The 57,421-nt window shown below is 72.4% G+C and carries 49 protein-coding genes and 2 pseudogenes (2 of these 51 only partly in view); 28 read left to right on the top strand and 23 right to left on the bottom strand.

The annotated features are described in order from the left end of the window. On the top strand, positions 1-93 hold the final stretch of the coding sequence (locus ABD194_RS03820; RefSeq protein WP_343987774.1) for an SRPBCC family protein. 396 nt of this gene lie to the left of the window's left edge; 93 of the gene's 489 nt are visible here — the last part of the coding sequence; the start codon falls outside the window, past its left edge; its stop codon occupies positions 91-93. 199 nt (positions 94-292) lie between these two features. Here ABD194_RS03820 and ABD194_RS03825 read toward each other — a convergent pair whose 3' ends face one another. After that, positions 293-1,534, bottom strand: coding sequence for a class I SAM-dependent methyltransferase (locus tag ABD194_RS03825; RefSeq protein ID WP_343987777.1), 1,242 nt, complete (start codon positions 1,532-1,534; stop codon positions 293-295). A gap of 209 nt (positions 1,535-1,743) precedes the next feature. On the opposite strand from ABD194_RS03825, the gene groES reads away from it, so the two are divergent. Together groES and groL are read left to right on the top strand one after the other, a co-directional pair. Continuing rightward, positions 1,744-2,040: a co-chaperone GroES gene (groES, locus tag ABD194_RS03830; protein WP_142205984.1), complete on the top strand. Its 297-nt coding sequence runs from the start codon at positions 1,744-1,746 to the stop codon at positions 2,038-2,040. Positions 2,041-2,151: 111 nt separating this feature from the next. Further along, complete coding sequence (gene groL / locus ABD194_RS03835) at positions 2,152-3,765, top strand: chaperonin GroEL (RefSeq protein ID WP_343987781.1); 1,614 nt, start codon at positions 2,152-2,154, stop codon at positions 3,763-3,765. Positions 3,766-3,959: 194 nt separating this feature from the next. Here groL and ABD194_RS03840 read toward each other — a convergent pair whose 3' ends face one another. Then, complete coding sequence (locus ABD194_RS03840) at positions 3,960-4,247, bottom strand: WhiB family transcriptional regulator (protein WP_343987784.1); 288 nt, start codon at positions 4,245-4,247, stop codon at positions 3,960-3,962. A 371-nt stretch (positions 4,248-4,618) separates the two neighbouring features. Here ABD194_RS03840 and ABD194_RS03845 point away from each other — a divergent pair, with 371 nt between their 5' ends. The 5 genes from ABD194_RS03845 to ABD194_RS03865 all read left to right on the top strand — a co-directional run bounded on the left by ABD194_RS03845 (position 4,619) and on the right by ABD194_RS03865 (position 10,966). Then, positions 4,619-5,194: a sigma-70 family RNA polymerase sigma factor gene (locus ABD194_RS03845; RefSeq protein ID WP_343987787.1), complete on the top strand. Its 576-nt coding sequence runs from the start codon at positions 4,619-4,621 to the stop codon at positions 5,192-5,194. Then, a complete protein-coding gene (locus ABD194_RS03850) occupies positions 5,191-6,375 on the top strand; it encodes a hypothetical protein (protein ID WP_343987790.1) in 1,185 nt (394 codons plus the stop codon). The genes ABD194_RS03845 and ABD194_RS03850 overlap by 4 nt, the downstream gene beginning before the upstream one ends. 97 nt (positions 6,376-6,472) lie before the next feature. Continuing rightward, positions 6,473-7,990 carry an IMP dehydrogenase gene (guaB, locus tag ABD194_RS03855; RefSeq protein WP_343987793.1) on the top strand — a complete coding sequence of 506 codons (1,518 nt, stop codon included), beginning with the start codon at positions 6,473-6,475 and terminating at the stop codon, positions 7,988-7,990. A 105-nt stretch (positions 7,991-8,095) separates the two neighbouring features. Next, a complete protein-coding gene (locus tag ABD194_RS03860; RefSeq protein WP_343987796.1) occupies positions 8,096-9,217 on the top strand; it encodes a GuaB3 family IMP dehydrogenase-related protein in 1,122 nt (373 codons plus the stop codon). Between the two features lie 81 nt (positions 9,218-9,298). Further along, positions 9,299-10,966: a GMC oxidoreductase gene (locus ABD194_RS03865; RefSeq protein ID WP_343987798.1), complete on the top strand. Its 1,668-nt coding sequence runs from the start codon at positions 9,299-9,301 to the stop codon at positions 10,964-10,966. A 208-nt stretch (positions 10,967-11,174) separates the two neighbouring features. On the opposite strand, the gene ABD194_RS03870 is transcribed toward ABD194_RS03865, so the two are convergent. The 3 genes from ABD194_RS03870 to mnhG form a co-directional block, all read right to left on the bottom strand. Beyond that, on the bottom strand, positions 11,175-12,959 hold the full coding sequence (locus ABD194_RS03870) for an ABC transporter ATP-binding protein (RefSeq protein ID WP_343987801.1): 1,785 nt from the start codon (positions 12,957-12,959) through the stop codon (positions 11,175-11,177). Then, positions 12,959-14,671 carry an ABC transporter ATP-binding protein gene (locus tag ABD194_RS03875; protein ID WP_343987804.1) on the bottom strand — a complete coding sequence of 571 codons (1,713 nt, stop codon included), beginning with the start codon at positions 14,669-14,671 and terminating at the stop codon, positions 12,959-12,961. The genes ABD194_RS03870 and ABD194_RS03875 overlap by 1 nt, the downstream gene beginning before the upstream one ends. A 61-nt stretch (positions 14,672-14,732) precedes the next feature. Beyond that, positions 14,733-15,098, bottom strand: coding sequence for a monovalent cation/H(+) antiporter subunit G (gene mnhG, locus ABD194_RS03880; protein WP_343987807.1), 366 nt, complete (start codon positions 15,096-15,098; stop codon positions 14,733-14,735). Between the two features lie 23 nt (positions 15,099-15,121). Here mnhG and ABD194_RS21575 point away from each other — a divergent pair. Continuing rightward, positions 15,122-15,172: pseudogene (locus ABD194_RS21575) on the top strand (hypothetical protein); the annotation flags it as partial. A gap of 96 nt (positions 15,173-15,268) precedes the next feature. Here the strand turns inward: ABD194_RS21575 and ABD194_RS21580 are convergent. The 6 genes and pseudogenes from ABD194_RS21580 to ABD194_RS03910 all read right to left on the bottom strand — a co-directional run. Then, positions 15,269-15,499: pseudogene (locus tag ABD194_RS21580) on the bottom strand (MrpF/PhaF family protein); the annotation flags it as partial. Then, positions 15,496-16,167: a Na+/H+ antiporter subunit E gene (locus ABD194_RS03890; protein ID WP_343987813.1), complete on the bottom strand. Its 672-nt coding sequence runs from the start codon at positions 16,165-16,167 to the stop codon at positions 15,496-15,498. The gene ABD194_RS03890 and the pseudogene ABD194_RS21580, both read right to left, overlap by 4 nt. Continuing rightward, on the bottom strand, positions 16,164-17,768 hold the full coding sequence (locus tag ABD194_RS03895) for a Na+/H+ antiporter subunit D (protein WP_343988214.1): 1,605 nt from the start codon (positions 17,766-17,768) through the stop codon (positions 16,164-16,166). The genes ABD194_RS03890 and ABD194_RS03895 overlap by 4 nt, the downstream gene beginning before the upstream one ends. Positions 17,769-17,776: 8 nt before the next feature. After that, on the bottom strand, positions 17,777-18,259 hold the full coding sequence (locus ABD194_RS03900; protein ID WP_343987816.1) for an NADH-quinone oxidoreductase subunit K: 483 nt from the start codon (positions 18,257-18,259) through the stop codon (positions 17,777-17,779). Next, positions 18,256-21,177, bottom strand: a complete 2,922-nt coding sequence (locus ABD194_RS03905) for a Na+/H+ antiporter subunit A (RefSeq protein WP_343987819.1) — start codon at positions 21,175-21,177, stop codon at positions 18,256-18,258. Before ABD194_RS03905 ends, ABD194_RS03900 begins: the two co-directional genes overlap by 4 nt. Positions 21,178-21,291: 114 nt before the next feature. After that, entirely contained in the window at positions 21,292-21,972 is a 681-nt protein-coding gene (locus ABD194_RS03910) for a hypothetical protein (RefSeq protein WP_343987821.1), read from the bottom strand. Here ABD194_RS03910 and ABD194_RS03915 point away from each other — a divergent pair. Next, positions 21,971-22,822, top strand: coding sequence for an SURF1 family protein (locus ABD194_RS03915; protein WP_343987824.1), 852 nt, complete (start codon positions 21,971-21,973; stop codon positions 22,820-22,822). The two genes, ABD194_RS03910 and ABD194_RS03915, sit on opposite strands and share 2 nt — an antisense overlap. Further along, the gene (locus ABD194_RS03920) at positions 22,819-23,199 is read left to right on the top strand and encodes a DUF3817 domain-containing protein (protein WP_343987827.1); all 381 of its coding nucleotides are present in this window, start codon (positions 22,819-22,821) and stop codon (positions 23,197-23,199) included. The genes ABD194_RS03915 and ABD194_RS03920 overlap by 4 nt, the downstream gene beginning before the upstream one ends. Here the strand turns inward: ABD194_RS03920 and ABD194_RS03925 are convergent. Further along, positions 23,163-23,870 (bottom strand): response regulator, encoded by a 708-nt coding sequence (locus ABD194_RS03925; protein WP_343987829.1) that lies wholly within the window; start codon positions 23,868-23,870, stop codon positions 23,163-23,165. The genes ABD194_RS03920 and ABD194_RS03925 overlap by 37 nt on opposite strands. Continuing rightward, positions 23,845-25,119, bottom strand: coding sequence for a sensor histidine kinase (locus ABD194_RS03930; protein WP_343987832.1), 1,275 nt, complete (start codon positions 25,117-25,119; stop codon positions 23,845-23,847). Before ABD194_RS03930 ends, ABD194_RS03925 begins: the two co-directional genes overlap by 26 nt. Positions 25,120-25,293: 174 nt before the next feature. Here ABD194_RS03930 and ABD194_RS03935 point away from each other — a divergent pair, with 174 nt between their 5' ends. The 7 genes from ABD194_RS03935 to asnB are packed head-to-tail and all read left to right on the top strand — an operon-like array spanning position 25,294 to position 38,109. Further along, entirely contained in the window at positions 25,294-28,542 is a 3,249-nt protein-coding gene (locus ABD194_RS03935; RefSeq protein ID WP_343987835.1) for an efflux RND transporter permease subunit, read from the top strand. Continuing rightward, complete coding sequence (locus ABD194_RS03940; RefSeq protein ID WP_343987839.1) at positions 28,539-28,982, top strand: hypothetical protein; 444 nt, start codon at positions 28,539-28,541, stop codon at positions 28,980-28,982. The genes ABD194_RS03935 and ABD194_RS03940 overlap by 4 nt, the downstream gene beginning before the upstream one ends. Beyond that, positions 28,979-32,155: an efflux RND transporter permease subunit gene (locus ABD194_RS03945; RefSeq protein WP_343987842.1), complete on the top strand. Its 3,177-nt coding sequence runs from the start codon at positions 28,979-28,981 to the stop codon at positions 32,153-32,155. Before ABD194_RS03940 ends, ABD194_RS03945 begins: the two co-directional genes overlap by 4 nt. Continuing rightward, positions 32,145-33,023 (top strand): hypothetical protein, encoded by an 879-nt coding sequence (locus ABD194_RS03950; protein ID WP_343987845.1) that lies wholly within the window; start codon positions 32,145-32,147, stop codon positions 33,021-33,023. Before ABD194_RS03945 ends, ABD194_RS03950 begins: the two co-directional genes overlap by 11 nt. Before the next feature lie 43 nt (positions 33,024-33,066). Continuing rightward, positions 33,067-34,656 (top strand): glutamine-hydrolyzing GMP synthase, encoded by a 1,590-nt coding sequence (gene guaA, locus ABD194_RS03955; RefSeq protein WP_343987848.1) that lies wholly within the window; start codon positions 33,067-33,069, stop codon positions 34,654-34,656. Next, positions 34,653-35,426 carry a phosphatase PAP2 family protein gene (locus tag ABD194_RS03960; protein ID WP_343987851.1) on the top strand — a complete coding sequence of 258 codons (774 nt, stop codon included), beginning with the start codon at positions 34,653-34,655 and terminating at the stop codon, positions 35,424-35,426. The genes guaA and ABD194_RS03960 overlap by 4 nt, the downstream gene beginning before the upstream one ends. Positions 35,427-35,436: 10 nt before the next feature. Then, complete coding sequence (gene asnB / locus ABD194_RS03965; protein WP_343987854.1) at positions 35,437-38,109, top strand: asparagine synthase (glutamine-hydrolyzing); 2,673 nt, start codon at positions 35,437-35,439, stop codon at positions 38,107-38,109. A gap of 119 nt (positions 38,110-38,228) precedes the next feature. Here asnB and ABD194_RS03970 read toward each other — a convergent pair whose 3' ends face one another. Together ABD194_RS03970 and ABD194_RS03975 are read right to left on the bottom strand one after the other, a co-directional pair. Further along, positions 38,229-38,378 carry a hypothetical protein gene (locus ABD194_RS03970; protein ID WP_343987857.1) on the bottom strand — a complete coding sequence of 50 codons (150 nt, stop codon included), beginning with the start codon at positions 38,376-38,378 and terminating at the stop codon, positions 38,229-38,231. Positions 38,379-38,391: 13 nt separating this feature from the next. After that, on the bottom strand, positions 38,392-39,225 hold the full coding sequence (locus ABD194_RS03975) for a PIG-L deacetylase family protein (RefSeq protein ID WP_343987860.1): 834 nt from the start codon (positions 39,223-39,225) through the stop codon (positions 38,392-38,394). A gap of 35 nt (positions 39,226-39,260) precedes the next feature. Between ABD194_RS03975 and ABD194_RS03980 the strand changes: the two genes are divergently transcribed. Genes ABD194_RS03980 through ABD194_RS03995 form a run of 4 tightly spaced genes read left to right on the top strand, consistent with a single transcriptional unit; the run spans position 39,261 to position 41,749 of the window. Beyond that, positions 39,261-40,385 (top strand): glycosyltransferase, encoded by a 1,125-nt coding sequence (locus ABD194_RS03980; RefSeq protein WP_343987864.1) that lies wholly within the window; start codon positions 39,261-39,263, stop codon positions 40,383-40,385. After that, positions 40,382-41,098, top strand: a complete 717-nt coding sequence (locus ABD194_RS03985; RefSeq protein ID WP_343987867.1) for an NUDIX hydrolase — start codon at positions 40,382-40,384, stop codon at positions 41,096-41,098. The genes ABD194_RS03980 and ABD194_RS03985 overlap by 4 nt, the downstream gene beginning before the upstream one ends. Positions 41,099-41,153: 55 nt before the next feature. Further along, positions 41,154-41,507, top strand: a complete 354-nt coding sequence (locus tag ABD194_RS03990; protein WP_343987871.1) for a hypothetical protein — start codon at positions 41,154-41,156, stop codon at positions 41,505-41,507. A 26-nt stretch (positions 41,508-41,533) separates the two neighbouring features. Continuing rightward, a complete protein-coding gene (locus ABD194_RS03995) occupies positions 41,534-41,749 on the top strand; it encodes a hypothetical protein (RefSeq protein WP_343987874.1) in 216 nt (71 codons plus the stop codon). On the opposite strand, the gene ABD194_RS04000 is transcribed toward ABD194_RS03995, so the two are convergent. The 5 genes from ABD194_RS04000 to ABD194_RS04020 form a co-directional block, all read right to left on the bottom strand. Beyond that, a complete protein-coding gene (locus tag ABD194_RS04000; RefSeq protein WP_343987877.1) occupies positions 41,746-43,449 on the bottom strand; it encodes a sigma factor-like helix-turn-helix DNA-binding protein in 1,704 nt (567 codons plus the stop codon). The two genes, ABD194_RS03995 and ABD194_RS04000, sit on opposite strands and share 4 nt — an antisense overlap. Before the next feature lie 85 nt (positions 43,450-43,534). After that, complete coding sequence (locus ABD194_RS04005; protein ID WP_343987880.1) at positions 43,535-45,103, bottom strand: amidohydrolase; 1,569 nt, start codon at positions 45,101-45,103, stop codon at positions 43,535-43,537. After that, positions 45,100-46,083, bottom strand: coding sequence for a quinone oxidoreductase family protein (locus ABD194_RS04010; protein WP_343987883.1), 984 nt, complete (start codon positions 46,081-46,083; stop codon positions 45,100-45,102). Before ABD194_RS04010 ends, ABD194_RS04005 begins: the two co-directional genes overlap by 4 nt. A 10-nt stretch (positions 46,084-46,093) precedes the next feature. Then, positions 46,094-47,545, bottom strand: a complete 1,452-nt coding sequence (locus ABD194_RS04015; protein WP_343987885.1) for a wax ester/triacylglycerol synthase family O-acyltransferase — start codon at positions 47,543-47,545, stop codon at positions 46,094-46,096. After that, positions 47,546-48,034 carry a GNAT family N-acetyltransferase gene (locus ABD194_RS04020; protein WP_343987889.1) on the bottom strand — a complete coding sequence of 163 codons (489 nt, stop codon included), beginning with the start codon at positions 48,032-48,034 and terminating at the stop codon, positions 47,546-47,548. 79 nt (positions 48,035-48,113) lie between these two features. On the opposite strand from ABD194_RS04020, the gene pcrA reads away from it, so the two are divergent. After that, positions 48,114-50,600 carry a DNA helicase PcrA gene (gene pcrA / locus ABD194_RS04025; RefSeq protein WP_343987892.1) on the top strand — a complete coding sequence of 829 codons (2,487 nt, stop codon included), beginning with the start codon at positions 48,114-48,116 and terminating at the stop codon, positions 50,598-50,600. Between the two features lie 245 nt (positions 50,601-50,845). Here pcrA and ABD194_RS04030 read toward each other — a convergent pair whose 3' ends face one another. Beyond that, entirely contained in the window at positions 50,846-51,643 is a 798-nt protein-coding gene (locus ABD194_RS04030; RefSeq protein WP_343987895.1) for a M23 family metallopeptidase, read from the bottom strand. Between the two features lie 120 nt (positions 51,644-51,763). Continuing rightward, the gene (locus ABD194_RS04035) at positions 51,764-52,792 is read right to left on the bottom strand and encodes an esterase/lipase family protein (RefSeq protein WP_343987898.1); all 1,029 of its coding nucleotides are present in this window, start codon (positions 52,790-52,792) and stop codon (positions 51,764-51,766) included. Positions 52,793-52,871: 79 nt separating this feature from the next. Between ABD194_RS04035 and ABD194_RS04040 the strand changes: the two genes are divergently transcribed. The 4 genes from ABD194_RS04040 (at position 52,872) to sucD (ending at position 56,885) form a co-directional block, all read left to right on the top strand. After that, positions 52,872-53,345: a cobalamin B12-binding domain-containing protein gene (locus ABD194_RS04040; protein ID WP_343987901.1), complete on the top strand. Its 474-nt coding sequence runs from the start codon at positions 52,872-52,874 to the stop codon at positions 53,343-53,345. Positions 53,346-53,536: 191 nt separating this feature from the next. Beyond that, positions 53,537-54,475, top strand: coding sequence for a type IV toxin-antitoxin system AbiEi family antitoxin domain-containing protein (locus ABD194_RS04045; protein ID WP_343987904.1), 939 nt, complete (start codon positions 53,537-53,539; stop codon positions 54,473-54,475). A 296-nt stretch (positions 54,476-54,771) separates the two neighbouring features. After that, the gene (gene sucC, locus ABD194_RS04050; protein ID WP_343987907.1) at positions 54,772-55,959 is read left to right on the top strand and encodes an ADP-forming succinate--CoA ligase subunit beta; all 1,188 of its coding nucleotides are present in this window, start codon (positions 54,772-54,774) and stop codon (positions 55,957-55,959) included. A 32-nt stretch (positions 55,960-55,991) separates the two neighbouring features. Next, entirely contained in the window at positions 55,992-56,885 is an 894-nt protein-coding gene (gene sucD / locus ABD194_RS04055) for a succinate--CoA ligase subunit alpha (protein WP_343987911.1), read from the top strand. A gap of 30 nt (positions 56,886-56,915) precedes the next feature. On the opposite strand, the gene ABD194_RS04060 is transcribed toward sucD, so the two are convergent. Then, on the bottom strand, positions 56,916-57,275 hold the full coding sequence (locus tag ABD194_RS04060; protein WP_343987914.1) for a hypothetical protein: 360 nt from the start codon (positions 57,273-57,275) through the stop codon (positions 56,916-56,918). Here ABD194_RS04060 and ABD194_RS04065 point away from each other — a divergent pair. After that, on the top strand, positions 57,268-57,421 hold the start of the coding sequence (locus ABD194_RS04065; protein ID WP_343987917.1) for a cell division protein PerM. The gene runs 1,037 nt beyond the window's last position; only the first 154 of its 1,191 coding nucleotides appear in the window; its start codon is at positions 57,268-57,270; the stop codon falls past the right edge of the window. The two genes, ABD194_RS04060 and ABD194_RS04065, sit on opposite strands and share 8 nt — an antisense overlap.

Genomic DNA, 57,421 nt, shown 5'->3' on the forward strand with positions numbered 1-57,421 from the left:
CGCCGCCTCGAGGCCGACCTCGCAGGCGACCCCCTGCCGGACTGGGACACCACCTGGAGCGCCCTGAACGCCCGCTACGCCGCCGGAGAATGACGCCCTGACCCCGCGCGCCTCGTAGGGATCCGGCCTCCGCGCATCGTTCGCAACCGAGTCGAAAGACAACTCGCGTACGCGTTCGGTGGCCTCGGCAGTGACAGAACGCGTACGAGGAGCCCGTCGCGAGCGCGGACGGGCCGCTGCCGGGAGCGGCATCGGCGCCGGGATCAGCGGCGGTTCGGCGGCGCGGCGAGATTCAAGCCGGGCTGACGACGAGGGCGACCTGGCTGCCGCCGACGCGGCTCAGCACGAGGGTCGCCTCGGAGCCGCCCTTGCCGCGACCGGTCATCTTCAGCTGCCGGCGCAGCACGTCGGCGTCGAGCGTGACGCCACGCTTCTTGATGGTGACCCGGTCGTGTCCCTGGTCGCGCAGCCAGCGGGCGAGGCGCTTCGTCGACAGCGGCATCGCCTCGAGGACGCGGAAGCGCCGCGCCCACGGCAGCTCACGCGCCAGGCTGCTCGACACGTAGCCCACGCCGGAGGCGAGCTCGGCGCCGTCGACCGCCGACACGAGCGCGCCGGTCAGGCCGGCGCGGATCACGGCCCGGTCCGGCTCGTAGAGCCACTCGCCGATCTCGCCGACCGAGCGGAGGGACGGCTCGAGCATCCCCTCCGCTGCGTCGTCCTCGGAGACCACCGACGTGGAGGAGTCGGTGCAGACAGCCGCTGTCCGCCCCGGCGTGGCCACGAGCGGTCCCCACCAGACCGCGCACTCGAGCACCTCACCGTGCCACGAGGTCCACTGCGCCTCGGCGCCGCGCGGCACCGAGCCGTGCGGGAACGCGGGGGAGAGCTTCGCGCCGGTGGCCGGCACCTCGTCGGCGAAGGCGAGCACCCGCGACCACGGCGGCGAGATCGCGTCGAGGGAGAAGACCCGCTTGGTGCGGCCGCGGGCGTCGGCGACGCCGCTGACCCGCCGGGCCGGGTCGAGCCACACTCCGACATGACGTGCCGCCTCGCCTGGGGGGAGGCGTACGTCCTCGGCGAGGGCGTGGCGCACGTGCGCGGTCGGCCAATGGCGCAGGTTGACCGCCGCGATGCGCGCCGTCGCGTCGTCGGCGTCGACGGCGCGGACGGCGAGGTCGAGCCCGGCGAACGCCATGGCGTCGGCGCCCAGCCCGCACCCGAGGTCGTGGACCTCGCGAACCCCCGCGGCGGCGTACCGGTGGGCATGGCGCGCCGCGATCGCGAGGCGCGTCGACTGCTCGAGCCCGTCGGGCGTGAAGAGCATGCCGGCGGCGAAGTCGCCGAACTTCTCGGTCGCGCGCGCCCTCAGCCGCGACTGCGTCATCGCGGCGGCGACGAGGCCCGCGTCGAAGCCTGCCTCGCGCAGCCGGCGCTGCAGCTGCAGCGAGCTGGCCTCGTCGTAGGGAGGCAGCGACTGGAGCAGTGCCCACCCCTCACCCGCGGCGAGGCGGTCGACCATCGCGGCGTCCATGGGGCCATCCTGCCAGCGGCGTGACGAGTGTTGGCACTCGACTTGACCGAGTGCTAACGACAAACCTAGATTTCATCTTGTTGGCACTCTCGACCCGAAAGTGCCAACGCCCTCCTCGAGGGAGGCCGACCCCCGCGACGGCGGCCAGCCTCGAAGAGCCCACAGTCCGTCGTCAGTTTTCCGACTGTCCCGAAGGGAAGGTCACCACCGTGTCGGTTTCCATCAAGCCGCTCGAAGACCGCATCGTCGTCAAGTCCCTCGAGGCCGAGCAGACCACTGCCTCCGGCCTCGTCATCCCGGACACGGCCAAGGAGAAGCCCCAGGAGGGCGAGGTCGTCGCCGTGGGCCCCGGCCGCTTCAGCGAGAACGGCACCGAGCGCGTGCCGCTCGACGTCAAGGTCGGCGACAAGGTCATCTTCAGCAAGTACGGCGGCACCGAGGTCAAGCACGGCGGCGAGGAGTTCCTGATCCTCTCCGCTCGCGACGTCCTCGCGATCGTCGGCTGACCCAGCCGTATGCCGTGACCGCACCCCGGTGAGCCCCGCTGGGGTCTCCCCGGGGTGCGTCTCGTTTCCGCCAAGCACAGCAACCCAAGCAACCCGAGCCAAAGGAACACCATGGCCAAGCAGCTGGAGTTCGACGACTCCGCCCGCAAGTCGCTCGAGCGCGGCGTCGACGCGCTCGCCAACGCCGTCAAGGTGACGCTCGGCCCGAAGGGCCGCAACGTCGTCATCGACAAGAAGTGGGGCGCCCCCACGATCACGAACGACGGCGTCACCATCGCTCGCGAGATCGAGCTCGAGGACCCCTACGAGAACCTCGGCGCGCAGCTCGCCAAGGAGGTCGCCACCAAGACCAACGACGTCGCCGGTGACGGCACGACGACCGCGACCGTGCTCGCCCAGGCCATGGTCAAGGAGGGCCTGCGCAACGTCGCCGCCGGGGCCGCCCCCGCCGCCCTGAAGCGCGGCATGGACAAGGCCGTCACCGCGGTCAACGACCGCCTGCTCGACAACGCCCGCGAGGTCGACGGCAAGGACGAGATCGCGTCCGTCGCGACGCTCTCCGCGCAGGACGCCACCCTGGGCGGCCTCATCGGCGAGGCCTTCGACAAGGTCGGCAAGGACGGCGTCATCACCGTCGAGGAGTCCTCGACGACGGCGACCGAGCTCGAGTTCACCGAGGGCATGCAGTTCGACAAGGGCTACCTCTCGGCGTACTTCGTCACCGACACCGAGCGCATGGAGACCGTCCTCGAGGACGCCTACGTGCTCATCAACCAGGGCAAGATCTCCTCGGTCGCCGAGGTGCTCCCGGTCCTCGAGAAGGTCGTGCAGTCCGGCAAGCCGCTGCTCATCATCGCCGAGGACGTCGACGGCGAGGCCCTCTCGACGCTGGTCGTCAACAAGATCCGCGGCACCTTCAACGTGGCCGCCGTCAAGGCCCCCGGCTTCGGCGACCGCCGCAAGGCCATGCTGCAGGACATCGCCATCCTCACCGGTGGCCAGGTCATCGCCCCCGAGGTCGGGCTCAGCCTCGACCAGGCCGACCTGACGGTCCTCGGCCAGGCCCGCCGCGTGGTCCTCACCAAGGACAACACCACGATCATCGACGGTGCCGGCGAGGAGGGCGAGGTCGCAGGCCGCGTCCACCAGATCAAGGCCGAGATCGAGCGCACCGACTCCGACTGGGACCGCGAGAAGCTTCAGGAGCGCCTCGCCAAGCTCGCCGGTGGCGTCTGCGTCATCAAGGTCGGTGCCCACACCGAGGTCGAGCTCAAGGAGAAGAAGCACCGCATCGAGGACGCGATCTCCGCGACGCGCGCCGCGATCGAGGAGGGCATCGTCGCCGGTGGCGGCACCGCGCTCATCCACGCCGCCACGGCCATCGACGCGCTCGAGCTCTCGGGTGACGAGGCGACCGGTGCGTCCATCGTGCGCAAGGCCGTCGCCGAGCCGCTGCGCTGGATCGCCGAGAACGCCGGCCTCCAGGGCTACGTCGTGACCTCGAAGGTCGCCGAGCTCGAGCTGGGCCAGGGCCTCAACGCGGCGACCGGCGAGTACGGCGACCTCATCGGTGCCGGTGTCATCGACCCGGTGAAGGTGACGCGCTCGGCGCTGCGCAACGCCGAGTCCATCGCCTCGATGATCCTCACGACCGACACGCTCGTCGTGGACAAGCCCGAGGAGGAGGCCGAGGCCGGCGGCCACGGCCACGGCCACGGTCACTGAGCCACGCTGTAGTTCTCATCGGGCGGCACACGCCCGACGTACGACGAGGGCCGCTCCCCGACGGGGAGCGGCCCTCGCTCGTCCGGTCCCGCACCACCGTGGCGTGTTGCGGTGCAGAAGGACCCGTGCCGGACCTGGTGGTCGCCGACGGCCTCCCGTGGAGAAGAGCCGGCGGCCTGACGCGTGGGTCTCGGTCAGGAGGCCTGCTGGATCACGTCGTAGAGCACCTCGCGCTCGGCCTCGGTCAGCCCGCCCCACACCCCGTAGGGCTCGCGGACTTCGAGGGCGTGCGAGCGGCACTGGGTGACCACGGGACAGGCGGCGCAGACGGCCTTGGCCTGCGCGTCGCGGTTGCGGCGGCGGGGGCCCCGCTCGCCCTCGGGGTGGAAGAAGACCTCGGGGCTGACGCCTCGGCAGGCCCCGTCCAGCTGCCAGTCCCACAGGTCGGCTACCGGTCCGGGGAGGCGGGTGATCTCGGCCATGAACTCGTCTCTCGGTGGGGCGGGGAAGCCCGCGCGGCGTAGCGGCCAACTGGGTGGAAAAGGGGATTCGCTGGTCGCGGAACCGACGCTAACCGCGTACTCGATCACGGATAAAGAGCGGAATCTTAAGGACTTGTTCAAGAATTGCCATCTCGATGGCATGCTCTTCTCGGTGGGGGTTTCCGCCCGGTTGTACACATCCGGTCGGTCCCTGTCGGAGGGGTTCGGCACTAGCATGGGCCCGCTCGCAGCGAGCGCCGAGGGCGGTGAGAGCAGTGTCGCCCGCACTGACAACGAGTTCGGGGGACGAGGACCAGATGGGTCTCGGGGGGGCGACGGGGGCAGGCGTAACGCCCGGTGCCGTCGGTGCGATGGAGCGGGTGGACGCTCCGTCGCTGCGTGAGCTCGCGGCACTGGCCGGTTCCGACCCGCAGGCTCGTGACGTGCTGCTGGCTCGCATTCGCGACATGGCGGTCAGGTACTGCCGCGTCCGGCTCGGCCGCTTCGGGGCCGAGGACACTGCCCAGGACGTCGCTCAGGAGGTGTGCATGGCTGTCGTGGCCGCACTGCCGACCTACCAGGAGCGCGGCCTGCCCTTCGAGGCGTTCGTCTACACGATCACCTCCCGCAAGCTCGTCGACGCCCAGCGCGCGGCCATGCGTGGTCCGGCTCCTGTCGCCGACCTCCCCGACGGGCCGGACGAGGCCCCGTCCCCGGAGTCCGTGGCCGTGATGCGCGACGACGCCGCAACGGCGATGACGCTCATGCGGCGGCTGCCGGCCCAGCAGCGCGAGATCCTCACGCTCCGCGTCGCCGTGGGGATGAGCACCGACGAGACCGCTGCCGCACTCGGGATGTCCACCGGGGCCGTACGCGTGGCGCAGCACCGGGGGCTGACCAAGCTGCGCGCGATGATCGCCGAGAACGAGAAGGGGGACGTCGCATGACTGACCTCACCCCCATGAGCGACCTCGTCGCCGACGACCTGCTGCTCGACCGGCTGGGTGCGCGCGGCGAGGCGGGCCCCGAGCCCGTCGCCGGACTGCTCGCGGCCTTCGCCGCGCACGCCGACAGCCCGCTGCCCGCACGCCCGACACGTCGCGGGAAGGGGCGCAGGCATCGCTACCTCGGCGCCTTCGCCGCCCTGGCCATCGCGGCCTCCGGCGCCGGTGTCGCGGCGGCGGTCACGCTGCCCCACCACGGGCCCAGCAGCGAGGAGCGCGCCCGCATCGTCCAGCAGATGCAGGTCGCGGCACGCAGTGACGCCCCCAGCGCGCTGCTCTCACGTCTCGGCCTGCCCCGGGCCATCGGCACCACCGGCGCCAAGGGCCTCGTCCTGACCCGGCGGAGCGACGGAGCGATCGTGCTGCTGCCGGCCGCCCTCGTGGCCGCCACCCTTCCCGCTGCCGACGTCAAGGCTGCGGCGGGTGCCGACGAGGCCGGCGCGGCCCGGGAGGTCGCGGGCGACCAGGACGACGGCGCGCAAGGGGACGACACCGAGCACGTGGACGGAGAGCAGGGCCGCTCGGACCTCGAGCAGTCTGACGACCACGAGGGTAGAGCGGATCTGGAGTCCGGCACCGTCACTCCGGTCACTCCCAGCACTCCTGGCACTCCGGGCACCGAGCACGACGACGAGGGCTCTGCCGCGGCGGGCGCCGGCCGACCCGCCACGCCGTCCGCAGGCAGCACCGCGAAGAAGCCGACCACGGGCGAGCAGGGCGACCCGAGCAGCAGGGGCAAGAACACCGGCACCACCGGTGGCAAGGGCCGCACCAACACGACGGCCACCCTGACCGGGCCCTCAGCGCCTGCCCCGACCCCCACGGCTGCCCCCGCCCCGTCGGTGGCTGCGCCCAAGACGTCGGCGCTCGCGCAGACGCCGACCGTGCCCCAGCCGATCGCGACCAGCGCGCCCACGGCCGGCAAGCCGTCCACCGACGCGGGCAAGCCGTCCACCAGCCCGGCCAAGCCCTCGGTCACCGGGGGCAAGCCGCCCGCCACGCCGACCAGGACGGGCCTCGCGAACCCCACGGTCCCGGCCGACACGACCAGCTCGGCGTACACCACGAACCCCGCGGACACGACCAGCCCCGCGGACATCATCACGGGCGCCACTGCGCCCTGAGCGGCCCGGCTCCCCGGGGGAGCGCCGGCGTCCCCGGGCGCCCGTCCCGGACGACGGTCGGTTCGGGCCCGCTCGCGCCAGCCCGTAGAATCGCGCAATGAGCCTCGGATCGTCTGACGTGCCCGCTGCTTTCGCCCCGATGGGCCTGACGTACGACGACGTCCTGCTCCTGCCCGGCTACAGCGACCTCGCCCCGAGCGACATCGACACCACGACGCGCCTGACGCGCGAGCTGTCGATCCGCTCCCCGCTCATCTCCGCGGCCATGGACACCGTCACCGAGGCGCGGATGGCCATCGCGATGGCGCGCCAGGGCGGCCTCGGCGTGCTCCACCGCAATCTCTCCATCCAGGACCAGGCCTACCAGGTCGACCTCGTCAAGCGCACCCAGACCGGAATGATCTCCAACCCGATCACCATCGGTCCCGACCGCACCCTCGAGGAGCTCGACGCCATCTGCGGCGAGTACCGCGTCTCCGGCCTGCCCGTCATCGGCGAGGACAAGAAGCTCATCGGCATGGTGACCAACCGCGACCTTCGGTTCACCCCCGTGGCCGAGTGGGCCACGACGCTCGTGCGCGACGTCATGACGCCGATGCCGCTCATCACCGGCCCGGTCGGCATCAGCCGCGAGGAGGCCACCGCACTGCTGCGCCAGCACAAGCGCGAGCGCCTGCCGATCGTCGACGCCGAGGGTCACCTGGCCGGCCTCATCACGGTCAAGGACTTCGTCAAGGGCGAGCAGTTCCCCGACGCGAGCAACGACGCCGACGGCCGCCTCATGGTCGGCGCCGCGATCGGCTACTTCGGCGACTCGTGGGAGCGCGCGACCACCCTGATCGAGGCCGGCGTCGACGTCCTCGTCGCCGACACCGCCCACGGCCACGTGCGCCTGCTCATCGAGATGGTCCAGCGCCTCAAGAACGACCCCGCCACGCGACACGTGCAGGTCATCGGCGGCAACGTCGCGACGCGCGAGGGCGCGCAGGCGTTCGTCGATGCCGGCGCCGACGCGGTCAAGGTCGGCGTGGGTCCCGGCTCGATCTGCACGACCCGCATCGTCACCGGTGTCGGCGCGCCCCAGATCACGGCCGTCCACGCCGCAGCCGAGGCCTGCAAGCCGGCCGGGGTTCCCGTCATCGCCGACGGCGGCCTGCAGTACTCCGGCGACATCGCCAAGGCCATCGTCGCCGGCGCCGACTCCGTCATGGTCGGCTCGCTCCTCGCCGGCTGCGAGGAGAGCCCGGGCGACCTCATCTTCGTCGCGGGCAAGCAGTTCAAGACCTACCGCGGCATGGGCTCGCTCGGCGCGATGAGCAGCCGCGGCAAGAAGTCCTACTCCAAGGACCGCTACTTCCAGGCCGAGGTCGAGTCGGACGACATGATCGTGCCCGAGGGCATCGAGGGCCGCGTGGCCTACCGCGGTCCGCTGTCGGCCGTCGCCCACCAGATGCTCGGCGGCCTGCGGCAGTCGATGTTCTACGTCGGCGCCCGCTCGATCCCCGAGCTGCAGGACAAGGGCCAGTTCGTGCGCATCACCTCCGCCTCGCTCAAGGAGAGCCACCCGCACGACGTCCAGGGCATCGTCGAGGCCCCCAACTACACGGTCGGCTGACCCGGCCCGCCCCTTCGGCACGACACCACCCGAGCACGTATGCCGTCCCGCGAGGCCCGCGGGACGGCATACGTGCTCGGTGGGCGGGGTCGATAGGCTGACCCGGTGACCGAGATCGAGATTGGCCGAGGCAAGCGCGGACGGCGCGCCTACTCCTTCGACGACATCGCCGTCGTGCCCTCGCGGCGCACGCGCGACCCCGAGGAGGTCTCGGTCTCGTGGCAGATCGACGCGTACCACTTCGACATCCCGGTCATGGCTGCCCCGATGGACTCGGTCGTCTCGCCCGAGAGCGCCATCACGCTGGGCAAGCTCGGTGCGCTGCCGGTGCTCGACCTCGAGGGCCTGTGGACCCGCTACGAGGACCCGACCGCCCAGCTGCGTGAGATCGCCGAGATCGAGCCGGAGGCCGCGACGGCCCGGATGCAGCAGATCTACGCCGAGCCGATCAAGCCCGAGCTCATCACCGAGCGGCTGCGCCAGCTGCGCGAGGCCGGCGTCACGGTGGCGGGCGCGCTGTCGCCGCAGCGCACCCAGCAGCACTGGAAGACCGTGGTCGAGGCGGGCGTCGACCTCTTCGTCATCCGCGGCACGACCGTCTCGGCCGAGCACGTCTCCGGCCGGGCCGAGCCGCTCAACCTCAAGCGCTTCATCTACGAGCTCGACGTCCCGGTCATCGTCGGCGGCGCGGCGACGTACACCGCTGCCCTGCACCTCATGCGCACCGGCGCGGCAGGCGTGCTCGTCGGCTTCGGCGGCGGCGCCGCGCACACGACGCGGACGGCCCTCGGCATCCACGCCCCGATGGCCTCGGCCGTCGCCGACGTCGCCGCGGCCCGTCGTGACTACCTCGACGAGTCGGGAGGCCGCTACGTGCACGTCATCGCCGACGGCGGTGTCGGCACCTCTGGCGACATCGTCAAGGCCGTGGCCTGCGGCGCCGACGCCGTCATGCTCGGCGCGGCCCTGGCCCGGGCCGCCGACGCACCCGGTGGCGGCTACCACTGGGGTCCCGAGGCCCACCACCAGCAGCTCCCGCGCGGCGAGCGCATCGCCATCGGCGCCCAGGCCTCCATCGAGGAGATCCTGTTCGGGCCCGGGCGTCAGGCCGACGGCACGACCAACGTCATCGGTGCCCTGCGACGGGCGATGGCCACCACCGGCTACTCCGACGTCAAGGAGTTCCAGCGGGTCGAGGTCGTGGTCTCGCCCTACCTCGGAGACTGAGAGACGGCCCCCGGGAGGGCTGCGCTGTGGCGTGGGTTACTCCCGGTAGCCTGCGCCGCCGCCGCTCCCTAGGGTGAGGCCATGGAGTTCGACCACGACGTCGTCGTCATCGGGTCCGGCTTCGGCGGGTCCGTGGCTGCCCTGCGCCTCGCCGAGAAGGGCTACCGCGTCCACGTCTACGAGGCGGGGCGCCGCTTCGCGGACGAGGACTTCGCCCGCACCAGCTGGGACGTGCGGCGCTACCTGTGGGCGCCGAAGCTCGGCCTCTTCGGCGTCCAGCGCATCCACCGCCTCCCGGACTGCCTCGTCCTCGGCGGCGCCGGCGTGGGCGGCGGGTCGCTGAACTACGCCAACACGCTCTACGTGCCGCCGACGCCGTTCTTCCGCGACCGGCAGTGGAGCCACATCACCGACTGGGAGGCCGAGCTCGCCCCGCACTACGCCACCGCCCAGCGCATGCTCGGCGTGGGCGTCAACCCGTGCGAGGGCCCGGTCGAGCAGCTGATGCGTGACACGGCCACCGATCTTGGGGTCGCCGCCACCTTCAGGAAGACCCCCGTCGGCGTCTTCTTCGGCGAGCCGGGCAAGCGCGTGCCCGACCCCTACTTCGGCGGGGAGGGTCCGGCCCGCACCGGCTGCACCGAGTGCGGCAACTGCATGGTCGGCTGTCGGGTCGGCGCCAAGAACACGCTGGTCAAGAACTACCTCGCCCTCGCGGAGCGGCGCGGCGTCGTCGTCGAGCCGTTGCGCACCGTCACCCGAGTCCGGCCGCTCGACCCCGCTGCGCCGGAGCAGGGGTATGCCGTCACGACCGTCCGCAGCGGGGCGTGGGGTCGCCGGTGGGCTGGGGAGCGCACCGTCACCGCGGGCCAGGTGGTCGTCGCGGCCGGCGCGTGGGGCACCGCGCAGCTGCTGCAGGCGATGAAGGCCGAGCCTCAGGGGCGCGGGCTGCCGCACATCTCCGACCGGCTCGGCGAGCTGACGCGCACCAACTCCGAGGCGCTCGGTGGCGCCATGACCGCGCGGGTCCCCGACGGCGTGGACCTCACCAAGGGGGTGGCGATCACCTCCAGCTTCCACGTCTCGGACACCACGCACGTCGAGAACTGCCGCTACGGCAAGGGCTCGAACCTCATGGGAGCGCTCGCGGTGATGCAGGTCGACGGCGGCGGACGCATACCCCGGTGGGTGCGCTTCGCGGGGGAGGCGGCGCGGCACCCGTGGGTCTTCGCGCGGTCGCTCTCGACCCGGCGCTGGAGCGAGCGCACCGTCATCGCCCTCGTCATGCAGACGAGCGACAACTCGATCACCGTCGGGCGCAAGCGGGGCCTCCTCGGCTGGCGGCTGACCTCGAGGCAGGGCCACGGCGCGCCCAACCCGACCTACATCCCCGAGGGCAACACCGCCGTCCGCGCCATGGCGACGCAGCTCGAACGCACGACGGGGGAGCGCGCGTGGCCGGGGTCGTCGGTCGGGGAGATCTTCGACATCCCGATGACGGCGCACTTCCTCGGCGGCGCGGTCATCTCCGACTCGCCCGAGCACGGCGTCATCGACCCGTACCACCGGGTGTGGGGCTACCCGGGGCTGCACGTCCTCGACGGGGCGGCGGTGTCGGCCAACCTCGGCGTCAACCCGAGCCTGACGATCACCGCCCAGGCCGAGCGTGCCGTGTCGCTGTGGCCGATTCCAGGTGAGCCGGACCGACGCCCGGCCCAGGGAGAGGCGTACCGGCTCGTCGACGCCTGACGACGAAAGCGGGTGAGGCCGTCACCCCTCAGAGACGGCCCCACCCAACGGTGCGGGTCCTAACCGGTCGAGAAACGACCCGGCACCGCGCTGGAAACGAGGCAGGACGGGCAGGGTTACGCCCTGTGCGAATTCTGCGAGAAGAAACGTGCACGCCGCCGTCGGTCGAGGGTTGGGCGGCGACCGCGACCACGCTGTCCGGCGCGGGTCAGCGGGCAGGCTGCGGCTCGTCCCGCCACGAGCGCCAGAGCGCGGCGTAGGCCCCGCCCGCCCCGAGCAGCTCCTCGTGCGAGCCGATCTCGCTGATCCGACCGTCCTCGACGACGCAGACGCGGTCGGCATCGTGCGCTGTCATGAGCCGGTGGGCGATGGCCACGACCGTGCGGCCCTCGACGACCGCGGCCAGCGACCGCTCCAGGTGCCGCGCCGCGCGGGGGTCGAGCAGCGAGGTGGCCTCGTCGAGCACCAGCGTGTGCGGGTCCGCGAGGACGAGCCGGGCCAGGGCGAGCTGCTGGGCCTGGGGCTCGCTCAACCGGTGGCCGCCGGAGCCCACGAGGGTCGCGAGGCCCTCGGGCAGCCGCTCCGCCCAGTCCCGTGCGTCGACCGCCTCGAGCGCCTCGAGCAGCTGCTCGCGCGAGGCGTCCGGGCGTGCGAGACGCAGGTTGTCCTCGAGCGACCCGACGAAGACGTGGTGCTCCTGGGTCACGAGCGCCACCTGCCCGCGCAGCCGGGCCAGCTCGAGGTCCACCAGGCGCACCCCGCCGACCTCGACGCGGCCCTCGCGAGGACCGTCGATTCCGGCCATGAGCCGCCCGAGGGTCGACTTGCCGGCACCGGAGGGCCCGACGATCGCGAGGCGCTCGCCGGGGCGCAGGTCGAGGCTCACCCCGCGGAGCACGTCGCGGCCCGCGCGGTAGGAGTAGTGGACGTCGGCCGCCTTCAGGCGGTCGTCGGCGGGCTCCTCGCCCGTCGCGGCACGGTCGGGCGGCACGTCGGCGATGCCGATGACGCGGGCGAGTGACGTCGCGCCGATCTGGATCTCGTCGAGCCAGGAGATCAGCTCGTCGAGCGGACCGGCCATCTGCTGGACGTAGAGCGCCACCGCGGTGACCGTGCCCGCCGTGGCGAGGTCCTGCGAGATGAGGAAGCCGCCCCACAGGAGGGTGACCGCGACCGGCGCGAAGAAGGCGAACTCGACCGAGGGGAACCACCGCAGGCGCAGCCCCAGGGTGTAGAGCTCGGCGTCGTAGCAGTCGCGCAGGGCGTCGTCCATGCGCCGGCGGCGCCGGCTGCGCAGGCCGAGGGCCTCGATGGTGCGCCCGCCGTCGGCGGACTCGGTGACGACCCCGTTGAGGACGGCGTACGTGGCCCGCTCGCGGAGGTATCCGTTTGGCGCGTGCCGCAGGTAGCGCCGGGTCGACAGCACGAGGATCGGCACCCCGACGAGGACGCCGAGTGCGACCTGCCATCCCGTGACGAACGCGGCCACGACCGTGATGACGGTGGTCACGGAGCCGACGAAGATCGCGGGGATGCCGAAGCGGATGACTCTCGAGAGCGCCTCCACGTCGTTGGTCGTGCGTGAGACGAGGTCGCCCGTGCCGGCCCGCTCGACGGTCGAGAGCGGCAGCTCGACGACGCGCTCCATGAACTGCTCGCGCAGCTCGGCGAAGATCGTCTCGCCGAGGACGAACGAGGCGCGCCGGGCGAACCACGTGGTCACCGTCTGCACGACCACGGCGGCGGCGATCCACAGCGCGAGCCGGTTGACGACCGCGAGCGACCGGCCGTGGCTGATCTCGTCGACGAGCAGGCCGATGACACGAGGAGCGACGAGCGCGGCGACGGCTGCGACGGCGTGCAGGCCGATGACCACGAGGATGCTGCGGCGGTGCCGGCGGGCGAGCCCCCGGGTGTGTGCTTTGACCGAGGCCATGTCGGCCACGGGCAGCGAACGTGCGGACGCCGGGGACGGGGCCGGTGCCTGCGACATCAGTCCTCCTCTCCTCGGACGACGGTGCGTCGGTAGTCGGGTGTGCCGGCCATCAGCTCGGCGTGGGTGCCGGTCGCCGCGACGCGGCCGTCCCGGAGGAACACGACGGAGTCGGCCCGGTCGAGCAGCAGCGGGCTGGCCGACATCACGACCGTCGTGCGCCCGGCGCGGGCTGCGGTGAGGCGGCCGGCGATGCGGGACTCGGTGTGGGCGTCGACCGCGCTGGTGGGCTCGACGAGCACGAGTGTCTCGGCACCGGTGAGCAGCGCGCGGGTCAGGGCCAGGCGCTGGCGCTGGCCGCCGGAGAAGGCCCGGCCGCGCTCCTCGACCTCGTTGTCCAGGCCGCCGGGCAGCGCTTCGAGCACGTCGTCACCGCTGGCGACGGCGAGGGCGTCCAGGATCGCGGCGTCGTCGTGCTGGCCCCACGGGTCGAGCTCCTCGCGCAGCGTCCCGGTGAACAGCCGCGGGTCGCTCTCGGAGACGACGATGCGCCGTCGCACCTCGGCGAGTGAGGCGTCGGCCAGGCGGGTGCCGTCGAGGCGCACGTCGGTCTCGCCCGCGCCGAACCGGCCCAGGCGGTCGGCGAGGGCCGCCGACTCCTCCGGCCGGGCGCAGACGACCACGGTGAAGCGGCCCGGCTCGACGGTCACCCCGCTGTCCGGGTCGTGCAGCGCGGCGGCCTCTGCGGGGAGGGGCTGCGGGTGCTCCGTCTCGTCCTGGTCGGGGCGCACCCGGAGGACGCGGGTCAGCTTGCCGGCGCCGATGTGGGCCCGCGTGGCCCGGTCGACCATCTCGGTGGCGGTGCGCAGCGGGATGACGAGGAAGGCCGTGTAGCCGTAGAACGCGACGAGCTGGCCCGCCGTGATCTCACCCTCGATCGCGAAGCGGGCGCCCAGCCAGACGACGACGAGCACGAAGATCCCCGGCAGCAGCACCTGGGCGGCGTCGAGCGCGGCCTGGTAGCCCGCCACCCGGTTGCCGACCTGTCGCACGGACTGCGACTGGACGGCATACCTCGTCAGGAAGCTGTGCTCGCCCCCGATCCCGCGCAGCACGCGCAGGCCCGCGACGGTGTCGGCGCCGAGGCCGATGAGCGTTCCGGACTCCTCGCGCTGGGCGAGCTGGCGCGACTGGAGCGGGCGGACGATGAAGGTCAGGCAGGCGACGAGGACGGGGACGCCGATGAGGACCACGAGCCCGAGCGGGGTGGAGGCGCCCAGCAGGATCAGCGCCACGACGACGTAGGAGACGACGGCTCCGGCGAACCGGGCCGAGACGTCGTAGAGCCCGCCGATGCGCATCGCGTCCGAGCTGACCGTGGCGACGACGTCGCCGGTCGGGACGGTGCGGGTCAGGGCCTCGCCGGTGTCGGCCGCCTTGTGGCCGATCAGCTGCGCGGAGCGGAACGCGCCCTGCATCCAGTTCATCACGGCGTACTTGTGGCGCATCGCGCCCGAGGCGGCGCTCAGCACGACGAGACCGACGAGGATGAGGCACCACCGCAGCAGAGCGCCGGGGTCGCCGCCGATGATGCCCTCGTCGATCGCCTTGCCCATCGCGGCGGGGAAGAGCGCCTGGCTCACGAGCCACACGATGCCGAAGGCGATCGCCACCACGAGGGTGCGCCACTGGCCCTTGCCGACCCACGTCAGGTATGCCGTCGGGCTGGTCAGGTCGGGCGTGCCTGGGTCGGCATGGGGCAGCGAGATCACTTGCTGCAGTTTAGGTTCGGAGGCGTGGGCGCCTCACGTCATTTTCTGCCGTGGTGTCCGCTCACGGCGCCGGGCCGGGACGCGAGCGCTCCAGGGCCTCCGACAGCTCGTCCACCTCGAGGGTGTCGGCGTCGACGCTCCGGTTGCGGTAGGCCGCGCGGCCGACGAGGTGAGCTGACACGGGTGAGGTGAAGAACTGGGTGGCGGCGAGCAGCACGAGCGTCGTGACGGCGGCCCAGGTGCGCAGGGTCAGGGCCAGGCCGGAGAGGATGAGGATCAGGCCGAGGGTCTGCGGCTTGGTGGCGGCGTGCAGCCGCGAGAGCGTGTCGGGGAACCGAGCCAGGCCGACGGCTCCGGCGAGGCAGAGGAACGCGCCGAGGAGGAGGCAGACCGCTCCCGCGCCGTCGAGCAGGGACCACCAGCTCATGGCCGCTCACCTTCCCCGGTGCCCTGGTCGGTGCGCCGGCCGGTGCCCTTGTCAGTGCCCTTGTCGGTGCCCTTGTCGGTGCCCTTGTCGGTGCCCTTGTCGGTGCGCTGCTCGGTGCGCTCACGGAGGACGGCTGCCGGGTCGTCGGAGTCTCGGGAGAGGAACCGGGTCACGGCCACCCCGCCGACGAAGCCGACGAGGCCGAGGATCATCAGCAGCGGCAGGTAGGTCGTCGTCCGCTGGCGCGCCGACTCGAGCGCGACGCCCGCGATGACGATGACGAGCAGGATCTCGGCGGCGATGATGCGGTCGAGGTTGCCCGGACCCTTGAACAGCCGGACGACGACGAGGGCCGCTGCTGCACCGAGCATCGCGAGGGCGGCCGCGATGACGACGGTCATGGCGTCTCCTCCTCGTCCAAGGGTTCGGCTGGGTCGGCGGGGTGGGCGGGGTCGGTGCGGCCGGTGGCGGGGGCTGGGGGTGTCCCCGGCCACGGCGAGCCGGTCTCGAGGGCGGCGATCTCCTCACGGGAGCCGATGGCCCGCACGACGCGTCGCTCGACGGCGAGGGCGTTGGCACGCTGGCCCTCGATGCGGCCCTCGCGCTCGACGTCGAGCAGGTGCAGGTAGAGCACCGAGGTGGACCGCCGCGCCTCGACCACGACCGAGCCCGGCACGAGGGCGACGAGCTCGGCCGTGAGCGTCAGGTAGAGGTCCGACCGCGAGCGCAGCTGCACCTCGATGACGGCGTTGCGCGGGCGACGCCCACCGAAGGCGAGGCGCATCACCTGCCACGAGGACTCGACGAGGTCGAGGAGGAACCGCCCGATGAGCAGCGCCACCCGGTGCGGCCGCAGCCGCCCGTGGAACTCGATGGACGGAAGCGGGAACGCGTACGTGACCAGCAGGCCGACGAGGACGCCGTTGACGACGTTGCCCCAGCTGACGCGGTCCCACAGCAGCACCCAGGCGAGGGCGATGGTGGCGACGGCCCGCGGCTGGAGGACCCGCCGCCGGCGCGGCCGCGCGGGCACCGGGGACGCGGTCTGAGTGCTGGGTGAGTCCGTCATCGGCGAACCTCCTCGGGCAGGACGCTGGTGACGTAGGGCGCGCGGCTCGTGAGGTCCGCCGCCGCCCGCTGGGTGAAGGCGTAGAGGGGACCGGCGACGACGGTGATGAGCAGTCCCACGGCCGTCATGGCGGCCGTGGCGGCGAGCATGGTCCGTGGCAGGGTGCGGGCGGGCGCCTCGACGAGGACGGCGACGCCGCCGTCACCACCGCCACCGCCACCGCCACCGGCGGCGGGCGTGGGCGACCGGGGCGCGTCGGCGAGGGTGCGCCAGAAGGCCTGGCTCCACACCTTGGCGAGGGCGTAGAGCGTGAGCAGGCTCGTCACGATGCCGCCCACCACGAGCAGCCACGCGAGCGGTGTGCCGACCGCGATGCCGGCGTCGAGGAGGCCGACCTTGGCGAGGAAGCCGGACAGCGGCGGGATGCCCGAGAGGTTCATCGCGGAGACGAAGAAGAGCGTCGCGAGCACGGGGGAGGCGACGGCCAGCCCGCCGAGACGGTCGAGCGAGGTGGTGCCGGCGAGTCGCTCGACCAGGCCGGTGATGAGGAAGAGCGCCGTCTGGATCGTGATGTGGTGGGCGACGTAGAAGATGGCGCCCGCCGTGCCGGCCGGGGTTGCCAGGGCGATGCCGAAGACCATGTAGCCGATGTGGCTCACCAAGGTGAAGGACAGGATCCTCTTCAGTCCGGACTGCGACACGGCGCCGAGGATGCCGACCACCATCGTCAGCAGCGCTGCCCACATCAGCAGGCCCTGCAACGGCGAGTCGGGGAAGAGCAGCGTCTGCACCCGGATGATCGCGTAGACCCCGACCTTCGTCAGCAGCCCGGCGAAGACCGCCGTCACCGGTGCCGGCGCGGTCGGGTAGCTGTCCGGCAGCCACGCCGACATCGGGAAGATCGCCGCCTTGATGGCGAAGGCCGTGAGCAGGCAGAGCTGCAGCACGAGCGCGACGGCGGGGGAGAGGTGACCGATGCGGACCGAGAGCTGGGCGAGGTTGACGGTGCCCGTGGCGGCATACACGGCGGCGATGCCGACCAGGAAGAGCGCGGAGCTGAGGAGGCTGACGACGACGTAGGTGGTGCCCGCGTGGATGCGGGCGGCCGCGCCGCCGACGGTGAGCAGGACGTAGGAGCTGAACAGCAGGATCTCGAAGCCGACGAAGAGGTTGAACAGGTCGCCCGCGAGGAAGGCGTTGGACACGCCGGCGGCGAGCACGAGGTAGGTCGGGTGGAAGATCGTGAGCGGGGTCTCACTCTCGCCCTCCTCCTCGCTCTCGGCCCGGCCCTGCCCGATGGCGAAGACGAGCACGAGCAGGGTGACGATGCTCGACACGAGCAGCATGAGGGCGCTGAGGCGGTCGGCGACGAGCGAGATGCCGAGCGGCTCCTGCCACGCGCCCAGCCACAGCACCTGCGGGCCGCCGACATCGGTCTGCCACACGAGCACCCCCGCGACGGCCACGACGGCGGCGAGCACGGCGATGCTCACGCCGCGCTGCAGCCGCGGCGAGCGCCGGAAGGCGAGGGTGAGCGCCGCCCCCAGCAGCGGCAGCAGGACGGGGAGCGGGACGAGGTCGGGCACGCGCAGGCCTGTCATGAGGTCGGTCACGGGGCGGGGCTCCGGTCCTCGTCGGCCAGCTCGTCGGACGTCGTCGTGGATGCCTCGGACGGGTCGTAGGTCGACGAGGTCTGGTCGTCGAGGGCGAGGCGCTGGATGTGGGCGTCCTCGGCGTCGTCGGGCACGTCGTCGGTGCCGGAGATCTGCCACAGCCGGTACGACAGGGCCAGCAGGAAGCCGATCGTCGCGAGCGAGATGACGATGGCGGTGAGCACCATCGCCTGGGGGAGGGGGTCGCTGATGGCGGAAGGGTCCTCGCCGACGAAGGGAGCCCGGCCGGCCTGCCCGCTGATGACGAGGTAGAGCACGGCGACGCCGTTGCCGATGAGCACCATGCCGAGCAGCACTCGGACGAGGCTGCGGTCGAGGGCCAGGGCCGTGCCGGCCGTCACGAGCCCGACGGTCACGAGCACCAGGGTGAGGTTCGGCTCCAGCCTCGCCTCGATGAGGGCAGGGGCGAGCGTCGTCACGACGGCACCACCTGCTGCACGCCGCCGTCGCCCGTCCCGTCGCCCGTCCCGTCGCCCGTCCCGTCAATCGCTGCGCCCGTCGCGTCGTCGGCGGCCTCCTCGGCGACCTGGCGGTCGATGCCGGTGCCGAGGCTGCGGACGATGTCGAGCATCATCCCGACGACGATGAGGTAGACCCCGATGTCGAAGAAGAGCGAGGTCACCAGGTGCACCTCGCCCCACGGGGGCAGGGTGAAGTCGACGGCCGTCGTCTCGAGCACCGTGCCGCCGAAGGCGAGCGGGGCGAGGGCCGAACCGACCGTGACGAGCAGCCCCAGGCCGACGAGCAGGCCCGCATCGAAGGGAGCCGCCTCGTCGAGCTCGTAGCGGCCGCCGGCGAGGTAGCGCACGACGAGGGCGAGCCCCGCCACGAGCCCTCCGGCGAACCCGCCGCCGGGCTGGTTGTGGCCGGCGAAGAGCAGGAAGAGCGAGGCGGCGAGCATGACGTGGAAGACCAGGCGGGTGACGACCTCGAAGATCACCGACCGCTTCTCGGTGCGCATGGTGCGGCCGCCGTGCAGCCACGTGCCGCGGGCGGGCTCGCTCGACGGCAGCTCCTTGGCGCTGGCCCGCGACAGGCGGGTGTTGCGGGTGCGCACGAAGATGAGGCTGGCGACGCCGGTCGCGGCGGCGACCAGCACCGACACCTCGCCGAGGGTGTCCCAGGCCCGGATGTCGACCAGCGTCACGTTGACGATGTTCTTGCCGTGGCCGAACGCGTACGCCTCGGTGGGGAAGTCCGCGGACACGGGCTGGCTCGTGCGGCCCCCGGACGCGACGAGCGCGATGGCGCCGACCGAGACCCCGACGGCCGCGCCGAGCGCGAGGCGCCACGTGCGCGACGGCGAGTCCGGGTGCCGGGTGAACTTCGTCGGGAGCCGGCGCAGCGCCAGCACGAAGACGACGAGCGACACGGTCTCCACGAGCATCTGCGTGATCGCGAGGTCGGGGGCCCCGTGGAGGATGAACAGCAGCGAGACGCCGTAGCCGGTGGCACCGACGAGCATGACGGCGGTCAGGCGCCGGCGCGTCACGAGGACGAGCACCGCAGCGGCGACGACGACGACGCCGACCACAGGCTGTCCGGCGTTGTCCCACAGGCGGACCGACGGGAAGGTGCCTCGCGTCACGGCAGCGAGCCCGGGCAGCGCCACGAAGACGAGGAGTATGCCGGCGAGGTAGATCGGCAGCGACCCTCGCTGCGTCACCGCGGTCGTCTCGACCGCCCCCCGGTCGACCCAGCGCAGGGCACGGGCGAAGCCGCGCTCGCCGTCGACGAGCGGTGGCACCCCCGCCTGCACCCGGGCGACCACGGAGCGCTGGACGAAGAGCGCGAGCCCGATCGCGACGGACACGAGGGACAGCAGCAGAGGCGCTGTGACGCCGTGCCAGAGGGCGAGCGACTGCGGCTCGGCCCCGAGGGCGAACTGGGCCGCATACGGCAGCAGCCAGGGGGACTCGAGCGGCGCGAGCAGGCCCAGCGCCAGGCCGCTGACGCCCAGCAGCAGCGGGGAGAGCACGAAGCCGGGGTGGGCAGCCTTGACCCGCGTCACGGGCACGCCCGGCTTGGTGGCGAAGGCACCCCAGAGGAACCGGGCCGTGTAGGCGACCGTGAGGGCGGAGCCCGCAACGACGCCGGCCACCGCGAGCCAGCTCCACGGGGCTGCGAGCGGCACCGAGGTGTGCACGTCCTCCCACAGCGACTCGAGCGCACTCTCCTTGGACACGAACCCCGCGAGCGGGATGATCCCGGCCATCGAGAGGCCGGCGAGCGTCGCTGGCACGGCGACGGGCAGCAGCTGGCGGCCGACGCCCGAGAGCTCACGCAGGTCCCGGGTGCCCGTGCACTTGTCGACGACGCCGACGCTGAGGAAGAGCGTGGACTTGAACAGCGCGTGGGCGATGACGAGGGCCAGCGCCGCGAGGGCCGACGCCTTCGTGCCGAGCCCCGCGACCGCGACGAGGAAGCCGAGCTGGCTCACGGTGCCGTAGGCGAGCAGCAGCTTGATGTCGTGCTGGCGCAGCGCCCGCCACCCGCCGACGAGCATCGTGAAGAGGCCGAGGCCGACCGTGAGGGCGTGCCAGCCGGGCGCGCCGGCGAAGACGGGGGCGAGCAGGGCCACGAGGTAGACGCCGGCCTTCACCATGGCCGCGGCGTGCAGGTACGCGCTGACCGGGGTGGGGGCCGCCATGGCGCCCGGCAGCCAGAAGTGGAACGGCACGAGGGCCGACTTCGAGAGTGCGCCGATGAGGAGCAGCACGACGGCCGCCGCCGTCACGGCGTCGAGGGCCGGGGGGTGCGCCAGCAGCGCGGAGATGGAGTAGGTGTGGTGCACGCCGAGGGCGATGATGCCGATGAGCATCGCGAGGCCGCCGAACGTGGTGACGAGCAGCGCCTGCATGGCCGCGCGCCGGTTCGTCGAGCTGGCCGGGTTGTGGCCGATGAGCAGGTAGGAGAAGACGGTCGTCAGCTCCCAGAAGACGTAGAGCATCAGCAGGTTGTCGGTGAGGACGAGCCCGAGCATCGCACCGCCGAAGGCGGTGAAGACAGACGTGAAGCGCCACAGCGACGGGTCCCGGTCGGAGAAGTACCACGTGCAGTAGAGCAGCACGAGCGCGCCGACTCCCGTCACGAGGAGTCCGAGCACCCACGAGAGGGTGGTGAGGCGGAAGTCGAGGTCGATACCGAGGCCCGGCACCCACGAGATCCGTTGCGTGGGAAGATCTCCCGCGCGGACGTCGCCGGAGACGGAGACGAGCCACGCGAACGACGCTGCCGGAGCGAGCGCCAGGAGGGGGAACGCCTTCGAGCGCAGGACCGTGGCCAGCCACGGCGCGAGGGCCGCGGCAAGCAGGTGCAGGAGCAGCAGTTGCGCCACGGCGGCCCTTCGGTCGTCGGGTGTGCGGTCGGTCCACGTCGAACACGTGCGTGGCACTCATCCTACGTGCAGCGGAGCGTGGCTCCGGATCGGCGCCCAGCCGGCGGACCGCGCTCAGAAGGTCACGAAGGTCGCCTTGGCGAGGAAGAACCCGTGGCCGGTCGCGGTGTCGACGCAGGTCACGCCGTACTCCTCGCTCAGGCACGCGGTGGTGCCCGACGGCTTCGTGCGCGACCCGTAGGGCAGGGTCGGTTCGCCGCCCTTGCGGATGCTGTCGGTGTTGCACACCGGGTAGGCCGCGTCCTGCCGGAGCTCGATGCGGCCGATGTCCTTGGGTCCCTGGGCCGCGCAGATCGAGGGCAGGGGCGGGGGGATGCGGCCCTCGGCGACCTCGCAGGCGGCGGCGGTCGAGTCGGTGCTGCGCTGGCAGACGATGTTGCCCGTCGGGCTGACGAAGCGGTTGGTCACGCCCGCGGCGGGCTTCGCCCTGTCGATCCGTGCCTTGGCCTCGGCGAACGACGTCGGGGCGCCGCGCTGCGGCCCGGCCGCCATGGCGCTGGGCAGGTCTGCCGACGTCGCGGCGGCAGTGGGGATCGCGCTCGGCGTGGCCGCCCCCGCCCCGGTCGCGGCCGGCGCCGGGTCGACGGTGACCGTGACGGTGCGCCGCGTGGACGGCAGGTCGGTGGACCCGCAGGAGGCCAGGGCGGCGACCACGGCCACGCCGGCGGCGACGGCGGGGACGAGCGCAAGGGCACGGGACGGCATACGGCCGGCCTGCCGGGACAACGACGACATGGCCCACGAGTCTGCCACGGCGCCCGTGCCGCCGAGGACGGCCGGTTCGGGTCCCGCGGCCGGGGTGACCTACGCTGAGGAGGTGTTCCGGCGCCTGCTCACCCCTCGCTGGGTCGGCATGCTGGCCGCCCTCGTGGTCGTCGTCGCCGCGTGCGTCCTGCTCGGCCTCTGGCAGCTCGGCGTGGCCCAGGACTCGGGCCGCAAGGACGTGGTGGCCGCCGCCTCGGGCCTGCAGCGCGCCCCTCTCCAGCAGGTCACCGCACCGCACAGCGCGTTCCAGGGCGAGTACTCCAACCGCCCGGTCACCGTGACGGGCACGTATGCCGCCGGGCGCACCCTGCTGGTCGTCGACCGTCGGCTGGACGGCCGGGTCGGGTCGTGGGTCGTCACGCCGCTCGAGACGCAGGGCGGCACCGTGCCGGTGCTGCGCGGCTTCGTCGACGGCACGCCGGCCTCGGCCCCCGAGCCCCCCGGCGGTGTCGTCACCGTCAGTGGCACGCTCGGACCGGGGGAGTCGCCCAAGGCCGGCGACCCGCTGCCTGCGCCGCAGGTGCGCTCCATCGACCTCGCCTCCCTCGTCAACGAGTGGCCGGGCGACCTCTACAACGTCGTCGTGCTGGCCTCCGCCGAGTCCGCGGGCCCGACGACCGGCACCCCCCTGTCCGCGGCAGGGCTGACCCGCGTCCCACCTCCCGAGCTCGACGCCCCCCTCAACCTGCGCAACGCTGCCTACGCGGTGCAGTGGTGGGTCTTCGGGATCTTCGCGATCTGGATGTGGTGGAAGATGTTCCGAGCAGAGCAGGAGGCGGCCGAGCCCGTCGCTGCACCGAGAGAAGGCGTTCCGACGTGAGCACGTACCCCCAGACCCTGGCCAAGCCGCAGCAGATCCGCTCGGCCCTGTCCGCCTACCGTGTCCTCGCGACCGTCGCGGGCTTCGCGCTCTTCGTCCTCATCCTCGAGATGGTCATGAAGTACGCCTTCAAGCAGACCAACGTCCTGACGCAGTACTGGAGCCCTGTCCACGGCCTCATCTACTTCGCGTATGCCGTCTCCGTCGCCAACCTCGGCCTCAAGGCTGCGTGGGGCCCGGTGCGCATCGTCAAGAACCTCCTCGCCGGCTTCGTGCCGGTCGTGCCGTGGGTGGCTGAGCGACGCAACACGGTGCAGACCGAGGCTCTGCTCTCGCGCGCCTACACGGCCGGCACGCCGGGCCCCGGGTCGTCCTGACCCGCCTCCCGGTTGGGCGCCACGAGTCCTGCCTCATAGGCGTGGATGACCAGGTGGACGCGGTCGCGCGCGCGGAGCTTGGAGAGCAGGTGCGCGATGTGCGTCTTCACGCTGCTCTCTGCGAGGTGCAGCTCGGCCGCCACCTCGGCGTTGGTGTGCCCGCGCCCGACGAGGCGCAGGACGGCCAGCTCGCGCGGGGTGAGCCCCGCCAGCGGGTCATGGTCGAGCGGCGTGAGCGGTAGGTAGTGCGCGTAGCGCTCCAGCAGCCGCTTCGTGACCGCAGGGGCCAGCAGCGCCTCTCCCCGTGCGACGACCCGGACGGCCTGGACCAGCTCCTCCGGCGTCGCGTCCTTGAGCAGGAAGCCGCTGGCTCCCGCCCGGAGGGCGGCGACGATGTACTCGTCGAAGTCGAAGGTGGTCACCATCACGACCCGGGCGCGCGATCCGCCGTTCGCCCGGACGATGCGGCGCGTGGCCTCGAGCCCGTCCAGCACGGGCATGCGGATGTCGAGGAGCGCGACGTCGACCCCCAGCCTCGTCGCGAGCTCGACGGCCTGCTGTCCGTTGGCCGCCTCGGCCACGACCTCGATGTCGCGCTCGCCCCTCAGGCAGTCCGCGAGCGCACGCCGCATGAGCGGCTGGTCGTCAGCGATCAGCACCCGCACCGTCATGTGCCACCTCCCGAGCCGGGACAGGGAGGACGCAGTCGACGACGAAACCGCCGTCGGCGGCTGGTCCGGTTCGCAGGACGCCCCCGAGGAGGTCCACCCGCTGCCGCATGCCCAGCAGGCCGTTGCCCGAAGTGGGCTCGGTGGGCTGGGCCGGCCGCGTGGGCTCGGAGGCGGCGCTCCACCCGAGGTCGCGCACCATGAGGTGCAGCTGTTCCGGCCCGAAGTCGACCACGACCCTCACGGGGGAGCCGCTGGCGTGCTTCATGGCGTTGGTGAGGGACTCCTGCACGATGCGGTACGCGTTGAGCTCGACCGTGGACGAGAGCGGTCGCCGGTCACCGGTCACGACGAGCCGGACGTCCGTGCCCGTGGCGGCCAGCTTGGCGACGAGGTGCTCCAGCCGGTCCAGCCCCGGTTCGCGGGCGCTCACGTCGTCGCCGATCGACCGGAGCACCCCGACCAGCCGCCTCATGTCGGTCAGTGCCTCCCTGCCGAGGGACTCGATCGAGGCGAGCACCTCGGCCGACCCGTGACCGACGAGCTGCTGCTCCCGACGACGGGCGGCACCGGCCTGCGCCACGATCACCCCGACGTCGTTGGCCACCACGTCGTGCAGCTCCCGCGCGATCGTGGCCCGCTCCTGCGCAGCGGCCAGCGCAGCCACGGTCGACTGCTCCAGGGTCAGGTGGTGGGCCTGCTGCTCGAGCAGGCGGGTTCGCTCCTCCAGCAGGCGGGTGCGGATGCGACCGAGCCGGTACTGGCGGCCCAACGCCCAGGCGGCGAGGATCGCGAGGACCTCGGTCAGGACCTCGTCGTCGACACCGGTCCCGAACCGGGCGAAGGCGCTCACCGCCATGGCGAGCAGGGCAGGGACGAGGGCGACCGTGGAGGCGGCGAGCGACCAGCGCTGGCCGACGGTGAAGGCTGCGACGACGACGGCATACGGCAGCGGAGCCGGGGGGTAGCCGGCGACGTTCCCCGCGACCGCGGCGAGCGTGGCGACCAGGAGCACCCAGCCGGGGAACGAGCGCCGCCAGAGCAGCGCTGCGCACGCCACCAGGGTCAGGCCGGCGCCCAGCCGGTCCAGACCCAGGAAGTGCAGGGGCGCGTCCTCGGTGTCCAGGGCCTGCTTGGCGCGCTCGATGAAGCCGACGAGCGACGCGGTCGCCACGACGACGACGAGGGCGACGTCGGCGAGCGAGACGGCGCCGGGTGTCTGGTCCGTGCCGTGGTCACTTGGCCTGGGCACCGTCCTCCCGGAGACGGGGACGCGGCCCTCCTGCGGTAGGCCCGCCTGCTGCGGGCGGAGGAGGCGAAGTGGGGTCCGGCGGCGGAAGACCACGACCATCACCCCTTAATAGCCTCGAGCATCACCGTACGACGGACTCCCAACGAGGGGAGCGGGAATGAATGCCATTGCCCCGTGCCTGCACGTGCCGACGAGGCTCCCGAGCCGCTCCAGGTGCTGCGCTGCAGCAGGGACCCGGCCATGAGCCCCGGCGCGCTCGTCGGCGCGAACCCGCGGTTCGGTCGGCTCGTGCTCGCCGTCGCCGCCGGCATCCTCGTGCTGGGGGCCGCCGCCCTCGGCTCGGCCAAGCTCGACTTCCTCCCTGAGTTCATGCCTCCCTCCGTGCAGGTGCAGACCGAGGCGCTGGGGCTGTCGGCAGCTGAGGTGGAGCAGCTGGTCACGGTCCCGCTCGAGCAGGACCTGCTCAACGGCGTGCCGTGGCTGGACCACATCCACTCGCGCTCGCAGGCCGGCCTGTCCGCCATCGACATCCTCTTCGAGCCGGGCACCGACATCTACGCGGCTAGGCAGATGGTCCAGGAACGGCTGACCCAGGCACACGCCCTCCCCAATGTCGGCAGCCCCCCGATCATGGTCGAGCCCCTCGCATCCGCCAGCCGGGTCGCGATGATCGGCCTGCACTCCAAGACCGTTCCCCTCATCGACATGTCGGTTCTCGCCCGGTGGAAGATCCGGCCACGGCTCATGGGCATCCCCGGCGTCGCCAACGTGTCGATCTACGGGCAACGCGACCGGCAGCTGCAGGTGCAGGTCGACCCGGTGACCCTGCACCGGCAGGGAGTGACCCTGACACAGGTCATCGAGACGACCGGCAACGCGCTGTGGGTCTCGCCCCTGACCTTCGTGGAGGCTTCGACCCCCGGCACCGGCGGCTTCGTGGAGGGAGCGAACCAGCGTCTCGCCGTCCAGCACGTGCTCCCCATCACCACGGCCAAGAACCTGGCCCAGGTGTCCATCGAGGACACCGAGCCGCCGAAGCGCCTCAGCGACGTGGCGCAGGTCATCGAGGACCACCAGCCGCTCATCGGCGACGCAGTCACCGCCGAACCGTCCCTGTTCCTCGTCATCCAGAAGTTCCCCGAGGCCGACACCGAGACGGTGACGAAGGCGGTCGAGGACGCGCTGACGGGCCTGCGCCCCGGCCTGGGTGGGATCGAGGTCGACGCGTCGGTCTACCGTCCCGCCAGCTTCATCGAGAGCGCCGCCCACACGGTCGGGCTCGCGGGTGCCGCGGGACTCGTCGCCCTGACGATCGGCGCCCTGCTCCTCTTCTGGTCGCTCCGGGCGGCGCTCGTCATCGCCGGCTCCGTGCTGGTCTCGGTGACGGCCACCCTCTACATCCTGTACCTGCGCGGGACCACGTTGACGAGCATGACGCTCGCCGGCCTGCTCGTGGCAGTCGTGCTCATCGTCAACGAGGTGGCGAGCGACGTCGATACCGTCCGGGCCGGCTGGCGCGCCGAGCGGTCGGCCGGAGTGGGCCGACCGGCACGCGAGGTCCTGACCGACGCGTTGGGCGCAACCCGGCGGACGGCGTTCGTGGGGCTGCTGGCGTGCGCCATGGCAGCGGTGCCGGTGCTGGCCCTCAGCACCTTGGCGACGGCCTTCACGAGGCCGCTCGTGCTGACCTACGTCCTGGCCCTCGCGGTCGCCCTGGTGGTCGGCCTCACGGTGACGCCCGCCCTGCTGCTCCTGTTCCTGCGCGACAACGCTCCCGGGCGTCGCGAGACCCGCCCCGTGCGGGCCGCCGCGGGTGTCCTCTCGCGGATCGTCTCGCGGGTCGCCACGACGCGTGTCCTGGTGTGGTCGCTCGCCGCGGGGCTCGCCGTGGTGGGGGTCGGAGTCGCCGCGGCGGCCGTGGTGACCGGCAGTCCTGCCCTGGTGCCGACGGCACGCGATCTCGACCTGCTGATGCACGTCGACATGCCCACGGGCACCTCACTGACCGAGATGACCCGGGTGTCGGAGCGGATGTCGTCCGAGCTGCGGGCGCTCCCGGGAGTGACGGCCGTCGGTGGGCACGTCGGCCGAGCGGTGAGCTCCGACCAGCTCGGGGACGTCAACAGCGGCGAGCTGTGGCTCACGCTGGACGGCTCTGCCGACTACCAGTCGGTGCGGGACTCGATCAACAGGGTGGCGCACCGCTACCCCGGGGTGGGCACCGCGCTCATGACGTACACGACGGACCGGGTCGACCAGGCCACCGCCGCGGGGGCCCACGACATCGTGGTGCGCCTCTTCGGTCAGGACCTCACCGCCATGCAGGCGACGGCCACCAAGGTCGCCGGGGCCATGTCCACCGTGGCGGGACTGCAGGGCGCACACGTCGTGGCCACCCCGCGGCAGCCGACCGTGCACGTCGAGGTGAACCTCGCCGCTGCCGACCGCGCCGGCCTGCGACCGGGCGACGTGCGTCGTGAGGCGACCACCCTGGCGAGCGGGCTCGTCGTGGGCAACCTCTACGAGCAGGCCAAGGTCTTCGACGTGGTCGTGCTCGGCACCCCGACGACCCGGGCGAACCTCTCGGGCCTCGAGGACGTGCGGATCGACACGCCGAGCGGGTCCCAGGTGCGCCTGGGAGACGTCGCCAAGGTGACGGTCGGCCCGGAGCCGGCCACGATCGTGCACGACCAGGCGGTGCGCAGTGTCGACGTCGTGGCCGACCTGACCGGCGGCGGCGCCGCCAACGTGGTCTCCGACGTCACCACGGCCGTCGACCGCATCCCGATGCCGAGCGAGACACACCTCCAGGTGCTGAGCGACGCCGCCGACCGCGAGGCGGACGGCAGGCGGGTGGCCCTCGTGTCGCTGGCTGTCCTCGTCGGCCTCCTGCTCCTCGTCCAGGCCGCCACCGGTAGCTGGCGCGCCGCGGCGGCGGTCGTGCTGCTCGCACCTCTCGGCGGTGTCGGGGCGGTGCTGGTCGCACCGGCGGTGGGCGGACTCGAGTCCGCGGGCCCGATGCTGGGTGTCTTCGCCGCCATCGCCCTCACCCTGGTGGGCGGCCTGGCGTCCGCACGCGGAATCGGTGCACGGGTTCTGGTGACCGCCGGGGACGGCGTCGGTCTCGGCACCGGTCTCGGCACCGGTGCCGGCACCGGTCGCGGAGACGGCGCTGGGGAGGTTGCCCGACCGCGCGTGGGCCCGGTGGCCGCGGCGGCAGGCGAACGCGTCGTCCCCGTCCTCCGTTCAGCCCTCCTCGTGGCCCTGGCCATGGCGCCGGCCGCCGTCCTCGGCGACCGCGCCGGCTCGGAGGTCCTTCAGCCCTTCGCCGTCTCGCTCCTCGCGGGTCTGGTGACGAGCTCGTTCGTCGTGCTGTGTCTGGTCCCCGCCCTCTGCGGCGTCCCGAAGGGAGCCCAACGATGACCACTGCCAAGCAAGCGAAGCTGGCCGCCCTGTGCCTGCTCCTCGTCCCGGGCGTCGCCGCCTGCGAGTCGTCGTCCGCCCAGTCCGAGGCGCACCCGCCCGCGGTGGTCGAGGAGGTGCCGGGGTCTGACGTCAAGACCGTGCAGCTGACCGACGACGCGGCCGCGGCCGCAGGCATCGCGACGGCGCCGGTCTCCGCGGCCCGCGTGGCGAGCGAGCTGACCATGCCCTACGCCGCGGTGATCTACTACCTCGACGGCACCACCTGGACGTACCGGCTCGAGTCGAAGAACACCTTCCGTCGGGTGCCGATCAAGGTGAAGTCGATCTCGGGCCAGGTCGCCACCCTGACGGCCGGGCCACCGGTCGGCTCCCAGGTCGTGGTCGTCGGGGCTCCTGAGGTCCTCGGCGCCGAGCTCGAGATCAGCGGCGAGCAATGAGCCCCCGGCGCGGCGTCATCCGCTGGATCGTCCAGTCCAGCCTGAACCTGCGCTTCCTGGTGGTCGCGGTGTCGATCGTGCTGATGGTGCTCGGCTTCACGTCGCTCTCCCAGATGCGGGTCGACGTCTTCCCCGAGTTCGCCCCTCCGCGCGTGGTGATCCAGACCGCCTGCGTGGGGCTGTCGACCTCCGACGTCGAAGAGCTCGTCACCGTGCCCCTCGAGCAGGGGCTGAACGGTCTGCAGGGACTGGACGACATGCGCTCGAAGTCCGTCCCGCAGCTGTCGTCGATCGAGCTGCTCTTCTCGCCCGACACCGACCTGCTGCACGCCCGCCAGCTGGTTCAGGAACGTCTCGCCATCGTGTCACCGACCCTGCCCACCTGGGCGGCGCCACCGGTCATGCTCGCCCCCGTGTCGGCCACCGGTCGCGCCATGCAGATCGGCATGACCTCGAAGAAGAACTCACTCATCGAGATGTCGCTGACGGCGTACTGGAACATCAGGACCCGCCTGCTCCAGGTGCCGGGTGTCGCCAACGTCGCGATCTGGAACGAGCGCCTCCAGCTGATGAACGTGCAGGTCGAGCCGGCCCGGATGGCCGGCAAGGGGGTCAGCCTCGACCAGGTCATGGAGACCACCGCGGATGCCGTCGACTCGGGACTGCTGAGGTTCTCCAGCGGCAGCGTCATCGGAACCGGGGGCATGGTCGAGACGGCGAACCAGCGCTTGTCCGTGCGGAACGTGCTGCCCATCGTCACGCCGGCCGATCTCGCCAAGGTGCCGGTCAAGGGAGCCGACAAGCCCACCGGTGGTGGTCGTCCGCCCACGCTCGGCGACGTGGCGGTCGTCACGCAGACCCATCAGCCGCTCATCGGGGACGCGGTCGTCAACTCGGAGCCCGGGATCCTCCTCGTCGTCGAGAAGCTGCCGTGGGCGAACACGCTCGAGCTGACCTCCGGGGTGGAGGCGGCCATCGCGCAGCTGCAGCCCGGCCTGCCTGACGTCAAGTTCGACACCCACGTGTTCCAGCAGGCCGACTTCGTCAAGCTCGCCATCTCGAACCTCTCCCAGTCGCTGCTGCTGGGGTTCCTGCTCGTCGTCGCCGTCCTCATGCTGTTCCTCTTCGAGTGGCGCGTGGCGCTGATCAGCCTGCTCACCATCCCGCTGTCGCTCGTGGCCACCCTGCTGGTGCTCCATCTGGCGGGAGCGACGATCAACACCATGACCCTGGCCGGGCTCGTCATCGCCCTGGGGGCGGTGGTCGACGACGCGATCATCGACGCGGAGAACATCGTCCGTCGGCTGCGTGAGCGCCGCTTGTCGGGCAGCTCCGAGTCGACGGCCTCGGTGATCCTGCACGCGTCGCTCGAGGTGCGCAGTCCGATCGTCTACGCCACCCTGATCATCGTCGCGGCCGCGATCCCCGTCTTCCTGCTCCAAGGACTGACCGGCGCATTCTTCCGGCCCCTGGCCGTGTCGTACACCCTGGCGATCGTCGCCTCGATGGTGGTGGCCCTCACGCTGACGCCCGCGCTGTGCCTCATCCTGCTGCGCTCGGCACCGATCGAGCGGCGCACCTCTCCCGTGGTCCGCTGGCTCCAGCGCGGCTACGTCGCCGCGCTGGGACGCATCGTCGTGCGGCCACGAGGGGTGTACGCCGCTGCCGCCGTGGTCACCGTCCTCGGGGCTTTCGTGGGGGCCGGGCTCGGCCAGAGCCTGTTCCCCGCCTTCCAGGAGCGCGACTTCCTCATGCACTGGGTGGGGGTGCCGGGTACCTCCGTCGCGGAGACGGCTCGCACGACGACGGCTGTGAGCAAGCAGATCCGCGCGGTTCCGGGGGTGCGCAGCTTCGGGGCTCACATCGGGCAGGCGCTGCTCGGTGAGGAGGTCTTCGGGGTGAACTTCGGCGAGAACTGGATCAGTCTCGACCCCTCCGCCGACTACACCAAGGCCCGAGACCAGATCGACGCCATCGCAGCCACGTACCCGGGCCTGTTCGCCGAGGTCCAGACCTACCTCGACGAGCGCGTCGAGGAGGTGCTCACCGGCGGCAAGGAGCCGATCATCATCCGTGTGTACGGCGAGGACCTCAAGGTGCTGCGGTCCAAGTCCGCCGAGGTCCTCAAGGTGCTCGCCTCGATCCCGGGCGTCAAGGACGCGCACACGGACATCTCCCAGGACGTCCCCCAGGTCGAGGTACGCGTGAAGCTGGGCGCGGCCGAGAAGGTCGGGCTGAAGCCCGGCGACGTCCGCCGCGCCGCAGCGACCCTCGTCGCGGGCGAGGAGGTCGGCGACATCTTCCGGGCCGGCCGCGCGTACGACGTCGTCGTGTGGAGCACTCCGCAGACCCGGTCGGACGTGACCGCCCTGGAGCAGCTCCCCATCGACACGCCCTCGGGTGCCCGGGTCAAGCTCAAGGACGTGGCCGACGTGTCGGTCAAGCCCAACCCGAACGCCATCGAGCGCCAGGGCGACTCGCGCCGACTCGACGTGGGTGCCGGCGTCGAGGGCAGGGACCTCGGCTCGGTCGTCAACGAGCTCAACGCCAAGCTGGCGGGCGTCAGCTTCCCCCGCGGCTACCACGCCGAGGTCCTGGGGGAGTACCAGGAGCGGCAGACGGCCCAGAGCCGGCTGCTGAGCTCGGCCGTCGCCGCCGGGGTGCTCATCCTCCTTCTCCTGCAGACGTCCTTCCGCAGCTGGCGGCTGGCCATCCTCGTGTTCCTCACTCTGCCGATGGCCCTCGTCGGGGGCGTGCTCGCGGCCTGGATGGCCGGCGGGATCCTGTCGCTGGGGTCGCTCGTTGGCTTCTTCACGGTCTTCGGCATCGCCGCCCGGAACGGGATCCTGCTCATCAACCACTACCAGCACCTCGAGCAGGAGGAGGGCATGGAGTTCGGGCTCCCGCTGGTCATCCGGGGAGCCAAGGAGCGCCTCGCGCCCATCCTCATGACGACGCTCGCCACCGGCCTCGCCCTGGTGCCGCTCGTGGTCCTCGGGTCCCGCCCGGGGCACGAGATCGAGCACCCGCTCGCCGTCGTGATCCTCGGCGGCCTGGTGACCTCCACCCTGCTGAGCCTCTTCGTCGTCCCATCCATCTACCTGCGTTTCCACCGACCGCTCGACAAGCCGGCGCCCGTGGCCGGCACCGAAGGAGAAGCCCATGCGACCTGAGAAGCTGCACCTGCGGCGTGCCGTCACGGTCCCCGTGCTGATCGCGACCGCCGCGCTCCTGGGCATGATGGTGTTCCTCGCGCCCAAGGCGACCGGCGCGGGCACCAGCCCGAGCACGAGCACGCCTGAGTTCTCGCACCCCCTGGACACCGACTCGAAGTACTTCCCGCTGAGGCCCGGGACGCGCTTCTCCTACCAGGGCACGGTGACGGACGCCGAAGGCACGCACCTCCACGAGGTCGTCTTCATCGTCACCGACCTCATCAAGAACGTGAACGGCACGAGGGCCCGCGTCGTCCTCGACCGGGACTACAACGACGGCGAGCTCAGCGAGGCGGAGCTGGCCTTCTTCGCCCAGGACGACGCGGAGAACGTGTGGACCATGGGGGAGTACCCCGAGGAGTACGAGAACGGGAAGTTCCAGGGAGCCCCCAGCACGTGGATCAACGGGGTCCGCGGCGCGCACGCCGGCATCCTCGTGCCGGGACACCCGATGCTGGGCACGCCGCCCTTCGTGCAGGGGCGCGCGCCGGCCATCGACTTCTACGACGTGGGGCAGGTCGTGGGCAAGGACGTGCGCACCTGCGTCCCGACCGGGTGCTACTCCGACGTGGTGAAGATCAGGGAGTGGGCGCCCAACGCCCCCGCGGACGGCGACCAGCTCAAGTACTACGCGCCGCACGTCGGCCTGGTGCGCATCGCCGCCCAGGGCGGGGACTCCCAGGAGGTCATGGTGCTGAAGTCCCTCCACAGGCTCTCCCCGGCGGAGCTGCGTGCCGCCCGGGTGGACGCGCTCCGGCTCGACCACCGGGCCTACCAGGTGTCCAAGGACTACTGGGCCACCGGCCCGGCACACCGGCCTCGGTGATCTGCGGAGATCGCGCCGGGCGCCAGCCACTAGGCTGGCGCCCGTGAGCGACGCGCATCCGACCGACCTGCAGAGCCACCCTGTCCTCGTCGTCGACTTCGGCGCCCAGTACGCCCAGCTGATCGCTCGGCGCGTGCGCGAGGCCCAGATCTACAGCGAGGTCGTGCCGCACTCGGTGCCGGTGGCCGACCTGCTCGCCAAGGAGCCGGCGGCGATCATCCTGTCCGGCGGCCCGAGCTCGGTCTACGAGGACGGCGCACCGCGCCTCGACCCGGCACTGCTCGACGCCGGTGTCCCGGTCTTCGGCATGTGCTACGGCTTCCAGTCGATGGCCCAGGCGCTCGGCGGCACGGTCGCTCGCACCGGCGCTCGTGAGTACGGCAAGACCGACGCCTCGATCGGCGAGGCCGACTCGACGCTCTTCGCCGGGCAGCCGACCAGCCAGGTCGTCTGGATGTCGCACGGCGACTCGGTGACGGAGGCGCCCGATGGCTTCACCGTCACCGCGACGACCGGGGGTACGCCGGTGGCCGCCTTCGAGGACGACGAGCGGCGCCTCTACGGCGTGCAGTGGCACCCCGAGGTGCTGCACTCCGAGCAGGGCCAGCGCGTCCTCGAGAACTTCCTCTGGAAGGGCGCGCGCATCTCGCCCGACTGGACCCCGGGCCACGTCGTCGACGAGCTGGTCACGACGATCCGCGAGCAGGTCGGCGAGGACCGCGTGCTCTGCGCCCTCTCCGGCGGAGTCGACTCCTCCGTGGCGGCAGCCCTGGTGCAGAAGGCGGTCGGGGACCAGCTGACCTGCGTCTTCGTCGACCACGGCCTGCTGCGCGAGGGTGAGGCCGAGCAGGTCGAGAAGGACTTCGTCCAGGCCACCGGCGTCGACCTCGTCGTCGTCGACGCTCGTGAGCGGTTCCTCGACGCGCTCGCCGGGGTGACCGACCCCGAGGCGAAGCGCAAGATCATCGGCGAGCAGTTCATCCGCGTCTTCGAGCAGGCCGCCCGCGACGTCGTCCACGACCGCGGCGACGAGGAGCACCCGGTCAAGTGGCTCGTGCAGGGCACGCTCTACCCCGACGTCGTCGAGTCCGGCGGCGGCGAGGGCGCGGCCAACATCAAGAGCCACCACAACGTCGGTGGCCTGCCCGACGACCTCCAGTTCTCCCTGATCGAGCCGCTGCGCACCCTGTTCAAGGACGAGGTGCGCCAGGTGGGGCTCGAGCTCGGCGTGCCGGAGGTCATCGTGTGGCGCCAGCCCTTCCCGGGGCCCGGCCTGGGCATCCGCATCATCGGGGCCGTCGACGCGGAGCGCCTCGCGATCCTGCGCCGCGCCGACGCCATCGCCCGTGAGGAGCTGACGAAGGCCGGCCTCGACCGCGACATCTGGCAGTGCCCCGTCGTGCTGCTCGCAGACGTCCGGTCGGTCGGCGTCCAGGGCGACGGCCGCACCTACGGCCACCCCGTCGTGCTGCGGCCCGTCGCCTCCGAGGACGCGATGACCGCCGACTGGGCACGGGTGCCCTACGACGTGCTGGCGACGATCTCGACGCGCATCACCAACGAGGTGGAAGAGGTCAACCGGGTGGTCCTCGACGTGACGAGCAAGCCGCCGGGCACCATCGAGTGGGAGTGACGCCCCGCCCCCCGGGCCGGTCGCCACACCCCTGGACCGGGCCCGGCGTGGCGCTGCTGCTGGCCCTCGGCCTGGTGGCCGTCACGGTGAGCGTCGTGCTGGGCGGCCCCACCGTGAGGCTCGACGACGTCGTCGTGTCCGCGACACCGGGCAGCGGCAACGGCCCGGTCGTTCCCGACGTGCTGACCCTGCTCGTCGTCGACATCGCCACGCCGGCTCTGTGCGTGGCCGCCGTGGCCGCCGTGACGGCGGCGCTCTGCCTGCACCGCGGGCGGTGGGCTCCCCTTGCCCTCTCCGGGCCGGCGCTCGCCCTGCTCACCGTCACGGTCCTCCTCGGCAAGTCCGTCATCCCGCGGTCGGGACCCGTCGTGCGGGAGATGGCGAGCGACCTCGGCTACTACCCCTCGGGCCACACCGCCACCGCGCTCGTCTGTGCCGGGCTCCTGGCCGAGATCGTCTCCCGGAAGTGGCCGGGGCGACGCAGGCAGGCCTGGGCGGCCGCGGCAGCGTGGACCCTCCTGGTCGCTGCGTCGCTGCTGTGGCTGCACTTCCACTGGCTCAGCGACGTGGTCGGCTCGATGTTCCTCGGCTCGCTGCTGCTGTGGCTGCTGCTGCGGTGGCCCCTGAGGCTCGGCCCGCGGGTGGCACCGGGGGCCGACCAGGGTGACGCTTCCGCTGTCGGCCCCCGTGTCGGCCCGGGCGTCGACCCGGGCGTCGACCCGCGTGTCGGCCCGCAGAGGCGGCACGGGGACCCCTCTGCGGGCCGTTAGGGTTGAGGCCATGTGTGGAATCGCGGGCTACCACGGGTTCGAGGCGGACGAGGCGCTCCTACGGCGCATGAACGACTGCCAGCAGCACCGGGGCCCGGACGGAGACGGCATCTTCGTCGACGGCCCCGTGGGCCTCGCGCACCGGCGCCTGTCGATCATCGACGTCGCGCACGGTCAGCAGCCGATGCAGACCACGGACGGCCGCTTCACCATCGCCTACAACGGCGAGGTCTACAACTACCTCGACCTGCGCACCGAGCTCGAGGGGCTCGGCCGCACGTTCGAGACCGACAGCGACACCGAGGTCGTCCTCGAGGCCTTCGCCGAGTGGGGCGACGAGGCGTTCGACCGGTTCAACGGCATGTTCGGCATCGCCATCTGGGACGCCGAGAAGCAGTCGCTGACGCTGGCGCGCGACCACTTCGGCATCAAACCCGTCTACGTCTGCCGCGTGCCGGGCGCGGGCAGGGACGGCGCCGACGCGTGGCTCTTCGCGAGCGAGATCAAGCCGATCCTCGCCAGCGGGCACTACGACAAGCGCCCCAACGACCGCACCATCTACCGCTACCTGCGCTTCCGCATCCACGAGGACGGCCGCGAGACGTTCTTCGACGGCATCGAGCGCCTCGAGGCCGGCGAGGTCATGACGATCTCCGCCCAGGGCATGGAGCGACGCCCGTTCACCCGGCTGCGCGAGGAGCTCGCCGAGCTCGCGAAGGAGCAGCGCCCCTACGACGAGGCCGCCGCCGCCGAGTACAAGTCGCGCCTCGTCGAGGCCGTACGCCTGCGGCTGCAGTCCGAGGTGCCGGTCGGCACGTCCCTCTCGGGTGGCCTCGACAGCTCCGCCGTGGCGGTCATCATCAACCGGCTCATCAACGAGGGCGACGCGACCACCGAGTCGGTCGGCACGCAGCAGAACACCTTCTCGGCGGTCTTCCCCAACTCCGTCAACGACGAGGAGCGCTACGTCGACGACGTCCTCGACATCTGCCGCGGCCACGTCGCTGCGCACAAGATCAAGCCGACGCCCTCGGAGTTCAAGGAGGACCTCCTCGACTTCGTGCGCACGCAGGAGGAGCCGCTCATCAGCAGTGGCCCCTACGCGCAGTACCAGGTCATGCGAGAGGCCACCAAGCACGTGACGGTCCTGCTCGACGGCCAGGGCGCCGACGAGATGATGGCCGGCTACATCCCGTACTACTTCGTCTACCTGCGCCAGCTGCGCGCCCAGGGCGCCGGCAAGGCGGCGGCCGAGCTGAGCAAGTCGCTCGACGTGCTCTACCGGCTCGGCCGGTTCAAGCTCAAGGCCAAGCTGCGCGGGCGCAAGGACGTGCCCACGACGTCGCTGCTGGGGCGTGACTTCGTCGCCGCGCACTCCGGCGAGCGCTACGCCACCGAGGGCTCCAACCTCAAGAAGCGCCTCATCGAGGACCTCTTCGTCGGCTCGCTGCCCTCGCTGCTGCGCTACGAGGACAAGAACACGATGCGCTTCTCGCTCGAGGGCCGCGTGCCGTTCCTCGACAAGGAGGTCGTGAAGTTCATCTTCAGCCTCTCCGACGAGGCGATCATCAAGGACGGCTGGAACAAGCGGGTCCTGCGCGACGCCACCCGCGACCTGCTGCCCGAGTCGATCAACCGGCGCCGCAACAAGATCGGCTTCACCACGCCCCAGGGCGAGTGGTTCATGCGCCTGAAGAACCACCTGTACGGCATCTTCCTGTCCGAGTCGTTCGCGAACCGCCCCTACTTCGACCAGACCGCGGTGCTCCACGCGTTCGAGGGCTGGATCAAGGGCACCAACGACGTCGACTCGATGACCTTCTGGCGCCTGCTCAACCTCGAGCTGTGGCTGCAGGAGTACTTCGACGACAAGCCGGAGGAGGTCCCGGCCCCGCGCGTCAAGACCGACTACGAGCCCAACGCCCGCAAGCAGCTCGACCTCGTGACGAGCGACGGCACGGCCGTGCGGCGCTACCCGCTGCGCACCGACCTCTTCGCCCGCGAGGACGACCTCGACGCCAAGACGCTCGCGTACGTCGACCGCTTCTTCGCCGGCCTCCCCGACGTCGGGGGCGACCACGCCGCGGCGACCACCGGGAAGTGGTACTTCTTCATCTCCGAGAAGATCGTGGCCATCACGCAGGGCCGCTCCTACTTCATCTGGGACATCAAGGTGTCCCGCCCGGCGCGGGTGCTCTCGCGCTACGTCACCCGCACTCCCGCCGGCATCGGCCTCGGCTCGCCGTTCACGATGCAGCTGGCGATCGAGGAGGTCGGGCTGCCCCGGGTGCTCTACGCGTCCGCCGGCGGCGCCTTCGGCAAGGTGCTCGGCCGCAAGGGCCTCTTCTACGAGCTCGTCGGCAACGACATCCGCGCGATCGACGGGCCGACCGAGTACTCCGTCTACCCGGCCAACGTGTCGGCGAAGCTCGCCCCCAAGGACCCCGACCAGGTGGCCGCGCGCCTCTCCGCCGCGATCCGCGCACGGGTGCCCCAGGCGTACCGCAGCACGTTCGGCGGCACGATCGTCATGGACGCCAACGACATCGGGCGCAACGTCCTCGGCACGGACGCGCCGGGTCCCAAGGAGCGCTACGAGGCGATGTTCGCCGACAACCCCCTGGGCCAGGGCTCCGAGCAGACGCCCATGGCCGTCGTCTTCGAGAAGCCGAGCACTCCCTGAACCGTCGAGAGGCCACGTTCGGCCCCCTCTGAACCGCAGCCGTCGAGTGGCCACGTGCCCGAGGGCGTATGCCGGGTGCCCGGCTCGTGCGGCCGCGCAGCGGCCGCCGACCGCTGGGGTCAACGACCCCGCGGCGGGGGAGGGGGCGAGGCCGTGGTCGCCGGCAGGAGGGCGGAGGCGTCCTGCTCCTCCTGGCTGTTGTACAGCCGGCAGACGGCGTACAGGCCGTAGAGCAGCCGGCGCAGCTCGGTGACGTCCTCCGGGGCCACGGAAGGGGCCGCGTCAGGGCAGGTCGGCGAAGACGTCGTGCCGGATCGCTGACCCGGCCGGCAGTGACCGGTCGACGAACCACTCGCGCCCGAACACGAGGTCGTAGAGCGGCCGCGGGATGCGCAGGAACGCTGCCAGGGTGCGGTCGCCGTCGCCGTCGGCGCTGGCCTGCGAGGCGTGGGCCCGCATCGAGGCGCGCTTGGCGGCGATGTGGCGACGCACGCTGATCCGGTGCGTGATCTCGCTGCGCGCCGAGAAGGCACGGTCGAAGCTCGACCGGTCGAACTCCGGAGGGAAGCGGTAGACCTTGGCGGCCACGTCGATGGCGCGGCAGATGGCGTCGCGTGGCACCGTCGCCTCGAGCACCCTCGGCGTGCCGGCGAGCTCGGCGGCACGGCGGCCGACGAGGTGCACCTGCTTGTGGTCGGGGTGGCCGTAGCCGCCGTTCGGCTCGTAGTGCAGGAGCACGTCCACCTGCTCCTCCAGCAGGAGCGCCGCCAGCCGGCCCGCGGCCTCCTCGACGTCGGCGCGGACGAAGCGGGTCTTGCCCGGAGGGTCGGGGGGGACCTCCGGCCCGAGCCCGCTGTCGGCGTAGCCGAGGTGCTCGACACGCGCCACGCCGAGCGCCCTCGCGCTGGCCCGCAGCTCGTCCATGCGCGTGGCCGCCAGCGTCGCAGGGGAGGTGCCGTCAGCGGTGAACTCGGCTGCGGCGAGACCGAGCTCCCCGTCGGTTGCGAGCACCACGATGACACGGTGTCCTTCGGCGGCGGCGCGCGCCATCGTCCCCGAGGTCAGGAAGGCCTCGTCGTCGGGGTGCGCGTGGAAGGCGAGGAGCGTGTGGGGCACAGTGACCCATCTTGGCCCATGGCACAGTGTCTCCCGTGAAGGTGGCGCTGCTCTCCGACTGTTACCTGCCGCGGCTGGGCGGCATCGAGGTGCAGACGCACGACCTCGCGCAGCACCTCCGTCGTGCCCGCCACGAGGTCGAGGTCTTCACCGCGACGCGAGGGGTCGGGGGCGAGATGCACGGCGCCGTGACGCAGGTCGACGGGGTGCCGGTCCACCGGATGGCTGCGCGCATGCCGTGGGAGCTGCCCGTCAACCCGTTCGCCCCCGTCGAGCTGCGCCGGCGTCTCGTCGCCGGCGGCTTCGACGTCGCCCACGTGCAGACCGGCGTCGTGTCCCCGTTCGCCTGGGACGCCACGCGGGTCGCCCTCGGCATCGGCCTGCCGACGGCGATGACCTGGCACTGCATGCTGGCCGGCGTTGCTCCCGCCTTCCGCGCCGCGGGCTTCGTGCGCCGCTGGGCGGCCCGGGGAGTGGCGATGTCGGCGGTCTCGGACGTCGCCGCCGCTCCGCTGCGCCGTCTCGTCGGCCCCGGCCGGTCGGTCGGGGTGCTCCCCAACGGCATCGACGTCCAGCGCTGGGCGGTGGCCCCCGTGACCCGCGAGCCCGGGCCGCTGCGCCTCGTCACCGCGATGCGGCTTGCAGCCCGCAAGCGGCCGACCGCCCTGGTGGAGCTCGTGGCGGATGCGGCACGTGCCGCGGGCGCCGGCTCGGTGTCCCTGACGATCCTCGGCGAGGGACCGGACCGCCGGAAGGTGGAGGGCCTCGTGCACCGCCTCGGCCTCGACTGGGTGTCGCTGCCCGGCCGGGTGTCGCGCGACGAGCTGCGCGAGCGGTATGCCGTCGCCGACGTCTACCTGTCGCCCGCGCGTCTCGAGTCGTTCGGGATCGCAGCCCTCGAGGCGAGGACCGTGGGTCTGCCGGTCATCGGCCGATCTGGTTCCGGCCTGGGCGAGTTCGTGACCGATGGCGTCAACGGGCTTGTGGTGTCGAGCGACTCGCAGATGGCGGCCGCGATCGCCAAGCTTGCCAGCAGCCCCGAGGAGGTGGCGCGCATGCGCACCTGGAACGTCACGCACCCACCGACGCAGGACTGGCCGCACGTGGCGGCGCTCGCCGTGGCGGAGTACGAGCGCGCGGCCGACCTGGTGCGTCGATGAGGACCAACGTGCTCGGCGGTCTGCGCGTCGTCGGCCTCACCGCCGGGGGTGACCGCGTCGCCGAGACCCGCCTCGGGCACGGCCAGCACCCCGACGTGGTCCTGGGTGCCGCCGGCTGGCTGATCGAGTCCCCGGCGTTCGCGACCGTCCGCGACGACGGGGCGCTCGAGCTCGGCTACCGCGTGCGCGAGCTGGACGGCATACGTCCTCGGGCCCAGGCGGTCCCGCGGGACCCCGGTGTCGGCGAGGACGAGGTGGGGGAGCCCTACCAGCGGGTGGCGGCCTACGCGGTGGTGACCAGCGAGCGGGGGCTGCTGCTGACGCAGTTCAACTCGCAGACGCACGTCTCCGGCGACTGGGGCCTGCCCGGTGGTGGCCTCGAGGGTGGTGAGTCTCCGGTGGAGGGCGTCCACCGCGAGGTGTGGGAGGAGACGGGGCAGCGCATCGAGCTGGGCGAGCTCCTCGCCGTGCAGTCCCAGCACTGGGTGGGACGCGCCCCCGCTGGTGCGCTGGAGGACTTCCATGCGGTCCGGATCGTCTATGCCGCAACGTGCCCCGAGCCGGCCGACGTCGTCATCCACGATGTCGGCGGCACGACCTCCGATGCCCGGTGGGTGCCCCCGGACAGTCTCGGTGACTATCCACTGACGGCCTCGTGGCGCAACCTCGAAGTGCTCGCCCGGCTGCGGCGGCGCCGGGCGGACGAGCACTGACCGGCCCCGCAGGGCGTGGCCGAGCAGTCGTACGACGCTCCGTAGGATGTCGGCCATGGACCTCGTCTACAACATCCTCGTCGCCCTCCACCTGCTCGGCATGGCCGCGGTCGTGGGCGGCTGGATCGCCGTCCGTGCCGGCCGCACGGTCATCGCCCCGATCCTCTGGGGTGCGCGGGCGCAGCTCGTCACGGGCCTCGCCCTCGTCGGTGTCGCCGAGGCGCTCAAGGACGAGGAGCACCACGTCAACAACGCCAAGATCGCCGTCAAGCTCGTCATCGCGCTCGTCGTGCTCGCCGCGGCCGAGGTCGGCGCCGCCCGTGGTCGCAAGGGCCGTGACACCGGCAGCCTGCTCGACGTCGCCGGCGGCGCCGCGGTCGTCAACGTGCTCGTCGCCGCGATCTGGTGAGGCAGCGGGCCACTGGAGACGTTGAGATGCACTGGGGCGCAGGCGTTGTCGCCGGACTGCTCATCGGCGTGGTGTGGCTGGTCGCAGGGGCGGCCCTGGTCGTGCTCGGTCGCCACCGCCGCCGGGTCTCGCGCGCCGACGGGGCCGGCAACATGGCCGTCATCGGCTTCTTCCTGCTCGCCGTGGCGGGGCTGACCTGGTTTGCGACCCTGCTCCTCGCCCTGGTCCCCGGCACCTCCTAGCCCACGGTGAAGCGTGCCCCGAGCGCGATGACCGGGGGCACCGAGGCGGACGTGAGGAAGTGCGTCACGCGGTGCACGATGCCCGTCTCCACGTCCCACCCCATGATCCACGTGCCGCTCGGCGCGACCGAGAGGTAGAGCAGCTCGCCGCGCACCGTCCACCCCAGCACGGTGCAGCAGCTCGCGTCGCGGGGCTGGTCCTCGCCGAACACGAGCATGCGCTCGTAGCCGAGTCGGGTCGTCGCCACGATGACCGTGCGCGGCGAGACGGCCTGCAGCCCACGGGCCTCTCCGGGCTCGAGGGCGAAGGCAGACGCGTACTGCACCGCGTCCGACACCGTCTCGCCGACCGGGTGCAAGCGGGGCCAACCGACGGGGATCGCTCGGGCGGAGGCGTCGGGGGAGTGCTCGTCCAGGACCGCTTGGCCCTTCTCGATCCGGAACTCCCGCGCGCCGGGCCGGCGCGGCGGATCCGGTGCCGGCCAGCGCGGCGAGAGTCCCGGTGACCACGTGCCCTCGGCGGAGCCGGCGCGGAGGTAGCCGCCAAGCCACCCCGCCCACTCCAGGTCCGGCGACGGGATCGCGACCTCGTGGGCAGAGCGCGTCCCGACGTCGACGACGACGACGCCACCCGGCTGCGGGAAGGCCACGGACGTCTTGTCGGCGGAGAACGCCCACACGTCGAGCGGCGGCTGGGGCGGGTCCGTCCGCAGTCCCGTCAGCGAGACCGTGTCGAGGGTGAAGAGCTGGCCGTCACCCCAGACGACGACGGGCACCCACCGCCCCGGCCCGCGCCCCTCGAGGTAGACCGCGTCGCCGAGGGCGTCCAACCCGCTCGGCTGGTGGTTGCTCGCCAGCTGGTGGGGCCGGCTCGGGTCGATGAGCCGCGCGATGCCGGTGTCGAGCCACGGCTGGCTCGCCTCCGTGCCTGCCGTCGGGGCGACGACGTACTTCAGGCCGTCGGTCGTGGTGTGCCACACCGCCTCGGCGGCCTGTGGCACCGGCGTCAGGCCGGCCGTCGCCGGTGCCCCGATCCCGGTGAGCCCGGGGACCCCGGTGAAGGCCGACACCCCGGGGACCTCGGTGGTAGCCGGTCCGCGCCCCGCGGCCCAGATCCCGACCGCCCCGAGCGCCGCCGCGACGGCGGCCGAGACCACGCGGTGGCGCACTGTCGACCGAGCCAGCAGCACCTGCTGCCAGGCGCGGTCGGCGAGCTCCACCTCGCGCACGCCCGCGCTCGCCTCCTCGAGCAGGGCCCGGGCCTCGGTGTCGCTCTGGGCCGGGGTGCCGCGCACCAGGCGCCTGCGCGCCGCTCGCTCCGCCTCGCTGACGCGCGGGATGGTGAGCTCGAGGGCCTCGGCCGTCTCGTCGACCGACCGCCCCTCGACGCAGCGCAGCACGAGCACCGCACGCTCCCGCGCCGAGAGCCCCACGAGGAGCGGTATGTCGGGGGAGGGCGCTCTGCCGGCGCGTGCGACGTCCTCCGCGACGAGCATCGAGTCCCGGTGGACGCGCGCTCGGACGAAGGCGTCCGGCGACGCCTGGGGAAGGTGGCGCCAGCGGCGCGCCAGGTCGGTGAGGGCGCGGAGCACGACCGCCTCGGCGCGGGCGTGGTCGCCGGTCACGAGCCAGGCGCCGCGGAGCAGCTGCAGCTGCCGTGCTCGCACGTAGCCGGCGAAGTCCGCGTCCATCCCGCGCATGCGCCCTCCTCCCTCAAGGATGAGCGCACCGGCCGCGCGAGGACAGCCCCTTGCCGACTGCGGCCGGGATGCCGTGTGCCGGGTGCTACGACCGCTCGAACGCCAGGTCCCCGCCCACCCAGGTCTGGAGGACCACGGTGTCGCGGATCTCGGCGGAGGCGGACTGCTCGAGGGCCCACAGGTCGCGGTCGACGGCGACGAGGTCGGCGAGCTGGCCCGGCGCGAGTCGCCCGACGTCGGTGCGGCCCACCGACTCGTGAGCCACGACCGTGAAGGCGTGCACCGCCTCGGTCAGGGTGACCTTCTCCTCGGGGCGCCAGCCGCCCAGGGGCTGGCCGTCGGCGCGCTGCCGGGTGACGGCCGCGTGCAGCCCGTAGAAGGGGTTGGGGTCCTCGACGGGTGCGTCGGAGCCGAACGCGACCCGCACGTGGGCATCGAGGAAGGTGCGCCACGCATACGAGGCGAGCCGCCGCGGCCCGATGATCTCGTCGGCCAGCTCGAGGTCGGCCGTGCAGTGCGCCGGCTGCATCGAGGCGACGACGTCGAGCGCGCGGAAGCGCGGGACGTCGACCGGGCGTACGTGCTGGGCGTGCTCGATGCGCAGCAGCGTGTCGAGCTCCTCGGCGCGGACGGCCTCGAAGCTGTCGAGGACGAGGCGGTTCGCCTCGTCGCCGATGGCGTGGGTGATGACGTCGAGCCCCGACCGTGCCGCCAGCAGGGTGCGCTCGAGGAGGACCTCGTAGGGCATGGCCGCGATGCCGCAGCCCTCGTGGCCGAGGAACGGCTCGGTCATGTGGGCGGTGTGCGAGCCGAGGGCTCCGTCGCTGAAGAACTTGACCGGGCCGACCCGGAAGCGGGCGTCGCCCTGGCCGGAGCGGCGGCCCTCGGAGATCGCGAGCTCGAGGTCGCCGTCGCGCGTGCACTTGGTGACGCGCAGCCGCAGGGCGCCGTCGGCGTGCAGCTCGGCGTAGGCCGCGCGCGCGTCCTCGCCGTCGATGTCGGTGATGCTGGTCAGTCCCACGGACAGCAGCCGGTCCTGGCACCGCTCGAGCCACGGCCGCAGCGGTGACTCGTCGCGGGGGATGACCTGGAGCAGCTCCTGGGCCGACTCGCGCAGGATGCCGGTGGGCTCGCCCGAGCCGTCGCGCTCGATCTCCCCACCGACCGGGTCGGGGGTGTCACGGGTGATGCCGGCCAGCCGCAGCGCCCGGGAGTTGGCCCAGATGGTGTGCCCGTCGACGCTCGAGAGCGCGGCCACCCGGTCGCCCGACACCAGGTCGAGGGCGTGCCGGTCGGGCTGCCGGGGCACCCGCCAGCGGTTGTGGTTCCAGCGGCCGCTGTGCAGCCACTCGCCCGGAGGGAGGGTGTCGGCGTGCTCGCGGACCAGCTCGAGGGTCTCCTCGAGGGACCGGGCCTCGCGCAGGTCGACCGACGAGAGGTCGCGGGAGAGCCACTCGGTGTGGATGTGGGCGTCGTGCAGGCCGGGCATCACGAGCGCGCCCGGCAGCTCGACCGTCGTGGCACCGGCACCCGCCTCGACGGCGTCGGCCCCCACGGCGACGACGACGCCGTCCTCGACGAGCAGCGCGTCGGTCCACGGCCGTGCGGTGTCCCCGGTCCAGATGCGGTCGTGCCGGAAGAGGGTGCTGCTCATGCGGTCGGCACCAGGATCAGCTTGCCGGTGGTGCGCCGGCCCTCGAGGGCCTCGTAGGCGCCGGCCGCCTCGGTGAGCGGGTAGCGCCCGCCGACGTCGATCTTCAGCGAGCCGTCGGCCACGGCGCCGAGCACCTCGCCGGCCCGCCACTCGAACTCCTCGCGCTCGGCGACGTAGTGCGCGAGCGTCGGGCGGGTGAGGAAGAGCGACCCGCTGCTGTTGAGGCGCTGGATGTCGAAGGGCGGCACCTGGCCGCTCGCCCCGCCGAAGAGGACCATCATCCCGCGGGGGCGCAGCGACGCGAGCGACGCGTCGAAGGTCGCCTTGCCGACCCCGTCGTACGCGACGTCGACCCCACGCCCGGCAGCGTCCCGGACCGCCGCGGCGAGGTCGTCGACGGTCTCGTAGTTGATGAGGTGCTGCGCGCCGAGCGCCCTTGCGACCTCGAGCTTCTCGTCCGATCCGGCCGTGGCGATGACAGTGCCGCCCCGGGCCGTGACCATCTGGACCAGCAGCTGCCCGACCCCGCCCGCCGCGGCGTGCACGAGGGCGACGTCACCTGCGCCCACGGCATACGTGCTCGTGACGAGGTAGTGGGCGGTGAGCCCCTGCAGCATGGCGGCTGCGGCGACCTCGAGGTCGACGCCGTCGGGCACCGGCACGACGAGGCGCGCCGGCTTGTTGACGAGGGTGGACTCGCTGCCGCTCGACTGGCACCAGGCGACGCGGTCACCGACGGCGACGTCCGAGACGCCCGGACCGACGGCGGTGACCGTGCCGGCGCCCTCCTCGCCGAGGACGAACGGCGTGGCCACGGGGTAGACGCCCTGGCGCTTGTAGACGTCGATGAAGTTGACGCCCGCCGCGGCGACCTCGACCTGGACCTCGCCCTCGACGGGGTCGGGGAGGTCGTGGTCGCGGACCTGCAGGACGCTGCGGTCGCCGGGCTCGGAGACGAAGACGCTGGTCGCTCGGTTCATGCTCGCCACCCTACGACCGGGGCTCCCTGCGTCGGCGCGGGGCGGTGCCGCCGGCGGCCCCGATGCGCACGAGCAGGGCCACCTCCTCCTCGAGCGCCGCCAGCAGGCCCTCGGGGTCGGAGATCACGCCCTCGTCGGCCATCACCCCGATGCGCACGGCGTCGTCGTAGGTGACGATGCAGAAGCCGAGGGTGTGCCGCCCGGAGCCGGGCACCCAGCCGAGCACACCGGTCACCGGCACGTCCGCGAGGCGGCGCAGCTCCCTCGGACCGGCCACGTTGGTCGTCACGCCGATCGCCTTGTCCGCGAAGAAGTCGACGACGAGCCGTTCCACGCGCGCCGGGAGGTGCCCGATGACGGAGATGAGGGCGAACGTCAGAACGGCCTCCGGAGACGCCTTGAGCCAGTCCATCCGGGCCTTGGACAGGGCCAGGCGGCCGAGCGGGGTGGCCTCGCGGCTGGGGAAGCGCAGGAAGAGCAGCGCGAAGCGGTTGCCCAGCTCGCGGGGGAGCGGCTCGTCGAGCGGTCGGACGTTGACCGGCACCATCGTGACGAGGTCGACCGGGTCGATGCCGCGGTCGTCCTGGTAGGTGTGCAGGGCGCCGGCGACGGCGCTCAGCAGGACGTCGTTGAGCGTGGCCCCGACGAGCCGGCCGGCCTGCTTGAGTCCGGGCAGTGGGAGCGGGCTCGTCCACACGACGCGCTTGCGTCGGCCCGGCTCACCTCCGACGGCGCTCGCCGGGTTCGTCGTGAGGAGCAGGTCCGAGACGACCTGGCCCGTGCGCAGCGTGACGCTCGCGGCGTCGGTGACCGCTTCGCGAGCGCCCTTGTCCCGTAGCTGCTTCCAGCCCACACGCAGGGTGGTCCGGGCGAGGCGCAGGGCCGACGCGACGGCACCGGGACCTCCGGGTCCACCCGCCTGCGCCGCCAGCGCAGCCGGGGCCAGCCCGGTGTCCGTTCGAGGGCCGACCAGGTCACCGGGACGCCCGTCAGCGTCCTCGGTGAGCCCCAGCAGCACGCGGGTCAGTGCGATCCCGTCGGCGAGGGCGTGGTGGATGCGGAAGACGAGGGCGGCGCCCTCCCCGTGTCCATCGACGAGGTGGACCTCCCACATCGGCCGGCTGCGGTCGAACGGCTCCGCCAGGTGGTCCTCGATGTAGGCCTGGAGCTCGGTGTCGGAGGCACCGCTCGGCAGCGTGGTGCGATGGACGTGGCGCTCGAGGTCGAAGTCGGGGACGTCCTCCCACCGGTGCCGCGCGAAGGGCCCGCGGCTGCGCACGGCTCGCTGGCTGAAGACGGGGTACGGCTCGACGAGCCTGGCGCGCATCACCTCGAGCACCCGGTCCCAGTCGGGGACGCTCTCGAGCAGGACGACCGACACGATGACCATGAGGTTGGTCGGCCGGTCCATGGTGAGCCAGAGGACGTCGGCCGGCCCCATCCGGCGGGAGGCGCGCGGCACCTACACACCCGCCAGCCGGGGCAGCCCGTCACCGTCGACGCGGAACGTCGTCCACTCGTCGAGGGGTCGCGCGCCGTGGGCGCGGTAGAACTCGATGGACGGCGTGTTCCAGTCGAGCACCGTCCACTCCAGCCGGGTCCAGCCGCGCTCGAGGCAGATGCCGGCGAGCCGGCGCAGCAGCGCCTTGCCGATCCCGAGCCCACGCTGCTCCGGCTCGACGAAGAGGTCCTCGAGCCAGATCCCGGCCTGCCCGGTCCACGTCGAGAAGCTGCGGAACCAGATCGCCATCGCCACGACCCCGCCCTCCCGCTCGCCGACGAGGGCGTATGCCGTGGGGTCGCCGTGCGCGGGGAAGAGCGCCTCGCGGAACTGCTCGGGCGTCGCGGTGGCCGAGTCCGGCTCCTTCTCGTAGGCGGCGAGGCCCTGCACGAGCCGGATGAGGTCGGGGACGTCGGAGGCCGACGCCTCGCGGATCTGGAAGTCGCTCACGGCGCCATCCTGCCCCGGTCCCGCCGGCCGTGCGCCACGGTCCGGGGCTGTGGGTGGTTCGACGTAGGCTGGGCCGATCATGAGCACGCTCTTCGACGACCTCCCCATCCCCGGTTTCGAGCACGGTCGTGGCGCGGCCTCGGACGGCGCCGGCCCCTCCGGGCGCGGCGGCGTCACCGAGCAGGGCGTGCCGACGTGGGCCCAGGCGGCGGCGCAGGGCGGCGTCCAGACGGCCCCCCAGGGTCGCTCCGAGCTCGACCCCTCCGTCCTGCTCGAGGGGCTCAACCCCGAGCAGCGCGAGGCCGTCGTCCACGAGGGCACCCCGCTGCTCATCGTCGCCGGGGCCGGCTCGGGCAAGACCCGCGTGCTCACCCACCGCATCGCCTGGCTTCTCGGCGAGCGAGGCGCCCAGCCCGGGCAGATCCTCGCCATCACCTTCACCAACAAGGCCGCGGCCGAGATGCGTGAGCGGGTGGAGTCGCTCGTCGGCCCCCGGGCGCGGGCGATGTGGGTCATGACGTTCCACTCCGCGTGCGTGCGCATCCTGCGGCGCGAGGCCGCCAAGGTCGGCATGAAGTCGACCTTCTCCATCTACGACGCCGCCGACAGCCAGCGCCTGATGAGTCTCGTGCTGCGCGACCTCGACCTCGACCCCAAGCGCTACCCGCCCCGCAGCTTCTCGGCGCAGGTCAGCAACCTCAAGAACGAGCTCATCGACGAGGAGACCTACGCCGGGCAGGTGACCGAGGGCAACCACTACGAGCGCACGGTCGCCGACGCCTACACGCAGTACCAACGCCGCCTGCGCCAGGCCAACGCCCTCGACTTCGACGACATCATCATGATGACCGTCAACGTGCTGCAGGCCTTCCCCGACGTCGCCGAGTACTACCGCCGCCGGTTCCGCCACGTGCTCGTCGACGAGTACCAGGACACCAACCAGGCGCAGTACCAGCTCATCAAGGAGCTGGTCGGCGAGGTGAAGGGGCCCGAGGGCGCCTATGCCGTGCCGCCGGCCGAGCTGTGCGTCGTCGGCGACTCCGACCAGTCGATCTACGCCTTCCGCGGCGCGACCATCCGCAACATCCTCGAGTTCGAGCAGGACTACCCCGACGCGCGCACGATCCTGCTCGAGCAGAACTACCGCTCGACGCAGCGCATCCTGCGCGCCGCCAACTCCGTCATCGCCCGCAACGAGGGGCGTCGCGCCAAGAACCTCTGGACCGACTCCGGCGACGGCCCGATGATCACCGGCTACGTCGCCGACAACGAGCACGACGAGGCGGCGTTCGTCGGCAAGGAGATCGACGACCTCGCGCAGCACGGCGTCAAGCCCGGCGACGTCGCCGTCTTCTACCGCACCAACGCGCAGAGCCGGGCCATCGAGGAGGTGCTCGTGCGGGTCGGCCTGCCCTACAAGGTGGTCGGCGGCACGCGCTTCTACGAGCGGCGCGAGGTCAAGGACGCGCTCGCCTACCTGCGGGTCATCTCCAACCCCACTGACACCGTCAACCTGCGCCGCATCCTCAACACCCCCAAGCGCGGCATCGGCGACCGCGCCGAGGCGTGCGTCGCGGCGCTCGCCGAGCGCGAGCGCATCCCGTTCGTCGCCGCGCTCGGTCGCGCCGAGGACGCCCCGGGCATCGCCACGCGTTCCGTGGCCGCGATCCAGGGCTTCACCGCGCTGCTCGAGAAGCTGCGCACCTCCTACGAGGCCGACGACAGCGTCGCCGCGCTGCTGGAGATGACGCTCGAGGAGAGCGGCTACCTCGCCGAGCTGCGCGCCAGCCACGACCCGCAGGACGAGACGCGCGTCGAGAACCTCGCCGAGCTCGTCGCCGTCGCCCAGGAGTACGACGACCGCCGCGCGACCGAGCTGGCCGAGTCGGGCGGCGAGCTGGCCCCGGGCGTCGAGCCCGAGGACGTCGGCCCGGCAGGCGCGCTCGAGGAGTTCCTCGAGCAGGTCTCGCTCGTGGCCGACGCCGACGAGATCCCCGACGAGCCCGAGGCCAAGGCCCAGGGCGTCGTCACCCTGATGACGCTGCACACGGCCAAGGGCCTGGAGTTCCCCGTCGTCTTCCTCACCGGCATGGAGGACGGCACGTTCCCGCACATGCGGGCGCTCGGTGACCCCAAGGAGCTCGAGGAGGAGCGCCGGCTCGCCTACGTCGGCATCACCCGCGCTCGCGAGCGCCTCTACCTCTCACGCGCCGCGGTCCGCTCGGCCTGGGGCGCTCCGCAGTACAACCCGCCGTCACGCTTCCTCGACGAGATCCCGGGCGACCTGCTCGACTGGCAGCGCCTCGGCCCCTCCTTCAGCGGTGCGCGCGGCTCCGACCGTCCGGCCGTCGCGACGCTCGCCGCCCGTCCCGGCGTCCGCAGCGCCGGCAAGCGCCCGGTCATCGCGCTGCACTCCGGCGACCGGGTCAGCCACGACTCCTTCGGGCTCGGGACCGTCGTCCGGGTCGAGGGCGAGGGTGACAAGTCGATGGCGCACGTCGACTTCGGCGCCGAGACGGGCACCAAGCGCCTCCTGCTGCGCTACGCCCCGCTCGTCAAGCTCTGAGAGACAGGGATGGCGTATGCCGTCCCGCCCTCGCTGCGCCGACCGCACAGAGGTGCACCGGCGGGCCAGGAGTGCGCCGAGTTCGCAGGAGAGCGCATTGCATCGCGCACCTGCGCAGGGAGGCCGCACCTCCACGGGCGGCGGACGGCATACGTCCGCGCTTCCCCGTCCCTCGAGCGAGCGCCCTGTCACAGCGACGAGGCCCGCCCCCGAACGGGGACGGGCCTCGGTCGTGAAGCTTCTGGTCAGAGGTCGATGCCGTGGGCCGCGAGCCAGGGCAGCGGCGGCACGGCGGCGCCGCCCTCGGGGTGGATCTCCAGGTGGACGTGGGGTCCGGTGGAGTGGCCGGTGTTGCCGCTGTAGGCGACGACCTGGCCGGGGGAGACCTGCTCGCCGACCGAGACCAGCAGACGGCTGTTGTGGGCCATCCAGGAGACGGTGCCGTCCCAGTAGCGGATCTTCACGAAGTTGCCGTAGCCCTCGGTGGACCAGCCGGCGAAGACGACCGTGCCGCTCGACAGGGCGTGCACGGAGCTGCCGACGGGGCAGGCGAGGTCCTGCGCGGGGTGCATCTTGCCCCACCGGAAGCCGAAGCCCGAGGTGAGTGAGTAGCCGGAGACGGGGGAGACCCAGCGCTGGGCTGCCGCGATGGCTCGCTCGCGCTCCGCCTTCGCCGCGGCCTTCGCGGCGGCGGCCTTGTCGGCTGCCGCCTGTGCCTCGCCGGCCGTCTGGGTCGCGGTCTGCGTGGCACCCGCGATGACGGTCCGGGCCTGGCCTGCGAGGTCGCGCGAGGAGCGGGCGCCCACCCGGCTGCCCGTGGCAGCCGCCAGGACGTCCGGGTCGCTGACGCCGGCTCCCGTCCCCGCGTTGGAGACGTTCTTCATGGCCACGGCCTCGGGGTTCAGCTCCGTCGTGCCGGTGTCGTGGATGACGAGGCCGGCGGCGACGGTCGAGGAGAGCAGCGCGACGGGGACGACGATCTGCCGTCCCCGCGAGGGTCGTGCAGCCGGCCGGTGGCGGCCGACATATCTGGTTTTGGGCACGAAGAGCTTACCTATCGGATCACAGGGGGCGAGCCGTCAGCGTACCGTGACCGTTTCGTTATCCGAAAACGGGACGCTTCGGGACGTTCCTGCCGCGTGGAGGGGCGCGACTGCTCGACCCTAGGGCATCCGGGTCGTCTCGCCCAAGGCCTTCCGCGGAGTGATTTGCCTCATTTGCGGATCGGGCTCCGTGGGAGTCCGCGCCGCCGAGGAGCCGCTGCGGCGGGTCTCGAGCGAGCTGACGCCCGGGGTGACGGTGGCGCCGGAGGTGTCGAGGTGGGCCAGGGCCGTGGAGATGCCGTGCACGACCGTGCCCGTGACGGGCAGGCTCATGTGCCCGACCCCGTGCAGCTCGATGTTGTGCACGTTGAGGTCGCGGTGGTGCAGTGCGGCGTTGCGCTGGGGGACGACCACCTGGTCGAGGTCGGACCAGTAGACGAGGAAGCGGGTCTGGCAGTCCTTCACCGGGGCGGCGAGCTCGCGCATCAGGGCGCTGCCGGGTCTCAGCTGGCGGGTCAGGCCGTTGTTCCAGCTGTAGGCGAGGTAGCTGCCCTGGTGCGGTGTGCCGAGCGTGACCAGGGTGTGCACGTGCTGGTCGCCGCCGAGCCGGGTCACGTAGTAGCGCGCGATCAGCCCGCCCATGGAGTGGCCGATGACGTGGATGCGCTCGTAGCCGGTCTCCTCGACGATCCGCTCGACCTCAGCGCCCAGGTCGGCGGCGGCCGCTCGGATGTCGTCGGTGAAGATCGAGTAGTTGATCGTCTCGAGGCGACCGAAGCCGCGCCGCACGAGCCCCCGCCGCAGCACCGTGAAGATCGAGCGGTTGTCGACCATGCCGTGCACGAGCAGGATCGGGGTCTCGGCCGCCTCGACGTTCTGGATGGCCAGGCCGCGCTGGCTCGGAGGCAGGTGCCCGAGGCGGTAGCCCTCCCGGCGGTTGCTGGCGCGGGCACCGAGCAGCCCCAGGGGGTAGAGGCCCAGGTGCAGGCCCATCCACGTCGCCTCGAGGGCCGCGCCGGCGAGCCCGGTGGGCGTGAGCAGCGCCCCCGCGACCTCGCCGACCGCCGCGGCGACACCCCGTGGGCTCACCCGAGCCTTCGGGATGCGGGTCTGTCGCGGCGTCGTCGCCGTGCGCGCTGGTGCTGGCACGCCGTGACCGTACCCCCGCGGGTGGGCGATGCATCACTATTGCCGGCCGCGTCTCACGGGGCTGGCTAGAGTGCCCCGCATGAGCGAGTCGCCCCGGGCCGAGGCCGTTGCCGTGAACGCAGACGAGAGCGCCGGCGGCGCCGCAGGCGGGGTCTCCACCGAGGTCATCCGCGTCGTCGTGGCCAAGCCGGGCCTGGACGGGCACGACCGCGGCGCCAAGGTCGTGGCCCGGGCGCTGCGCGACGCCGGCATGGAGGTCATCTACACGGGGCTGCACCAGACTCCCGAGCAGATCGTCGAGGCCGCCATCCAGGAGGACGCCGACGTGGTCGGGCTCTCGGTCCTCTCCGGTGCGCACATGACCCTCTTCGCGCGGGTGGTCGAGCTGCTGGCCGAGCGCGACGCCAGCGACATCATCGTCTTCGGCGGCGGCATCATCCCGGAGGACGACATCCCGGAGCTCGAGCGCCTCGGCGTGGCCAAGGTCTTCACGCCCGGCGCGACGACGATGGAGATCGTGAGCTGGGTCCGGGAGCACGTCCACCCCGCCTGACCCCTCCGCGGGTTCCCGGTCGCTACGCGCGTTCCGGGTCCGTACGCGTGGTGCGCCGGCCGTATCCGCCGGCAACCCGCGTAGGGGGCAGGGGAGCGCGGAGCGTCCACACCCCCACCCGCTGCAGGCGCCGCGTCCACAGCCACCGCCGAGAGCTGGCAGGCGCCGGCCAGGGCGACGACGCTCGTCGAATGCGACTGGACCTGCTGGGCGCCGACGGCGTGTTCTCCGCCGCCGATGCCGCGGCCCTCGGTCTCGACGGCCACGCCCTGGGCCGGCTGCTGAGGTCCGGCGAGTGCGTCCGCCTCACACGTGGCTGGTATGCCGTCGCCTCCGCCGTCCCGCACACGCCGGAGGGGCGGCACGTGGTCACCGCCATGGCGCTCGGGCGTGCCAACGCCGGACGGGCGGTGGTCAGCCACCACTCCGCCCTCCTCCTGCACGGACTGCCGACGTATGCCGTCGACCTGGACACCGTCCACCTGACCTCCCTGCCCCGACCGTGCGGAGCCCGGGTCGCCAACGCCTCGAGCCGCCGACGGGGCCTGGTCATCCACCGGCCGGCCCAGGGTCTCGATGTGTCGTCAGCCGCGGAGGCCGGCTCGGACCCCTCCTTGGCGAGGACCGTGCCGGTCGCCTGGGCCGTCGTGCAGACCGGGCTCGTGCACGGACCGGAGTCGGCTCTCGTGGCCGCGGACGCGGCGCTCGCGCGAGGGCGCGTCACCGCCGTGGATCTGGCCCGGGCGGTCGACCGACTGGCCGGCCACCCCGGGCTGGCCCCGGTTCGCGCTGCCCTGCCCGCCGCCGACGGGCGGCACGAGTCGCCCGGGGAGACGCGGACGGCATACCTGCTGCGGGCGCTCGGGTTCGAGCCGGAACCGCAGGTCGAGCTGGTCGCCGAGGGACGGCGCTACCGTGCGGACTTCCGGATCCGCGGCACCCGGGTCCTCGTCGAGTTCGACGGCGCCGTCAAGTACGCCGACCCGCGTGCGCTCTTCCAGGAGAAGCAGCGTGAGGACGCACTGCGTCGCGCCGGCTGGGTCGTCGTCCGGCTGGTGTGGGCCGACCTCGCCGACGCGGCCGAGGTGAGGCGACGGGTCAGGCGCGCGATCGGGCAGGCAGCCGCGTGAGGTGCGACGCGGCATACGGCACGCTTCGCGCGTCCGTGGCCCCTACGCGTGGTGCACCGGCCGGACCGTCCCGCAACCCGCGTACCGATCCGTTCGTGAGACGGCGGTGTGATCTTGGCCCGGTCGGGCGCACCCGATGCGGGCGCCCGCGCGCCGAGCCACTAGAGTCCGAGGGACAGCCTGATTCGGTTGCGCCACGGTGCAGGGCCCGTCCGAGCGCGAGCACGGGAGCCCCGGGACGCCGCAGCGACGCGATCGACGACGATTCGAATCGACGACGAGGACGGACCCCACCCGTGGATCTCTTCGAGTACCAAGCCCGCGACATGTTCGAGAAGCACGGCGTTCCCGTGCTGGCCGGCGCCATCGCCACCACCCCCGAGGAGGCCCGAGCGGCCGCCGAGCAGATCGGACCGAAGTCGGGCGGTGTCACGGTCGTCAAGGCGCAGGTCAAGACGGGTGGCCGCGGCAAGGCCGGCGGCGTCAAGGTCGCCAAGAGCGCCGACGAGGCCCAGGCGCACGCCCAGGCGATCCTCGGCATGGACATCAAGGGCCACACCGTCGGCACCGTGATGATCGCCCAGGGTGCCCGCATCGCCGAGGAGTACTACTTCTCGATCCTGCTCGACCGGGCCAACCGCACCTACCTCGCCATGTGCTCGAAGGAGGGCGGCATGGAGATCGAGCAGCTCGCCGTCGAGCGCCCCGACGCCCTCGCGCGCATCGCGGTCGACCCGAACACGGGCATCGACGAGGCCAAGGCGCAGGAGATCGTCGACGCCGCCGGCTTCGACGAGGCCGACAAGCCCGCCATCAAGGACGCCATCCAGAAGCTGTGGACGGTCTACCGCGACGAGGACGCGACGCTCGTCGAGGTCAACCCGCTCGTCAAGACCGAGGACGGCGAGATCGTCGCCCTCGACGGCAAGGTCAGCCTCGACACCAACGCCGGCTTCCGCCACGCGGACCACGCCGCGCTCGAGGACAAGGCGGCGGCCGACCCCCTCGAGGCGGCGGCCAAGGAGAAGGACCTCAACTACGTCAAGCTCGACGGCTCCGTCGGCATCATCGGCAACGGCGCCGGGCTCGTCATGAGCACGCTCGACGTCGTGGCCTACGCCGGCGAGGAGTTCGGCGGCCAGAAGCCGGCCAACTTCCTCGACATCGGCGGTGGCGCCAGCGCCGAGGTGATGGCCAACGGCCTGCACATCATCCTGTCGGACCCGCAGGTCAAGAGCGTCTTCGTCAACGTCTTCGGCGGCATCACCTCCTGCGACGCGGTCGCCAACGGCATCGTGGGTGCCCTCGACGCGCTCGGCGACGAGGAGAACCGTCCGCTGGTCGTGCGCCTCGACGGCAACAACGTCGAGGAGGGTCGCCGCATCCTGCAGGAGCGCAACCACCCCCTCGTGACGATCGAGCCGACGATGGACGGCGCCGCGCGCCGCGCCGCCGAGCTCGCCGCCGGTCCCGCCGCCAACTGACCACCGAGCCTCAAGAAGAGAGAACGACAGACATGGCTATCTTCCTCAACGCCGACTCGAAGGTCATCGTCCAGGGCATGACCGGGTCCGAGGGCATGAAGCACACCCAGCGCATGCTCAAGTCAGGCACCGACATCGTCGGCGGCGTCAACCCGCGCAAGGCCGGGACCACCGTCGACTTCGAGGGCGGCGTCTCCGTCCCCGTCTACGGCACCGTCAAGGAGGCCATCGAGGCCACCGGGGCCAACGTGTCGGTGATCTTCGTGCCCGCGCAGTTCACCAAGGCGGCCGCCGTCGAGGCGATCGACGCCGAGATCCCGCTCGCGGTCGTCATCACCGAGGGCGTCGCGGTCAAGGACACGGCGGAGTTCTACAACTACGCCAAGGACAAGGGCACGACGCGCATCGTCGGCCCGAACTGCCCCGGCCTCATCACGCCCGGCGTCTCCAACGCCGGCATCATCCCGGCCGACATCTCCGGCACCGGCCGCATCGGCCTCGTGTCGAAGTCCGGCACCCTGACCTACCAGATGATGTACGAGCTGCGGGACTTCGGCTTCAGCTCGGCCGTCGGCATCGGCGGCGACCCGGTCATCGGCACGACGCACATCGACTGCCTCGAGGCGTTCCAGAACGACCCCGACACCGACGCGATCGTCATGATCGGCGAGATCGGCGGCGACGCCGAGGAGCGCGCCGCGGCCTACATCAAGGAGCACGTGACGAAGCCGGTCGTCGGCTACGTCGCCGGCTTCACGGCCCCCGAGGGCAAGACGATGGGCCACGCCGGCGCCATCGTGTCGGGCTCCTCGGGCACGGCACAGGCGAAGAAGGAGGCCCTCGAGGCCGCCGGCGTCAAGGTCGGCAAGACGCCGTCCGAGACGGCCGAGCTCATGCGCGAGATCATGAAGGACCTCGCGAAGTAGCCCGCGCCACAAACCCTTTCGAGCGGGCGGTCACCTTCGGGTGGCCGCCCGCTCGCGTGTCTGTCGACCGGTGGCGTATGCCGCCGCGCCCGGGTCCGAACGGCACGTGACGGCATACGCCGGGCCGGGCTCACGGACGTCGGTCAGCAGGCCACCGCACGGACCGCACCCGCCCCACCGGGTGCGCCGCCACCGGCGTGGGTCCTCGCGGCCGGGCCCGGATCTTGTGACCATGGAGTCGACCGCACGAGACCGCACCGCAGGAGTGAGACCACTGGCCCCGCCGAGCACGACCACCACGCCGACGCCCAGGTCGGCCACGGCGCCGACGAGCCCGTCCACCGCGATGCCGGCGGCCCTGCGCGCGGGTGCCCTGGCCGCGGTGGGCACCTGGTCGGTCGTGGTCCTGCCCGCGCTCGTGGGCTGGCTCGCGGCGCCCGAGTCGACGGTCGGCTGGTTCTCCGCGGTGTCGCTCGCGAGTGCCATCTGGTTCCTCGGGCACGGCCAGTCCGTCGGCGCAGGGGGCGTGGCGATCT

The sequence above is a fragment of the Terrabacter terrae genome, assembly GCF_039529575.1.
GTDB lineage: Bacteria > Actinomycetota > Actinomycetes > Actinomycetales > Dermatophilaceae > Terrabacter > Terrabacter terrae.

What these genes read in the sequence shown, in the direction of transcription:
- ABD194_RS03895 (WP_343988214.1), bottom strand. Translation starts at nt 17,768, where the DNA reads ATGACAGGCCTGCGCGTGCCCGACCTCGTCCCGCTCCCCGTCCTGCTG.
- ABD194_RS03940 (WP_343987839.1), top strand. Translation starts at nt 28,539, where the DNA reads ATGACCACTGCCAAGCAAGCGAAGCTGGCCGCCCTGTGCCTGCTCCTC.
- ABD194_RS03850 (WP_343987790.1), top strand. Translation starts at nt 5,191, where the DNA reads ATGACTGACCTCACCCCCATGAGCGACCTCGTCGCCGACGACCTGCTG.
- ABD194_RS03995 (WP_343987874.1), top strand. Translation starts at nt 41,534, where the DNA reads ATGCACTGGGGCGCAGGCGTTGTCGCCGGACTGCTCATCGGCGTGGTG.
- sucD (WP_343987911.1), top strand. Translation starts at nt 55,992, where the DNA reads ATGGCTATCTTCCTCAACGCCGACTCGAAGGTCATCGTCCAGGGCATG.
- guaB (WP_343987793.1), top strand. Translation starts at nt 6,473, where the DNA reads ATGAGCCTCGGATCGTCTGACGTGCCCGCTGCTTTCGCCCCGATGGGC.
- ABD194_RS03985 (WP_343987867.1), top strand. Translation starts at nt 40,382, where the DNA reads ATGAGGACCAACGTGCTCGGCGGTCTGCGCGTCGTCGGCCTCACCGCC.
- ABD194_RS03990 (WP_343987871.1), top strand. Translation starts at nt 41,154, where the DNA reads ATGGACCTCGTCTACAACATCCTCGTCGCCCTCCACCTGCTCGGCATG.
- ABD194_RS03865 (WP_343987798.1), top strand. Translation starts at nt 9,299, where the DNA reads ATGGAGTTCGACCACGACGTCGTCGTCATCGGGTCCGGCTTCGGCGGG.
- ABD194_RS03845 (WP_343987787.1), top strand. Translation starts at nt 4,619, where the DNA reads ATGGAGCGGGTGGACGCTCCGTCGCTGCGTGAGCTCGCGGCACTGGCC.
- ABD194_RS03840 (WP_343987784.1), bottom strand. Translation starts at nt 4,247, where the DNA reads ATGGCCGAGATCACCCGCCTCCCCGGACCGGTAGCCGACCTGTGGGAC.
- ABD194_RS03925 (WP_343987829.1), bottom strand. Translation starts at nt 23,870, where the DNA reads ATGACGGTGCGGGTGCTGATCGCTGACGACCAGCCGCTCATGCGGCGT.
- ABD194_RS03945 (WP_343987842.1), top strand. Translation starts at nt 28,979, where the DNA reads ATGAGCCCCCGGCGCGGCGTCATCCGCTGGATCGTCCAGTCCAGCCTG.
- ABD194_RS03825 (WP_343987777.1), bottom strand. Translation starts at nt 1,534, where the DNA reads ATGGACGCCGCGATGGTCGACCGCCTCGCCGCGGGTGAGGGGTGGGCA.
- ABD194_RS04045 (WP_343987904.1), top strand. Translation starts at nt 53,537, where the DNA reads ATGCGACTGGACCTGCTGGGCGCCGACGGCGTGTTCTCCGCCGCCGAT.
- ABD194_RS04000 (WP_343987877.1), bottom strand. Translation starts at nt 43,449, where the DNA reads ATGCGCGGGATGGACGCGGACTTCGCCGGCTACGTGCGAGCACGGCAG.
- ABD194_RS03950 (WP_343987845.1), top strand. Translation starts at nt 32,145, where the DNA reads ATGCGACCTGAGAAGCTGCACCTGCGGCGTGCCGTCACGGTCCCCGTG.
- groL (WP_343987781.1), top strand. Translation starts at nt 2,152, where the DNA reads ATGGCCAAGCAGCTGGAGTTCGACGACTCCGCCCGCAAGTCGCTCGAG.
- asnB (WP_343987854.1), top strand. Translation starts at nt 35,437, where the DNA reads ATGTGTGGAATCGCGGGCTACCACGGGTTCGAGGCGGACGAGGCGCTC.
- ABD194_RS04010 (WP_343987883.1), bottom strand. Translation starts at nt 46,083, where the DNA reads ATGAACCGAGCGACCAGCGTCTTCGTCTCCGAGCCCGGCGACCGCAGC.
- ABD194_RS04040 (WP_343987901.1), top strand. Translation starts at nt 52,872, where the DNA reads ATGAGCGAGTCGCCCCGGGCCGAGGCCGTTGCCGTGAACGCAGACGAG.
- ABD194_RS03910 (WP_343987821.1), bottom strand. Translation starts at nt 21,972, where the DNA reads ATGTCGTCGTTGTCCCGGCAGGCCGGCCGTATGCCGTCCCGTGCCCTT.
- ABD194_RS04005 (WP_343987880.1), bottom strand. Translation starts at nt 45,103, where the DNA reads ATGAGCAGCACCCTCTTCCGGCACGACCGCATCTGGACCGGGGACACC.
- mnhG (WP_343987807.1), bottom strand. Translation starts at nt 15,098, where the DNA reads ATGAGCTGGTGGTCCCTGCTCGACGGCGCGGGAGCGGTCTGCCTCCTC.
- pcrA (WP_343987892.1), top strand. Translation starts at nt 48,114, where the DNA reads ATGAGCACGCTCTTCGACGACCTCCCCATCCCCGGTTTCGAGCACGGT.
- ABD194_RS03870 (WP_343987801.1), bottom strand. Translation starts at nt 12,959, where the DNA reads ATGTCGCAGGCACCGGCCCCGTCCCCGGCGTCCGCACGTTCGCTGCCC.
- ABD194_RS03915 (WP_343987824.1), top strand. Translation starts at nt 21,971, where the DNA reads ATGGCCCACGAGTCTGCCACGGCGCCCGTGCCGCCGAGGACGGCCGGT.
- ABD194_RS03890 (WP_343987813.1), bottom strand. Translation starts at nt 16,167, where the DNA reads ATGACGGACTCACCCAGCACTCAGACCGCGTCCCCGGTGCCCGCGCGG.